Source organism: Sphingomonas sp. LaA6.9, assembly GCF_022601895.1.
GTDB lineage: Bacteria > Pseudomonadota > Alphaproteobacteria > Sphingomonadales > Sphingomonadaceae > Sphingobium_A.
Genome location: NZ_JAKVIO010000035.1, coordinates 1 through 46378, shown reverse-complemented (window position 1 = coordinate 46378; position 46378 = coordinate 1). Strand labels below are relative to the sequence as shown.

Annotated in this window: 39 protein-coding genes; 19 read left to right on the top strand and 20 right to left on the bottom strand. The window is 64.8% G+C overall.

The features are described 5' to 3' along the window. The 6 genes from MKI88_RS16145 to MKI88_RS16120 all read right to left on the bottom strand — a co-directional run. Window positions 1–2520 (bottom strand): TonB-dependent siderophore receptor (locus tag MKI88_RS16145; RefSeq protein WP_241632448.1); only part of this gene is annotated, 2520 nt, incomplete at its 3' end. A 473-nt stretch (window positions 2521–2993) separates the two neighbouring features. Then, the gene (locus MKI88_RS16140) at window positions 2994–3266 is read right to left on the bottom strand and encodes a hypothetical protein (protein ID WP_241632446.1); all 273 of its coding nucleotides are present in this window, start codon (window positions 3264–3266) and stop codon (window positions 2994–2996) included. An 86-nt stretch (window positions 3267–3352) separates the two neighbouring features. After that, window positions 3353–4864 carry a putative 2OG-Fe(II) oxygenase gene (locus MKI88_RS16135; protein WP_241632444.1) on the bottom strand — a complete coding sequence of 504 codons (1512 nt, stop codon included), beginning with the start codon at window positions 4862–4864 and terminating at the stop codon, window positions 3353–3355. Next, window positions 4861–6021, bottom strand: coding sequence for an aspartyl/asparaginyl beta-hydroxylase domain-containing protein (locus tag MKI88_RS16130; RefSeq protein WP_241632442.1), 1161 nt, complete (start codon window positions 6019–6021; stop codon window positions 4861–4863). The genes MKI88_RS16135 and MKI88_RS16130 overlap by 4 nt, the downstream gene beginning before the upstream one ends. Beyond that, window positions 6018–8033, bottom strand: coding sequence for a tetratricopeptide repeat-containing sulfotransferase family protein (locus MKI88_RS16125; protein ID WP_241632439.1), 2016 nt, complete (start codon window positions 8031–8033; stop codon window positions 6018–6020). Before MKI88_RS16125 ends, MKI88_RS16130 begins: the two co-directional genes overlap by 4 nt. Before the next feature lie 131 nt (window positions 8034–8164). Further along, on the bottom strand, window positions 8165–11302 hold the full coding sequence (locus MKI88_RS16120) for a TonB-dependent receptor domain-containing protein (protein ID WP_241632438.1): 3138 nt from the start codon (window positions 11300–11302) through the stop codon (window positions 8165–8167). Between the two features lie 288 nt (window positions 11303–11590). On the opposite strand from MKI88_RS16120, the gene MKI88_RS16115 reads away from it, so the two are divergent. Continuing rightward, entirely contained in the window at window positions 11591–12130 is a 540-nt protein-coding gene (locus tag MKI88_RS16115; RefSeq protein ID WP_241632437.1) for a hypothetical protein, read from the top strand. On the opposite strand, the gene MKI88_RS16110 is transcribed toward MKI88_RS16115, so the two are convergent. Genes MKI88_RS16110 through xseA form a run of 3 tightly spaced genes read right to left on the bottom strand, consistent with a single transcriptional unit; the run spans window position 12127 to window position 14617 of the window. Then, a complete protein-coding gene (locus MKI88_RS16110; protein WP_407073370.1) occupies window positions 12127–13011 on the bottom strand; it encodes a M23 family metallopeptidase in 885 nt (294 codons plus the stop codon). The two genes, MKI88_RS16115 and MKI88_RS16110, sit on opposite strands and share 4 nt — an antisense overlap. Further along, complete coding sequence (locus MKI88_RS16105; protein ID WP_241632436.1) at window positions 13008–13208, bottom strand: DUF2093 domain-containing protein; 201 nt, start codon at window positions 13206–13208, stop codon at window positions 13008–13010. The genes MKI88_RS16110 and MKI88_RS16105 overlap by 4 nt, the downstream gene beginning before the upstream one ends. A 32-nt stretch (window positions 13209–13240) precedes the next feature. Next, window positions 13241–14617 carry an exodeoxyribonuclease VII large subunit gene (gene xseA, locus MKI88_RS16100; protein WP_241632434.1) on the bottom strand — a complete coding sequence of 459 codons (1377 nt, stop codon included), beginning with the start codon at window positions 14615–14617 and terminating at the stop codon, window positions 13241–13243. Between xseA and purD the strand changes: the two genes are divergently transcribed. The 4 genes from purD to MKI88_RS16080 all read left to right on the top strand — a co-directional run bounded on the left by purD (window position 14616) and on the right by MKI88_RS16080 (window position 19246). Beyond that, window positions 14616–15893, top strand: coding sequence for a phosphoribosylamine--glycine ligase (gene purD, locus MKI88_RS16095; RefSeq protein ID WP_241632432.1), 1278 nt, complete (start codon window positions 14616–14618; stop codon window positions 15891–15893). The two genes, xseA and purD, sit on opposite strands and share 2 nt — an antisense overlap. A gap of 112 nt (window positions 15894–16005) precedes the next feature. Continuing rightward, window positions 16006–17772, top strand: a complete 1767-nt coding sequence (locus tag MKI88_RS16090) for a von Willebrand factor type A domain-containing protein (RefSeq protein WP_241632431.1) — start codon at window positions 16006–16008, stop codon at window positions 17770–17772. Between the two features lie 99 nt (window positions 17773–17871). Next, complete coding sequence (locus tag MKI88_RS16085) at window positions 17872–18687, top strand: hypothetical protein (RefSeq protein WP_241632430.1); 816 nt, start codon at window positions 17872–17874, stop codon at window positions 18685–18687. Window positions 18688–18763: 76 nt separating this feature from the next. Next, a complete protein-coding gene (locus MKI88_RS16080; protein WP_241632428.1) occupies window positions 18764–19246 on the top strand; it encodes a GNAT family N-acetyltransferase in 483 nt (160 codons plus the stop codon). A 13-nt stretch (window positions 19247–19259) separates the two neighbouring features. On the opposite strand, the gene MKI88_RS16075 is transcribed toward MKI88_RS16080, so the two are convergent. Beyond that, window positions 19260–20576: a hemolysin family protein gene (locus MKI88_RS16075; RefSeq protein WP_241632426.1), complete on the bottom strand. Its 1317-nt coding sequence runs from the start codon at window positions 20574–20576 to the stop codon at window positions 19260–19262. Between the two features lie 150 nt (window positions 20577–20726). Here MKI88_RS16075 and MKI88_RS16070 point away from each other — a divergent pair, with 150 nt between their 5' ends. Further along, entirely contained in the window at window positions 20727–21407 is a 681-nt protein-coding gene (locus MKI88_RS16070) for an OmpA family protein (protein WP_241632423.1), read from the top strand. 65 nt (window positions 21408–21472) lie between these two features. Here MKI88_RS16070 and MKI88_RS16065 read toward each other — a convergent pair whose 3' ends face one another. Then, a complete protein-coding gene (locus tag MKI88_RS16065) occupies window positions 21473–21925 on the bottom strand; it encodes a nucleoside deaminase (RefSeq protein ID WP_241632421.1) in 453 nt (150 codons plus the stop codon). A gap of 130 nt (window positions 21926–22055) precedes the next feature. Between MKI88_RS16065 and rpmB the strand changes: the two genes are divergently transcribed. Further along, window positions 22056–22346 (top strand): 50S ribosomal protein L28, encoded by a 291-nt coding sequence (gene rpmB / locus MKI88_RS16060; protein WP_241632419.1) that lies wholly within the window; start codon window positions 22056–22058, stop codon window positions 22344–22346. A 98-nt stretch (window positions 22347–22444) separates the two neighbouring features. Here rpmB and MKI88_RS16055 read toward each other — a convergent pair whose 3' ends face one another. From MKI88_RS16055 to MKI88_RS16040, 4 genes are read right to left on the bottom strand one after another with little or no spacing between them, the layout of a single operon-like run. Next, window positions 22445–23536, bottom strand: a complete 1092-nt coding sequence (locus tag MKI88_RS16055; RefSeq protein WP_241632417.1) for an esterase-like activity of phytase family protein — start codon at window positions 23534–23536, stop codon at window positions 22445–22447. A 10-nt stretch (window positions 23537–23546) separates the two neighbouring features. Beyond that, window positions 23547–24230 (bottom strand): murein L,D-transpeptidase catalytic domain family protein, encoded by a 684-nt coding sequence (locus MKI88_RS16050; protein ID WP_241632415.1) that lies wholly within the window; start codon window positions 24228–24230, stop codon window positions 23547–23549. A gap of 43 nt (window positions 24231–24273) precedes the next feature. Further along, the gene (locus MKI88_RS16045; protein ID WP_241632414.1) at window positions 24274–24594 is read right to left on the bottom strand and encodes a hypothetical protein; all 321 of its coding nucleotides are present in this window, start codon (window positions 24592–24594) and stop codon (window positions 24274–24276) included. Window positions 24595–24596: 2 nt separating this feature from the next. Continuing rightward, the gene (locus MKI88_RS16040) at window positions 24597–26039 is read right to left on the bottom strand and encodes a murein L,D-transpeptidase (RefSeq protein WP_241632412.1); all 1443 of its coding nucleotides are present in this window, start codon (window positions 26037–26039) and stop codon (window positions 24597–24599) included. Between the two features lie 216 nt (window positions 26040–26255). Here MKI88_RS16040 and MKI88_RS16035 point away from each other — a divergent pair, with 216 nt between their 5' ends. Beyond that, a complete protein-coding gene (locus MKI88_RS16035) occupies window positions 26256–26633 on the top strand; it encodes a glycine zipper 2TM domain-containing protein (protein WP_241632410.1) in 378 nt (125 codons plus the stop codon). A 99-nt stretch (window positions 26634–26732) separates the two neighbouring features. Here the strand turns inward: MKI88_RS16035 and cobT are convergent, their stop codons facing one another. The 3 genes from cobT to MKI88_RS16020 are packed head-to-tail and all read right to left on the bottom strand — an operon-like array spanning window position 26733 to window position 30196. After that, the gene (cobT, locus tag MKI88_RS16030) at window positions 26733–28559 is read right to left on the bottom strand and encodes a cobaltochelatase subunit CobT (RefSeq protein WP_241632408.1); all 1827 of its coding nucleotides are present in this window, start codon (window positions 28557–28559) and stop codon (window positions 26733–26735) included. Window positions 28560–28566: 7 nt separating this feature from the next. Continuing rightward, on the bottom strand, window positions 28567–29574 hold the full coding sequence (gene cobS / locus MKI88_RS16025; protein ID WP_241632406.1) for a cobaltochelatase subunit CobS: 1008 nt from the start codon (window positions 29572–29574) through the stop codon (window positions 28567–28569). A 13-nt stretch (window positions 29575–29587) separates the two neighbouring features. Beyond that, entirely contained in the window at window positions 29588–30196 is a 609-nt protein-coding gene (locus MKI88_RS16020) for a J domain-containing protein (protein ID WP_241632404.1), read from the bottom strand. 40 nt (window positions 30197–30236) lie between these two features. Here MKI88_RS16020 and MKI88_RS16015 point away from each other — a divergent pair, with 40 nt between their 5' ends. The 3 genes from MKI88_RS16015 to MKI88_RS16005 are packed head-to-tail and all read left to right on the top strand — an operon-like array spanning window position 30237 to window position 32360. Then, on the top strand, window positions 30237–30521 hold the full coding sequence (locus tag MKI88_RS16015; protein ID WP_241632402.1) for a BolA family transcriptional regulator: 285 nt from the start codon (window positions 30237–30239) through the stop codon (window positions 30519–30521). Window positions 30522–30523: 2 nt separating this feature from the next. After that, the gene (locus MKI88_RS16010; RefSeq protein WP_241632400.1) at window positions 30524–31423 is read left to right on the top strand and encodes a pirin family protein; all 900 of its coding nucleotides are present in this window, start codon (window positions 30524–30526) and stop codon (window positions 31421–31423) included. A 37-nt stretch (window positions 31424–31460) separates the two neighbouring features. Then, the gene (locus MKI88_RS16005; protein WP_241632398.1) at window positions 31461–32360 is read left to right on the top strand and encodes an alpha/beta fold hydrolase; all 900 of its coding nucleotides are present in this window, start codon (window positions 31461–31463) and stop codon (window positions 32358–32360) included. Here MKI88_RS16005 and MKI88_RS16000 read toward each other — a convergent pair. Continuing rightward, entirely contained in the window at window positions 32357–33400 is a 1044-nt protein-coding gene (locus tag MKI88_RS16000; RefSeq protein WP_241632397.1) for a DUF2332 domain-containing protein, read from the bottom strand. The two genes, MKI88_RS16005 and MKI88_RS16000, sit on opposite strands and share 4 nt — an antisense overlap. A 47-nt stretch (window positions 33401–33447) precedes the next feature. On the opposite strand from MKI88_RS16000, the gene hisG reads away from it, so the two are divergent. The 5 genes from hisG to MKI88_RS15975 all read left to right on the top strand — a co-directional run bounded on the left by hisG (window position 33448) and on the right by MKI88_RS15975 (window position 39026). Then, complete coding sequence (gene hisG, locus MKI88_RS15995; RefSeq protein WP_241632396.1) at window positions 33448–34113, top strand: ATP phosphoribosyltransferase; 666 nt, start codon at window positions 33448–33450, stop codon at window positions 34111–34113. Next, window positions 34103–35392 carry a histidinol dehydrogenase gene (gene hisD / locus MKI88_RS15990; protein ID WP_241632395.1) on the top strand — a complete coding sequence of 430 codons (1290 nt, stop codon included), beginning with the start codon at window positions 34103–34105 and terminating at the stop codon, window positions 35390–35392. Before hisG ends, hisD begins: the two co-directional genes overlap by 11 nt. Beyond that, window positions 35389–35832, top strand: a complete 444-nt coding sequence (gene nusB / locus MKI88_RS15985) for a transcription antitermination factor NusB (protein ID WP_241632394.1) — start codon at window positions 35389–35391, stop codon at window positions 35830–35832. Before hisD ends, nusB begins: the two co-directional genes overlap by 4 nt. A 27-nt stretch (window positions 35833–35859) precedes the next feature. Further along, window positions 35860–36777: a thiamine-phosphate kinase gene (thiL, locus tag MKI88_RS15980; protein WP_241632393.1), complete on the top strand. Its 918-nt coding sequence runs from the start codon at window positions 35860–35862 to the stop codon at window positions 36775–36777. A 137-nt stretch (window positions 36778–36914) separates the two neighbouring features. Beyond that, the gene (locus tag MKI88_RS15975; RefSeq protein ID WP_241632392.1) at window positions 36915–39026 is read left to right on the top strand and encodes a sodium-translocating pyrophosphatase; all 2112 of its coding nucleotides are present in this window, start codon (window positions 36915–36917) and stop codon (window positions 39024–39026) included. A 160-nt stretch (window positions 39027–39186) separates the two neighbouring features. Here the strand turns inward: MKI88_RS15975 and MKI88_RS15970 are convergent, their stop codons facing one another. Further along, window positions 39187–40521, bottom strand: a complete 1335-nt coding sequence (locus MKI88_RS15970; RefSeq protein ID WP_407073371.1) for a polysaccharide lyase family 1 protein — start codon at window positions 40519–40521, stop codon at window positions 39187–39189. A 295-nt stretch (window positions 40522–40816) separates the two neighbouring features. On the opposite strand from MKI88_RS15970, the gene MKI88_RS15965 reads away from it, so the two are divergent. The 3 genes from MKI88_RS15965 to MKI88_RS15955 all read left to right on the top strand — a co-directional run. Next, on the top strand, window positions 40817–43678 hold the full coding sequence (locus MKI88_RS15965; protein ID WP_241632390.1) for a TonB-dependent receptor: 2862 nt from the start codon (window positions 40817–40819) through the stop codon (window positions 43676–43678). Between the two features lie 183 nt (window positions 43679–43861). Continuing rightward, entirely contained in the window at window positions 43862–45499 is a 1638-nt protein-coding gene (locus MKI88_RS15960; RefSeq protein WP_407073369.1) for a family 43 glycosylhydrolase, read from the top strand. Then, the coding region (locus MKI88_RS15955; RefSeq protein WP_241632389.1) for an alpha/beta hydrolase at window positions 45496–46378 on the top strand (883 nt) is incomplete at its 3' end. The genes MKI88_RS15960 and MKI88_RS15955, both read left to right, overlap by 4 nt.

Sequence of the window (46378 nt, the reverse complement as noted above, 5' to 3'; positions counted from 1 at the left end):
GTGCTTCGCATAACCGACTTCGCCTGCGAACTCCTCGACCGGAGCCGAGGGGTTGGCCTGCTGCTTGAAGTCGATGAGGTAGGTGTAGTTGGCGGTCAGGTCGATGCGGTCATCGCCGAACCAGTTGAGGGCGCGGCCGTAGCGAAGGCCAACGTCGATGCCCTTGGTGCGGATCTTGCCGATGTTGATCAGCTGATCGTCGACGCGCGTGACGAAACCCGTCGCGGCATTGCGCGTCACGTTGTCGCAGAAGTCCGCGAGGCCCGTGAGCAGGCACTGCTCGATCGAAAGGTCACGGCCGACCTGCGCGATCGCGTCCTTCACCTTGATGTCGTAATAGTCGACGGTCAGGGCGACACCGGGCGCGAAGCTGGGCGTGAAGACGCCGCCAATCGTGATCGTGTTGGCGGTCTCTTCCTTCAGATCGGGGTTGCCACCGACGAAGCCGTTGATGCCCTGCAGATCCGCCGGGGTGTAGGCGAAGGTGCCATTGGCAGCGATAGCGGCCGCAATCGCGGGGATGGCGCGGCAGGCGTTGTCCTGGGCGCGGTTGCTGGTCGCGGTTACGTTGTTGCAGGGATCGGTCACGCCCTCGAAGGTCTCCGCGGGTGCCGAGGCGAATTCGGAGATGTTGGGCGCACGGTTTGCCTGTGCATAGGCGCCGCGGAAACGGACGCCATCCACCGGTGACCATTCTGCGCCAGCGTTCCACGAGAACACGCCACCCACATTGCCCTGGCTATAATCGGAATAGCGGGCCGCGCCCGTCACGCCGAGATAGTTGAAGAAGGCTGTGTCGGCGAGCAGCGGCACCTTGACCTCGCCATAGGCTTCCCAGACGTCGAACTGGCCGACGGTGTCGGGGATCATGTTGCCCGAATTGCCGCCGGTGTTGGTCAGGATGTCGAGATCGTCGACGCTCTTCTCCTTGCGGTACTCGGTACCGAACGAGACGCCGACATCACCCGCGGGAAGCGAGAAGAGCTGGCTGTTCGTGATGTTGGCAGCCAGCACATGCTGCTCGTTGGTGATCTTCTCGGACTTGGGGACGACCGCCTGGACATATGCGGATGCTGCCGGGCTGGCGGTGTTGAAACCGAAGATGTTGATCGGAACGCAACCCTCCGCCCGTGCGGTCGCGCTGCGGCAGACGATCGAGCCATCGGCGAGCTGGACCGCGTCGAGCGCGTTGCGATAACGCGCATTGTCGATGTCCTGGCTGGTCGTGTTGTCCTTCAGACGGCCATAGACATAGCTCGCGTCGAAGTTCCAGTTCTCGGCGAACGAACCGCGAAAGCCCGTGGCGACGCGCCACGTGTCACGCGTGTTGTTGTTCGAACGGTCGAAGACCTCGTTCTGACGGCGACGGAAGCCGAGGTAGGAAACGTCGTTGCTGGCGTCGCCGTCGCTGTTGCGCGCGGCGATCGCAGCCCGCACATCTGCCGGGATGAAGGGGTTGTCGATACCGATGCCGAAACCCGGAGCGTAGATGTCGGTGTCGGCGAGCGCGAGCGCCTCGATATCCGAATTCGACTTCACCTTCGAATAGGTGATCTCGGCAAATGCCTGGATGTCGTCGGTCAGGTCATATTTGAAGATACCGCTGGCGAGGTAACGCTCGACCGGGGTCGAGATCCGACGCACCGAGTTGCGGTTGAAGCCTGCGCCACCCCCGGCGATGACGTTGTTGTTGTCGTCGAACGAGAACAGGCTGCCGCCGAGATAGGCATTCTGTGGGGCGCCCGCCGCGTTGAACAGCTGGAAGCGGCCCTGCGGCGAATAGGAGCTGTACCCGCCGGGTCCGCAGATGTCGAAATAGCAGTCCTCGGCCGAGATGCGGCGCTTGCGCGACAACAGGCCGGTATCCTTGTCGTACGAGAAATTGCCCATGAATGAGCCGCGATCATCCGCGCCGAACCTGGTGCCGGCGGTGATGCTTGCGAAATAGCGCGGGTTATCGCCCTTCTCGGTGATGTTGTACTGCGCGCGCGCGGAGATGCCTTCGAACTCGTCCTTGAGGATGAAGTTGACGACGCCCGCGATCGCCTCGGAGCCATAGACGGCCGAGGCGCCGCCGGTGATCACTTCGTAACGCTCGATGAAATCGGTCGGAATGTTGTTGATGTCGACGGTCGAGCTGCCCGCGAGACCCGAGACGAAACGACGGCCATTGACGAGTACGAGCGTGCGTTTGTCCTCGAGATTGCGCAGGTTGAGCGTGGCGACGCCGTTGCCCGAGGTCAGGAAGTTGGTGTTGGTGCGGCTGTTGCCGACGCCCATCTGGGGCAGTTCCTGAAGCGAGTCCTGGATGTTGACGACACCCTCGCGTTGCAGGTCGATGGCAGAGACCGCGACGACAGGGATGTTCGATTCGACGCCGGGCTGCGCAATGCGCGAGCCGGTGACGACAATGGCATCGTCCTCGTTGGTGGCTTCGGGAGCTTCCTGTGCATGGGCCGGCAGAGACACGACGGCCAGGCCGAGTGCCAAATGCGCGGCACCCGTCCGGAGACGCAACAAACACATGTTCATTTGGGTCGATATCCTTTTGTACAACACTAATTTGGAACGAAGATCGTTCCGGACCTCTGGTCGCCGGCCTCAGGAAATTCTGGCTTTCCCACGCCGCGGCGATCACATGGCTCAGTTGCACATGGTTGTAAATTTGAGCTTTGCGTGCAGAATCATACGAATCTCCGACCGTCACATATTTGCAACAGTCAGATCGAGACGCGTTCCGGTCCGGATGAACCGCAGATTAATATGTTTGCTATAAAACTATTTAATCCCTGCGCCAGCAGGACGATGGCCCGATGCATCGGTGGCGAGACGCAGCGATGATTGATCAGAACAGGGGCAAGACCATCGGCTTTGGCGTCACGCGCGTTTCGGGACAGAACGGCTCCTTAGCCGCACAAGCGCAAACAGCGCCGGCCCCCCTGTGACCGGACGCGCTGCGCCTCCTTCAGATTACAATGGCGAGGTCCGCGACCTCAGCAGCCCGCCTGTCGCATGCAGGAGTTGAGCTGGGATTTGTCGACAGCGTCGCGGTCGGCCCGCCGTTGCTCCGCCCATTGGGCGCGCGTCTTGCAGACCTTCTTAACCGCCAGTCGACTTCCCAGCACTTCCTGCTTCTCGCAGACGACTTCGTCCGGATCGGCCTGCTTTTTGGCCTTTGACGACGCTTCTTCAGCGGCCGCCGGGACCGTCAGCGCACAGGCGATCAGGGCCCCCAATGCGGTCAAACGTGCAATCGGGCGCATCATTACTCCTCTCGGTACAAACCCTGTCCGCGAGACTGCAGCATTCGAACGCCGGTTCCAAGGTTTTTCGACCGGCGACAGCAGCTTGCCTATCTTGGCGGGGCTACATCGAAGGCTATGGTCAGCCGTTCGCCCGCGGCAAAGGGCCGGGTGCCGTGCCACATCCATGACGGGAACAGCACCAGCCGTCCAGGGCGGGGCTCGACCATGCGCACCGGCGCCAGATCAAGGCCGAGTTCGGCCTGCGGTACGCCGAGCGCGAGCCAGCCCGCATGCGCGTCCTCGTGCGACTGCCTCCCGGGCAACGCCACATACAGCGCCGAGCTGATCCACCCCTGGGGATGGACGTGATTGGCATGATGCCCCGCGCCGCGCAGGCGGACGGACCAGCTCCCCGCAAAGCGGATGCGCCGGTCGCGACGTTGGCGCAGCAGCGGATGCGCGTCATCCGGTGGAGGAAGCTCGCCCGCATAGCGCTCGATCGCGCCGACGATCGCGGCGCGCGCCGTCCGAATTTCAGGTTCTATGCGGCTCAACAACGGGCCATCGGTCTGGGTGCCGCCACGAACCGACTGGTCGAGATACTCGCCCTTGGCAACATGCAGTGCACGCAGCCGCGCGGCCAGCGCATCGAGCCCCGGCAACGCATCGCCGAGGTCCATCACTTTTACGTAATGCGCGTCCTGCTCGAGCCACTGACTGCGCGCGTCCCCGGTCTGGCGCCATGCCGCGGCGGCATAGGGCCAGACCATCGCCGAACGCTCGGAGCGAAGCTCGCGGTCGATGAGCATCACTGCACTGTCGGCGCGTCCGCTGCGCAGAAGATGCCGGATCCTCCACAGCGCAAGCGCCGGCTGCCGGTCAGAGGGCGCGGCATCGAACAATGCGTCGGCGCGCCCGGTTTCCCCCAATTCGGCCGCCGCGATCGCTTCGAACTCGGCGTGGTGAATGTGAGCCAGTCCCGCGACGCGGGCGCGCTCCACGTCGTCGCGCAATCGCGCAAAGTCCTCGCGTCGAAGATCGAGATCGAACAGGCCCTGCCATAGCGCCGCTTCCCCGGGCGCTGCCGCCATTGCGCGTTCGAGCGAGGCGCTCGCAAGATCGGGACGTCCCATTGTTGCGCGGAGCTGCGCCAGCTGCTGATGCCCCTGAAGCCAGAGCGGCGCCTGCGCCAGGATCGCATCGAGCTCGGCCGCTGCCTCCTCGCCCCTTCCCGCGGCCATGCGCGCCGCGGCGAGACCGACGAGTATGTCGCCCTTTGGAGGTCCAAGACGGTTCGCATGCTCGAATAGCGCCACCGCATCAAGGCCCGCTTCCAGCGCAACCTGGGCGTGCCCGTGCGCGATGCCCGCATCCGAAGGCGCAAGCCGCGCCGCGTGCATGAAGGATTCGAGTGCCGCCTCATGCTCGTCGAGCGCGCGCTCAAGCAACCCGCTCCATTGCCACAGCCGCGCACTCGAGTGCCGCTGCGCCGCTGCGCGCACCAGCGGCAACGCGCGCTCTTCTTCCCCTTCGGCAAGCGCCAGCCGCGCAAGCTCATCAAGGCCGTCGACATCGGCGCGCCCGGCGCGCGCGGCGGTCAGCGCGGCTTCGATGCTCACAGCCCGGCGGCCGGGGCGCCCCCGGCTGCCGTGATCAGCGTCGCCACCGCCTCGCGCTCGACGGCGCTGAGATCGGGGTGCCACAGATCGAATATGAAGACGATCCGCAACTGATCGCTCGGGTTCATCGCTTCATGTTCGATCGTGTCGTCGAATACGAAGGCCTCCCCGCGCTGCCAGTATCGCGTTTCCGCACCGACGCGGAACCAGCATCCCTGCGGCACGACAAGCGGCAGATGACAGACGAGCCGCGCGTTGCTGACGCCTACATGCGGGGGGATCGTCGTGTTGGGCGCAAGCAGCGAGAACATCGCATTGGGCGATGCCCCCGGGATCGCAGGCTGATCGAAGCGATCGAGCAGCGCCAGCGTGCGCGGACAATGGCGCGCATTGGCCTCGACCTGCCGCCCGTTTTTCCAAAGATGGATCGCGGTCCAGTCAGGATTGTGATTGAGCGGCTTCCATTGGCGGAGCGGCTGATGCGCTTCGTACTGGATATAGGGGACGAGTTCGGCGCGCTCGGCAGCCATGACGGCTTCGAGCTCAGCGCCGATCACGTCGGTCGCGGCCTCGATCTCCTCCAGCCAGGGAAAGAGCCGGCGCGGGTGGAATTCGCGTTCGCTCAATCCCGGGAAATGGAAATGCGTTGGTTCGCTGTGAAAATGGCGCGTCCGCCGCACCACATTGCTGCAAAAGCGATCGATACGGCCACGTTCCTCATCCCCGGCGCGCGCCTCGATCTCGACCATCGCCGACTTGAGCTGGCCTTCGCGCGCATCACGCCACGCGTCGTAACGCTGCTGCCCTTGCGCAAGCACAGCGGCAATCTGGGGCGGCAGATCGCCGTCGGGTTTCTGCGCGAGCGCGTGCCCCCATGCCTCGCCCGCCATCGGATCTCCGACCCGATCCAGCAGGCTTGCCTTCATGAGCAAGGCGGTGAAATCGAGCGGCGCAATCGCGAGCGCGCGATGAATAGCCTCGAGCGCGACACGCGGCTGGCCCGCAGCGCGGCTGACGCCCGCCAGCTTCAGGAAGATCGACGCATCATCGGGACGCGCATCGGCCGCCTCTCGCAGCAAGGCCTGTGCGCGCGCGAAGTCCTGCGCCATCGAGGCGCGATCGGCCTCGGCGAGCAGCGCGGGCAGCTCAGCGTTCAAAGCGAATAGCCGAACTTTTCGACCCAGGGTTCAAGAGTCGGCAGGATCGGTTCCAGATGCGTGCGATAGCGTTCCCAGCGGCCGGCCGCGCGCTTGTAGATCGGTTCGGTGACCTGCGAATAGCTGGCCGTCGTGATCAGCCCGCGCGACTTGGCGGTACGCTGATGATCGAGCGCGCCCTCGTGCCACTCGAGGCCGAGGAATTCGAGCAACGGACGGACCTGCCCCTCAACGTTCTCGATCAGCTTTTCATAGACGATCGTGTGCACGTTGACCGGGAAGAATTGGCCCGAGCGTTCCCAGTAGCGGAAGGTCAGATCATAGAATTCGGCAGCATCCTCAAGCCGGAGGAAGTTGGCCATCGCCGCGTTGAGGCGGAAATTGCTCATGTAGCAGCTCAGCAACACATCGCAGGGATGCCGCAGCGCGAGGATGAAGCGCGCGTTCGGAAAGAGCCGCTGGATCAGCGGCACCTTGTGCAGAAACAGCGGAGATTTGTCGACGAGGAGCGTCGAACCGTCATAAGGCTCGATCTTGCGCACCTCCTCGAAATAGTGCGCCCGCGCCTTTGCGATTCCCGCATCATCGAGTGCGGCGAGCTTTTCAAATCCGCCGATCGCGGTGTCGACGAGGTTAAGCGGAGGTTGCTCCTCCAGAACCGTGGTTCCGGGATGCCCCATCAGGATCGTGTCGAGCAATGTCGTGCCCGACCGCGGAAAGCCGACGAGAAACACCGGATCCGCAAAGCCGTCAGCTGCTGCCTGCGCCGGGCGCCAGCCGGCGATCCAATCGGGCGTGAGAAGTTCTGCTTCCTTGCGGATCTCGTCACGCATCTCGGCACCGCGTCTGAGGGGCTGGGTGGGATGTGCCTGATGCAGCCGTGCGGTCTCCTCGAATGCCGCAAAGGCTTCGTCGGTCCGGCCCAGACGGTCGAGCACGGTTGCGCGAATATGCGCCGTGCGCTCGGGCTCGGTGGCTGGCGGCACATGCGACAGATTTTCCAGGGCACTTTCGAACTCGCCCTGTCGGCGATTCTCCATGGCACGGAGAAAGCCGAGCGTACCGGGGTCAACGCCATTGGCTTCGGCGAGTGCGATCAGCGGAGCAAATTCGTTTTCGCGATTTGTGTGCTCATACTGGATGACAAGCCCGAGATACGCGTCCGAAATGACCGGGTTGAGCGCAATCGCCTCACGAAACGCGCGTTCCGCCTCGGCAATGCGATTGACCAGCCCATATTCGATGCCGAGCTTGACCTGAAGGTCCGGATCCTTCGGATCGCGACGGACGGCCTCCTCCAGCGCCGGCAGAGCCTCCTCCTGTCGCGCCTGGCGTTTGAAAAGCACGTAAAGTTCGTTGAGCGCGCGGGCGTCATCAGGGAAATCCGCCGCGGCAGCGCGCAAAGTCTGTTCAGCTTCTTCATCACGATCGGCCGCGCGAAGCGCATTGGCGAGGTTCAATCGTGTCGGTGACGCGAGAGGATCAAGCGCTACCGCGCGCTCCAGAGCATCGACGCTGCCAGTGAAATCGCCGAGCGCGGAACGTGCATTTCCGAGGTTGTTCCAGCTCTCGAAATCACCAGGAGCACGCGCGACGACATAGTCATAGGCCTCTGCCGCATCCGCGAACCGGTCGAGCGATTGCGCGACAAAGCCGCGATAGCGGGCAACGCGCAGCGACGCGTCGGAGAATGCGAGCTTGCTGGTGGCGACCTCGAGCGCGCCGGCCAGATCGCCCGATTCGATCAGGGCAGCGATCAGATTGCATGCGATCGTGACGTCGCCAGGCCGGCCACCATGGGCCGCCTTGAGATGGCGGATTGCGCCTGCTGCATCTCCCGCACGCGCACGCAGCATTCCAAGAAAGGCATTGAGTGCAACGACATCGCCGCCACGTAGCAGCGCATTCTCCGCCAGTTGTCGGGCGCGCTGAAGGTCACCGGTCTGGGCGGCGCCCACAGCCTCTCTCAACACATCGGCAGTAATCGGATCGAGCATTGGTGCAGTTGCCATCGTGATTGTTTGCCCCGTTCCGCCGCGCCAATGCAATCCAAATGCATGTCAAGATTGTCGGCAGACCATAAAAGGAGGGGCGGCCGATCCCAGGATCGACCGCCCCCCGACAGTGTTAACCGGACTGAACCTTAGAACTCGAGCGTCACGCCTGCATAGACGTAGCGACCCAGAGCATCATAGGTGGCCGGATAGGTGTTGCCGTTGCACGGACCAGTCGGGCACAGGTTCGAACCCGCACGGCCGGCGTTGCCCGACGTAACCAGCGGAGGCTGCTTGTCGAACACGTTGTTCACGCCCAGACGGAACTGGTAGTTCTCGGCAAAGGCAAAGGTGGTCGCAATGTCGATATAGTTCTGCGCCTTGAGCTTCAGACCCGGATCGAATTGCGAGCTGACAGGAGCGCCGATCGACTCATTGTCTTCCAGCGTTTCGGCCGTGACCTCGCCGACATAGCGCCACTGCACCGAGAAGCCGAGACCCATTTCGGTGTTCAGCGTCACGCGCGCCTTGTGCCGCCATTCGGGCAGCGGCGCACCGGCGTTGGTGGTGCCGCCGATGGTGCAGGTCGGACCATAGAGACCCGCGCAGTCGAAGGGCTCGGTCAGACCGTTGTCGATCTTGTACTTGTCGAGATAGGTCCCGATGAAGCTGGCCGAGATCGTGCCGAAGTCGAGGCTGTGCGAGTACGAACCGTTGACCTCGATACCCTTGGTCCGAAGCTTGCCGACGTTGTTCGGAAGGTCGGTAACGAAACCGCCCGGGGTCAGCCACAGCGAGCCGGCCGCGTCACGATTGACGAGGTCGCAAGATGCGGCCGCCGCCGTTGCGGTCGAGTTGGCGACGCAGTCACCCAGCACTGCATCCTGACCGAAAGCACGGATCGCGTTGTCGACCTTGATATCGAAATAATCGATGGTCAGCGCGAAGCGCGGCAGGAAGCCGGGCTGAAGGACCACACCGAAGGTCTTTGTCGTCGCCTTTTCGGGCTGCAGATCGGGGTTGCCGCCGATCAAGCCGTTATACTGGCCCGCCGGGTTCGCGGCAGTCCGCTGGCCGACCAGAAGACCCTGAGCAAGACAGCCATAATCCGTTGCGGTGATCGTGATGCCGGCGCAGGGATCCACGCTGCCGTTCAAAGCGACGGTGTTGGTGGCGAACAGTTCCTGGATGTTCGGAGCACGGACGGCCCGGTTATATGCACCGCGCAGGCGAATATCCGGGATCGGCGCGAGTTCGACGCCGACCTTGTAGGTGTCGGTGTCATACTTGCGATCGGCGCTCGTCTCGTACCACGACTTGCGATAACCCGCGTTGATCGAAAAATCGTGGATGAAGCTGTCCTGCACGATCGGGATCTGGACTTCGCCGAACAGGTCATAGACGCGGAAGTTGCCCGAAAGCGGCAGCGTCGCGCCGCCCTGACCGGTGAGATCACCCGTCTGGAAGGCGTTGTCGGTGTTCAGTTCCAGCGACTCCTTGCGCCATTCCACACCGACGTTGATGCCAACGCCGTCTTCGGCCCAGGGGGTCTGGAAGCCATATTCACCAAGAAGACCGGTGAACGAGGCGCTCGCGACCTGCTCCGAGGTCTGGCCCTTCTGGAAGCCGGTCGCCGACAGATAGGCAACCGCTGCGGGGCTCACGGAGCCCGCGCCGCCGAAGACGTTATAGGGCACGCAGTTCGGATCGGTGCCGTCGACGACCGAGCGGCACACCGGGGTGCCGTTGGGACCAGTCACGACATCGAGCGCGCGGGTAAGACGCGCTACCGAGAACTCGTTCGAATAGACCTGCGTGTAGTTCGACCGGCCATACTGGTAATAAGCGTCGTACGACCAGACATTATCCAGATCGCCCTTCGAACCAATGACCGTACGGAAATTGGTGTGGTGCAGGTCGGACCGGCGAGGACCACCTTCGACGTTGCGGCGGAGCAACTGGAAGAACGCCCTGTTATAGGTCGCTCCGGTCGTCGGATCGGTGAAGTCGATCGGCGCCGCCCCCGGATTGGGGTTGTAGGGAGCGCCCTGCGCCAGCGGGAAGACGCCCAGGAAGCCGTTGATCAGGTTCTCGTTGTCGCAGACTACGGCGCGCTGAGCCGCCGACATGAGCGGATTGTCGCAGTTGATCGTCAGCGTATTGCCGAAGTCACCCGAAGGCGCGATCTGGGCAACCGTGCGGTCGTCCATGAACATGAACTCGAGATACGGCTTGATCGAGTCGTTGATCTCGTAGTTCGCGAACAGGCCCGCAGTGTAGCGTTCGTCCGGCCGCTGGAAATAGTTGGTCGGTGCGAAGTTGTAGAGCGTGGTCGAGTTGTTGAAACCGCCACCGGGCGCGAAGGTGTAGATCGTCGACGTCGCACGAGCACCGCCGAAATCGTCGAACACGATCACGTTTCCGTTGTCCGAGGTCGCCGAACCGCCGCAGCGTGGTACGCCAGCGCCAGTGTTCTGCAGGGTGCAGGCGCTGAAATCGCGGCGCGACTGCAGGACCGGCTTGGCCTTGCGGTAGCCGGCATAGACGACTGCATGGCCGCGGCCATCGTCAAACTTGGTGCCGATCGAGACCGTGGCGTCGATGGTCCCGCCGTCGACGACGCTGCCCTTGGGATAGCCATAGCCGGCAAGACCCTGAGCCGCGCGCGCATCGAGCAGCGGCGGCATGAACTCGTTGCGGTTGTTGTGCTGGGAGAAGCTGTACTGGCCGTCGAACTTGATACCCTCGAAATCGGTATCCATGATGAAGTTCACGACGCCCGCGACCGCGTCCGCACCATAGGTCGACGACGCACCGCCCGTCAGGACCTCGACGCGCTTCACGATCGAAGCGGGTATGATGTTGATGTCGGCAGCCGAACCGCTGGTCGGGCTCGGATCGCCCGGCAGCAGGCGACGGCCGTTGACGAGGGTCAGCGTGCGGCTCGTGCCGAGGCCACGAAGGTCGACCGATGCCGTACCGTCAGCGCCGTTGGAGAGCGTCGAGGCCTGGCTTGCAGACACGCCGGGCAGCGAGTTGAGCAGGTCCTCCATCTTGGTGGTGCCCTGCAGCTTGATGTCCTCGGCGCCAACGACGGTAACCGGCGCAGCCGATTCGAGGTTGGGCTGCGGAATGCGCGAGCCGGTGACGATGATGGCTTCGCCTTCGGCCGCTTCGGCGGCCTGGGGCTCGTCCTGCGCAAAGGCAGGCGCCGAGATCATGGCCAAGCCAAGTGCAAAGGACGCAACGCCCCCGCGCAGGCTCGTATATTTGAGAGATTTGCTCACTTTCCAGTCCCTTTTCTGGAGCGATCGAGGCGAATTGTTCGACCCGATATGTTGGCTGTCTGGGCAAAGCACGCGCTCCCTGCACGGCGCTCTCCCAACAGACTGTGGTGCGAAATGCCCCAATGATCGGCGGGTTGTAAACGCCGGATACGGGCTGAAGACTAAGTTCTCGGCGGTGTGTATCCATTATGCCACACAGTACGGGGCGCGGTTTCGCCCGAGCCGCGGCGCATTCTTGCATCGTGCCGCAGACCGCTTCACAACGCCGGCGACACAGGGAGATATCGAATGAAGCGCGCCGCCCTTCTGATTGCTATTTCTACACTCGTCGCCGCCGCACCCGGATTGGCCAGGGAGGCAAACGAGGAGAAGCCCCGCTCCGCAGCTTTCCAGAATCTGCTCGACTGCAAGGCGGTCAGCGACGCCGCCCAGCGCCTCGCATGCTACGATGCACAGGTCAGCGCGCTCGAAAGCGCCGAGAAGCAGCGCGACGTCGTGATCGTCGACAAGGAGCAGGTGCGCGAAGCCCGCCGCGGCCTTTTCGGCTTCACCCTCCCCTCGCTCAAGATCTTCGGGGACAGCGAAGACGCCGAAGAAAAGGAGGAGATCAAGGAAATCGAGGCCGTGGTCCGCGGAACGGGGCGCACCGCCGACGGCGGATGGCGGTTCACGCTGGAAGACGGCGCAAGCTGGTCGCAGATCGACCAGAAGCCCGTGGCCGTGGGCCCCAAGCCCGGGACAAAGGTCAGAATCCGACGCGCCTCGCTGGGTTCGTATTTTGCCTCATTCAACGGACAGCCGTCGGTCAGGGTCAGGCGCGAAAACTAGTTGCCGCCCGGCATCGCGCCCGCGACGAGCAGCGGGTCGAGCCGTTCGTCGCGCCATTTCATGCCCCAGTGAAGATGCGGCCCCGTCGCGCGGCCGCTTGCGCCGATGGTGCCGAGCATCTGCCCCTGCGTCACGACGTCACCCGCCTTCACGTCGATACGCGACAGGTGAAGAAAGGCGCTGTTGAGCCCCATGCCGTGATCGATCATGAGCAGGTAGCCCTCCAGCGTGAACGGACGGTCGGTGGCCAGAATGACGACGCCGTCCGCGGGCGCGAAAAAGGGCGTGCCGGTCGGACGCGCGACATCGACCCCCGAGTGATAGGCGCCGGGTTCGCCACGATAGATGCGCTGCGACCCGAACAATCCCGATATGCGGCCGATCACGGGCCATGCGAAGCGCTGCCGCCAGCCCTGGCTTCCGGACGCGACGGTGCGGGCCGACGCAATCTCTTCGAGCTCGAGCGGACGCAGCCGCTCGAATTCCGCGCTGGATCTCGGCACCCGCGGAAGGGACGCGAGATTCTCGATTCGCCAGGATCGCGGCGCAATGGTCAGGATTCGCGTCTCCGTCGAACCGTCGGCGCGGCGGACAACCAACTCCGCGGACGCGGCCGCATCACGCCCGAAGCCGATCAGGAAACGGCCATCGGAGGCGACGTCGACCGGCTTGCCATCCAAGGTCAGCGCCACTGCATCCGAGGGAGCGCGTCCGAGCGCGATGCCACCCTGGTTGAAGGGACCGGCAATCTCGACGTCCGGACGAACCGGTGGGCGGGGTGCGGTCGGGACGGGCGCGCTGATGACCGAAGGCGCCGGCCCCGGCGCAGATGTGCAGGCGGCGAGCGAGAGGGCGATCGCAACGCCTGTCGCGCGCCTCACCGATCAAGCTCGGCGCGCACCGATATTTCGGCGCTGGCATAGGGTTCCTGCCGCGCCACGCTCCAGTAGCGCAGATGATCGAGCGGTATCTTCTCGCCCGTCATCGCGCACACCACATGGTCGCCCGATGCAAGCACACGGAAGCCGTTCGCCATGTAATGGAGTTTCGCCGGCCGTCCGGAATGCGACATCAACATCGGGTCTTTACGCTCCTGTTCATTGGCCTGTGCTAGAAGAGCTCAGGCTGTTCTGGCTTGGCAGGATCATACGCCTTGCCGCCGGGTCGCTCAACCCGGGCGTCGACCGCGCCGTCACCGAAATGCAGCGTGAGCGCGCCCGCCGCGCGCGCACCGGCCGCGCTGGTGACCACGCCGCCACCGCGTTTCTCGATCCAGGCATAGCCGCGGTCGAGCACGCGATTGGGGCTCAATGACTCCATCAGGCGCCAGAGCCGCTCGAAACGGTCGCGATCGCGCGCGATGCGCTGGGTGAGCAGCGCTGGACGCAGCGCGCCGCTCGCACGCGCCAGCTCGCCGCGCGCGTCCGACAAGCGGTGCGCAAGCCCCCGCCTGAGCCTTTCGCCGAGATCGTCGGTGCGCTGGCGCTGGGGATCGAGCAGCTGTTGCGGCTTGGGGAGGAGCCGCGCCAGCGCCTGAAGCCGTTCGGCGCCGCGTTCGTGATAGCGATTGGCCGCGCGCGCCATGCGCAGCCGCTGCTGCCCCAGATGCGCGATGAGATCCGCGCGCACGGGCACCGCGATCTCGGCAGCCGCGGTGGGGGTCGGCGCGCGGACGTCCGCGGCATAGTCGCACAAGGTCGTATCGGTCTCGTGCCCCACCGCCGAGATGATCGGGATCGTGCAATTGGCGACCGCGCGCACGACGACCTCCTCGTTGAAGGCCCAGAGGTCCTCGATCGAGCCGCCGCCGCGCGCGACGATGACGAGATCGGGACGCGGCACGGGACCATCGGCGGGCATCGAATCGAAGCCGTTGACCGCGGCCGCCACCTGCGCCGCCGCCCCCTCTCCCTGCACAAGCACGGGCCAGACGATGACGCGCGTCGGGCAGCGGTCGGCGAGGCGGTGCAGGATGTCGCGGATCACCGCGCCGGTGGGCGATGTCACCACGCCGATCACACGCGGCAGGAAGGGCAGCGGCACCTTGCGCGCGGGATCGAACAGCCCTTCGGCGCCGAGCTTGGCCTTGAGGCGCTCGAGCAGCATCATCAGCGCGCCCTCGCCCGCCAGCTCGAGGCGCTCGATGACGATCTGATATTTGGAGCGCCCGGGATAGGTGGTGAGCCGCCCCGTCGCGATCACCTCGATCCCGTCCTCGGGGCGAAAGGCGATCTGGCTAGCCGCGCCCTTCCAGATCACCGCATCTATGACCGCATTCTCGTCCTTGAGCGCCAGATAGACATGGCCCGACGCCGCACGCTTCAGTCCCGAAATCTCGCCGCGCAGCCGGACATGGCTGAAATTGCCCTCGACCATCCGCTTCAGTGCTGCTGACAATTCGCTCACCGACTGTGCAGGCGCGTTGTCCCCGCCGCGCTCCTCGGCTAACAGCCGCCCGGAATTCTCGTTGTCGAAGGGATCGCTCATGAATGTCCTGCTTTTGGGCTCGGGGGGCCGCGAACATGCGCTCGCCTGGAAGCTGGCGCAATCGCCGAGGCTGACCAGGCTGTTCGCAGCCCCCGGAAATCCGGGCATAGCCGCGCATGCCGAGCTGGTCGAGATCGATCCCGTCGATCACCGCGCGGTGATCGATTTCTGTATCCGCAATTCGATCGCACTCGTCGTTGTCGGACCCGAGGCGCCGCTGGTCGACGGCCTTGCCGACAATCTCAGGACGATGGGCATCGCGGTTTTCGGGCCGAACAAGGCCGCCGCGCAGCTCGAGGGTTCCAAGGGTTTCACCAAGGACCTGTGCGCGCGCGCCAATATCCCCACCGCCGCCTATGTCCGCGCGACAAGCAAGGACGGCGCGCTCGCAGCACTCGACGATTTCGGCTTCCCCGTCGTGGTGAAGGCGGACGGACTCGCGGCGGGCAAGGGCGTGATCATCGCCGAGACGCGCGAGGCCGCCGAGGCCGCGGTCGAGGAGATGTTCTCAGGCAGCTTCGGCGTGGCGGGCGCAGAGGTCGTGATCGAGGAGTTCATGACGGGCGAGGAAGCGAGCTTTTTCGCGCTGTGCGACGGCACCACCGTGCTGCCCTTCGGCTCGGCGCAGGATCACAAGCGCGTCGGCGAGGGCGATACCGGCCCCAATACCGGCGGCATGGGCGCCTATAGCCCCGCGCGCGTGCTCACCCCCGAGCTTGAGCGGCGCGTCATGGATGAGATCGTCGCTCCGACCGCACGCGCGATGGCCGAGGCGGGGATGCCTTATTCGGGCGTATTCTTCGCCGGACTGATGCTGACCGACGAGGGACCGAAGCTGATCGAATATAATGTCCGCTTCGGCGACCCCGAATGCCAGGTGCTGATGATGCGACTCGCCGACGATCTGCTCGACCTGCTGCTCGCAACCGCCGAGGGGCGGCTTGCCGGGATGGAGCCGCCCGCGATGAAGCCCGAGGTCGCGCTCACCGTCGTCATGGCGGCGCGGGGTTACCCCGGCACCCCCGAAAAGGGCGGAGCGATTACAGGCATCGAGGCGGCGGAGGCGACGGGCGCAAAGGTCTTCCACGCGGGTACAGTGCTCAAGGACAGCGCGCTCGTCGCCAATGGCGGGCGCGTGCTCAACGTTACCGCGAGCGGACCGAACGTCACCCGCGCGCAAGCCTCCGCCTATGCCGCGGTCGACGCGATCGGCTTTCCCACCGGCTTCTGCCGCCGCGACATCGGCTGGCGCGAGGTCGAACGCGAAGCGATATAATGTCACATTCGTTAATCCGCCGGTCATGTTGACAGCGCAATGATCGCCTTCGAGGTCGCTTGATCCGGGCGCGATGAAGATATCGGCCCGGCACACCCGCTGGGAGGGATATATGCGCTCACGACCATTGACCGGCATGGCACTCGCCGCCGTCATCCTGACATCCGCCACCCCGCTGCCCCTGCCCGCATCGGCACTGAGTGTCGCGCCGCCAGTACCCTCGCCAGTGCGATGCAATCCACGCGCGATCGACGACGCTGCGCGGCCGATGCCGCGCACTGGCAAGGTCTTCGCGCCCAGACAGCCGATGATCGCGCCGCCTCCGCCACCACCCGCACCCCCTCCACCGCCCAGGGCGTCGCAAGGCACGCAGGAAATGGTCGTAACGGGGACAAGGGTCCAGAGCCCGCCCCTCAACGCCGCAGCGCCGATCGTCACAACGGCAGCGCACCATGCGCCCCCGCCCGACACCGCGCGTTACGAAGGTCACGCAGTTGCCGCGATCCAGTCGGTGGCCGAGACGCCCGTCTCGACCTTCTCGGTCGATGTCGACACGGGCAGCTATTCCAACGTCCGCCGCTTCCTCAATCAGGGCCAGGTGCCACCGACCGCCGCGGTGCGCACCGAGGAGATGATCAACTATTTCCGCTACGACTATCCTGCTCCCAAATCGCGCGAGACTCCCTTCACGATCACGACCGACGTTGCGCGCACGCCTTGGAATGCGGAGACGCGACTGATGCGCATCGGCCTGCGCGGCTATGACACGACCAGCGCCGAGCGGCCGCCGGCCAATCTCGTCTTCCTCGTCGACGTCTCGGGATCGATGTCGCCGCCCGATCGGCTGCCGCTGGTGAAATCGGCGCTGATGATGCTCGCCGACAAGCTGACCCCGCGCGACCGCGTTTCGATCGTCGTCTATGCGGGCGCGGCAGGAATCGTGCTCGAGCCGACGCATGACAAGAACTATGTGAAGCAGGCGCTCGACTGCCTCCAGGCGGGCGGCTCGACGGCGGGGGGCGCTGGCCTGTCGCTCGCGTACGCCACCGCGCGCGCCAGCTATATCAAGGGCGGCATCAACCGTATCCTGATCGCCACCGATGGCGACTTCAACGTCGGCGTCACCAATAATGAGACACTTGAGGACATGGTCAAGCGCGAGCGCGAACACGGCATCACGCTCACCACGCTGGGCTTTGGCGACAACAACTATAATGAAGCGCTGATGGAGAGCATCGCCGATGTCGGCAACGGCAACTATGCCTATATCGACAGCGCGACCGAGGCGCAGAAGGTGCTCGACGAGGAGTTGAGCTCGACGCTCTTCACGATCGCCAGGGACGTCAAGATCCAGGTCGAGTTCAATCCCGCCTGGGTCAGCGAATACCGGCTGATCGGCTATGAGAACCGCCTGCTCGCCGAGGACGATTTCGACAATGACCGCGTCGATGCGGGCGATATCGGCGCCGGGCATCAGGTGACCGCGATCTACGAGGTCGTGCCCGCGGGCGCCAAGGGCTGGTTGCCCGAACGGCGCTACGAGATGAACCAGCGCCTGCCCGGCGCGGGTCCGGCCTCCGAGCTCGCCTATGTAAAGCTGCGCTACAAGCTGCCCGATGGCGCCACCTCCCGGCTGATAGAGCGTACCGTCCCCGCGCGCGCGATCGCTGCCGCGCAACGTCCGCATGGCGACATGGCCTTTGCGGTCGCGGTAGCGGGCTTTGGCCAGAAGCTGCGGGGTGACAAATATCTCAACGGCTTCGGCTATGTCGATGTTCAGCGGCTTGCGGGGGTCCAGCAGAATTTCTGGCGGCAGGAGTTCGTGAAGCTCGCAAGCCTCGCCGGATCTCGCGACACCGGGGGCGGCGGAGGGCGGTAACCTCCGCGTAACCCATTGGGGGGTGGACAGCGCATCGCGATTCGCTAGGCTTTTCTGTCTGAGGGGGGCGAGAAGCCCGTCGGAATAGGGGACGCGGACATGACCGACGTAAACTGGGTATTTGTGCTGATCGTACTGGCGTTCGGCGCGGGCATCATCTGGTGGGTCTGGGGGCGCGGCGCCGCACCCGGGGACAAGCCTTCGATCCCGGCAAAGCCAGCAACGCCCCCCGGCGCCGCAGCCGAACCTGCAAAGATCGCGGAACCCATCGCCAAGCCTTCCGAACCGCTTGCCTTTGCTGGCGAGATCCCCGCGCAAGAGCACATAGACACGCCCGTTCCGATTGCGGTGACGCCCGCGCCCAAGGCGCCGATCGCCAAGAAGGCAGCGCCCAAGCCAGTCGTCGCCAAGGCCCCGGCAAAGACGCCTGCGGCCAAGCCCAAGGCAGAGGCCAAACCCGCCCCGGCCAAGGCACCCGCTGCCAAGAAGGCGGCAGCGCCGGCCGCCAAGACAGCAAAGGCACCTGTCGAGAAAAAGCCAGCAGCGAAGCCCGCCGCCAAAACACCGGCTGCCAAGGCGCCGGTTGCCAAGCCGGCTGCGAAACCTGCAGCTGCCAAGGCGGCTCCGAAGCCCAAGGCCGCAGCGAAGCCCGCTGCGCCCGCGAAACCCGACAACCTGCTCCAGCTCAAGGGCGTCGGTCCCAAGCTCGTGACGCTGCTCAATGGTCTCGGCGTCAACAGCTTCGCGCAGATCGCTGCATGGGGGCCGGCCGATATCGAACGCGTCGACGGTCAGCTCGGCACCTTCAAGGGCCGCATCACCCGCGACCTCTGGATCGAGCAGGCCGGTTATCTCGCCAAAGGCGACATCAAGAGCTTCGAAGCGAAGTTCGGCAAGCTCGACAGCGAGAATTGACGGGGAGGCCGACAACGCCCCCCCGCCCGCGCCGCTGACGGCTTGCCAACGGCGCGGGCGCCTTTAGGGGGATGGCATGCTTATCCGCCGCGCCCACGCCGACGATGCCGCAGCCATCTGGTCGATAATCTCCCCAACGATCCGCGCGGGAGAAACCTACACCCTCGATCGCCACATGAGCGAAACGGACGCATTGGGCTATTGGCTGGCCTCCGACAAGGAAACCTTCGTCGCCGAAGAGGATGGCGCGATCCTCGGCACCTATTATCTGCGCGCAAACCAGGCCGGCGGCGGCTGCCATGTCTGCAATGCCGGCTACATGACGAGCGCCGCCGCAACCGGGCGCGGTGTTGCCCGAAGCATGTGCGAGCATTCGATGGAGCATGCGCGGTCTCGCGGCTATCGCGCGATGCAGTTCAATTTCGTGGTCAGCACCAATGAGCGCGCAGTGCGGCTCTGGCAATCGCTCGGCTTCGAAATCGTCGGGCGACTGCCGCTCGCATTCGAGCATCCCCGGCTCGGCTTCGTCGATGCATTGGTGATGTTCCGCCCGCTTTAGCGGCACCGCAACGTCAGCTGCGCTTGCCGCGTGCTTCGCTCACAAGCAGCTTGTCGATCTTGCGTCCATCCATGTCGACAATCTCGAAACGCCAGCCCTGCTCGGTGAAATATTCGCCCACCACGGGCAGGTGGCGCAGAACGGCAAGCGCAAGACCCGCCACTGTGGCGTAATCGCGGTCTTCGGGCAGGTCTATCCCGAGGCGCTCTGCAAGCTGATCGGCGGCCATCGCCCCGGAGACGAGGAGTGAGCCGTCTTCACGCTCGACAAGTGCGGGATCGGCGCCGATGTCGGCGTCCGATGCGAATTCACCCGCGATCGCGATCAGCAGGTCGGCGGGGGTCACAAGTCCGTCGAAATGGCCATATTCGTCATGGACCAGCGCCATAGGCACTTCGGCCTGGCGCAGCGCGTTCAGCGCATCCATCGCATCGAGCTGATCGGGGAGGACCTGGGCCGTGCGCATCAGCGTGCGAAGAGCGAGCGCCTCGCCGCGGATCATTGCAGCCACGATGTCGCGCGACTGGACGACGCCGATGATCTTGTCGACCGATCCTTCGGCTACCGGAAGTCGCGTGTGCGGTGTCTCGAGAAGACGCATGCGGATCGCGGCAGCGTCGCTGTCGGCGTCGATCCAGTCGACCTCGGTGCGCGGCGTCATGACCTCGCGCACCGGTCGATCGGCGAGCCGCACCACGCCCGAGATGATCGCGCGTTCGCTCTCCTCGATCACGCCCGATTTGCTCGCCTCGGCCACGATGAGGTGCAGCTCCTCTGCGGTCACGTGGCTGTCGGATTCGCGCTTCATACCGAGCAGGCGGAAGATCATCGCGCTCGACCTGTCGAGCACCCAGACGACCGGCGCGGTGATGCGCGAGAGCCAGAGCATCGGTCGGGCGACGACCACCGCGATCGGTTCGGGGGCACGCAGCGCGAATTGCTTGGGTACAAGCTCGCCCACTATCAGCGAGGCATAGGTCGTGACGGCAATGACGAGCGCAAAGCCAAGCTCGTCGGCAGTGCTTTCGGGAATGCCGAGCAGCGCGAGGCGTGCGCCCACAGGCTGACCGAGGCTGGCGCCCGAATAAGCACCCGCAAGGATACCGATCAGCGTGATTCCGATCTGGACAGTAGACAGGAAACGGCCCGGATCGGCGGCAAGCGCGAGCGCGGTGCGCGCGCCGCGGCGTCCCGTCTTCGCCATGGCCTGAAGCCGTGGCCGGCGCGCCGAAACGATCGCCAGCTCCGACATGGCGAAGACGCCGTTCAGCGCGATCAACGCAAGGATGATCGCGACATCGATCCAGGGAAAGGGGGGAAGCGACGGCATGGCTCGCCACCTCTATTGTCAGCATTTCGAGGCGATAACAACATCCTCGTCATCCCCGGTTCAGATCGGATGCGGAACAAGGAGGCAGTGCACGGGTTTATCTTGTGTTTGCGGGCTGTTGCCCGGAAAATTGAAAGCAAGGGAACTGTAATGCGTGTGATGATGAAAACGACGAGCATGATGGCGATCGGCGCGATGCTGCTGACAGCGGCGTGCACCACCGATCCGGAGACAGGCCAGAAGCGCATGTCCAATGCAGGCATCGGCGCAATTGCCGGGACCCTCGGCGGATATCTGATGGGCGACCTGATCGGCGGCCGCAACGATCGCACCGCCAAGATCGTCGGTGCCGGGCTTGGGGGCCTCGCCGGCGCCGGTATCGGCCATTACATGGATGAGCAGGAAAAGAAGCTGCGCGAGCAGACCGCGGGCACGGGTGTCGATGTCGTGCGGCAGGGTGACGAACTTCTACTCAACATGCCCTCGGGCGTCACCTTCGACACGAGCAGCGCGACGGTGAAGCCCGAATTTCAGGGCACGCTCGATCAGGTCGCCTCGACGCTGAGCCAGTACGACCAGACCTTCATCGACGTTTACGGCCACACTGATTCGACGGGCAATGACGCGATCAACGTGCCGCTGTCGCAGAATCGCGCGCAATCGGTGGCCAACTATCTGACCCTGCGCGGGGTGCAATCGGCGCGGATTGGCACCCAGGGCTTTGCCGCGACCCGCCCTGTCGCCAGCAACGATACCCCCGAGGGGCGCCAGGCCAATCGCCGAGTCGAGATCAAGATCGTCCCGATCACCCAGCAAGACGCAAAGGGATAAACGGCTTCGTAAAGAGTGGCGTACGCGTATCAGGGCGCGGGGGCGCAGCTCCGCGCCCTTTGCGTTTATCGCCGGGCGACGAAAAATCCACGCAACATGGCGGCCGCCTCGGCTTCGCCCAGCCCCGAATATATTTCCGGGCGGTGATGGCAGGTCGGCTGGTCGAAAACGCGCGCGCCATGTTCGACGCCACCACCTTTGGGATCGGGCGCCGCGTAATAGAGCCGTGCGATTCGGGCATGCGCGATAGCGCCTGCACACATCGCGCATGGCTCCAGCGTCACCCACAGATCGCAGCCCTCCAGCCGCTCCTGCCCGAGCGTCTCGGCGGCGCGGCGGATGACGAGCATCTCGGCATGCGCTGTGGGATCGCGACCGGTGCGCGTCTCGTTCGCGGCAGCCGCAACCACCTTGCCATCGCGCATCAGCACCGCGCCGATCGGCACTTCGCCCGCGTCCGCCGCCGCGCGCGCGACCGCAAGCGCCTGTTTCATGGGATTGGGCAGTGGAAAAGCCATGCACAAGCGTGTAACGGTCGTCCCGGCACTTGCAACATCAGCATGAAATGCCACGCCGAGGTTGACGCGAATCGTCGCGGCCGCTATCGGCACCGACTTTCCGGGCAACCGATATTCAGGATTAAGAACGATGTCGCGCATTTGCGAACTGACCGGCAAGGGTCGTCAGGTGGGTCACAATGTTTCCCACGCCAACAACAAGACCAAGCGTACTTTTCTGCCCAACCTGCAGAACGTCACGCTGATGTCGGATTCGCTGGGCACCAGCGTCAAGCTGCGCGTCTCGACGCACGGCCTGCGTTCGGTCGAGCACAATGGCGGCCTCGACAACTGGCTGCTCAAGACCTCGGACGAGAAGCTGAGCCTGAAGGCACGTCGCCTGAAGCGCGAAGTCGCCAAGAAGGTCGCGGCGGCCGCCTGAGCCTCTGCGAGGGCACGCACCGCGCGCCCTCCACTTCTACAAGGCGTTCTCGAAAGCGGCGCTCGCGCAAGCGAGACGCCGCTTTTGGCATGTACGCGCTACGAGGCGGGAATCGGCATAAGCGCGAATTTGAGCAATAGGTTGCGCTGGAACGGCGATCGGAAATTGTCATCCGATGCGATCCACAGAATCTGCCCGCCACGGCCATCCTCCTCCAGCGCCATCGCCTCCATATTGTCGACCGCCAGCGGCGGGTCGAAACGGGCGATTTCATGCACCAGCAGCACCGCTCCCGCACGAATTTCCGAAGGATCGAGGAGTGTCAGCCTGGCTGACAGATATGGCCTGAAAGCGATTTTTCGGTGGAGCAACAGAAGGCGGCCATCCGCCATCTCAACCGCATCGGTCACGCGATAGCCCCTGGGCGGGCGATAAGCGAAGCGTGTCACCTGGGCAGCGGGGTCGGTGGGATCACGGTCGAAAGCAAGCGCCTGAAAACCCGGTGCCGTGTTGCTGGCACCTGCCCTCTCGGAAAAAACCAGAAAGCGCCCCGAGCGCAGGCGCACTATCGCCTCCGCGCCGCCATTTTCGGGCCAGTCGCGCATCGCCAACGGTTGTGCGCTGGCCTCAACCCGCTTCAGGTCGCGCGAATAGCGCCAGATCGCATTGACGCGCTCGAAGCCGATCCAGACCCGGCCGGTTTCGGGATCGCGGGCCATCGATTCGGTGTCGCGATCCTCCTTGAGCCAACCCCGTCCGGGCCCGCCGGGCAGATCTGCGAAACGAATATTCTCGACCCGTCCGGCGCCGTCGATCTTCAGGTTGACCAGGCCTCCCGCGTCGGTCAGAAATTGCAGGCGTCCATTCGTTGTCGCCATGGCCGAGAAGCCGCCAAAGGCATCGTCGCGCCCTTTCAGTTCCCATCCGCCCAGAAACACCAGCGGACCAATCTGTCTGCGCTCCGGATCGCGGGCATCTAGAACGATCGGTTGCGCCTCGACGCGCACATCGCCTCCCAATACCGGCCGGCGCGGCGGCCCTGAATAGTGGCCGACGAACAGCAAGGGCAGCACGGGAAAAATCAGCAGACGGAGCATCACCGCCGAGATGGCGCCCGGGATCGCGAAACGCCCCAGTGAACCGCGTTCGTGCGGGAGCGGCACATGCGCGGCATTGGCCGATCGCTCCATGGGATGGGCGTCAGACCTTGTCGGCGTAGAGCAGCCGCCCCGACCCGAGCTGGCCAAGGACATGAGGTAGAATGTGCGGCGCGACCGCAAAGCAGCCTTCGCTGCGACCGAGCTTGCCCCAGGTGGCGATTTGATTCTCGCTCACATAATCGGCGCCATGGATCACGATGGCGCGCGCCTCGGCATTGCTGTTGCGCACCTCCAGGCCCGCGAGACGCATCGCGGCGCCATGCATCCCGTAATAGATTTCGCCCGTCCGATAGGCCCCGTCCGAGGTCGCAAGCGACCCCGGCTCGTTGGAGAAGCTGTGGAGCCAACCCGAATGCGCGGGATCCGACCCACGGCCATGGGCTACCAGATAGGAGTTCGCCCGCCCGGCCACCAGATCGACAATGTGGAAGCGCAGTTCGCGCGAAGCCGCACTGAAATCGGCCAGTGCGACACGATCGCGCAGCGCAATGGCGCCACCATGGTTGTCCAGCGCTGCGCGGGCACGGTCGAGCAGCCGCGCATAGGGGGTTGCGGCATATGCCGGCGGCGGCGACAGCGCGGCTGCCGCAGGCACCACCGGTGCGGGCGCAGGCGCAGGCAGGGGTGATGCCGGCTTTGCTGCAGCCCCGAACGCCACCGAGCGCGGCAGCATGGCAAGGCCGATCCCCGACAGCGCAAGTCTTGAAAACGTACGACGATCCATGTGCATACTATATCATCAGGCCGTTAATCATCCAACAACAGGCCTATTCGGCAGGTCGCGCCTCGTTCTCGGTTGGGCTGGGTGATTCCGTCTCGTTCTGCGGCAGTCGCGCGGTCAGCCCCGTCGCGTCGGCGTCATCGAGCATCTGCTCGTCCTCGGTGAATTCGGGCGGTGGCGCCGCCGGTGGGACAGCGTTCGTCACATTTTCCGGGGGCGTCGCCAGATTTTCCGCTGGCATCTCGATATCGGGGGCGGGAGCTTCGATCGCTGCGTTGTCGAAGTTGCCCTCGTCGGGTTCGGGTTCACTCCGTCCGCATCCCGCGAGTGCCAGTGCTCCGGCAAGAGAGAGAAGTGCGATACGCATGGTCACTGTTCCTTCGATGCTGTTGCTAGCGCGGCGGCGCGACGGCTCGACGCCTCGATCTTCTCGGCCAGCAGCTTGTCCCAGCCATAGGGATCGGCCCGGAAGTTCATCGTTCCGTTGGCGCTGGCGAAAGCGGTCCAGTAGAGCAGATAGACCGCAACCTCCTGCGGCAATTTGACGCGCTGCGTCTTGCCCGCGTCGATCACCGTCTGGACCTGCCCCGAAAATATCGGATCGTTCTTCAACATCAATTCGGCAAGCGGCAGCGGCTTTTCGAGGCGGATGCAGCCATGGCTGGCGAGGCGATCATAGCTCGCGAACTTTGCGCGGGCCGGCGTGTCGTGAAGATAGATCGCGAACGGGTTGTCGAAGTCGAACTTCAGCCTTCCCAGCGCGTTGCCCGGGCCCGAGGGCTGGACGATGCGCTGCCCCTTTTCGGGCGTACCGACGATCTTGTAGCCTTCGCGCAGCAGTGCTGCTCGCCCCTTGGGCCACAACTCCTTGGTCGCGATCGAGGTCGGCACGTTCCATTGCGGATTGACGACGATCGAATGGATGCTCGATGCGATCATCGGCGTCTCGTTGCCCGGGCGCCCCGTCACCGCGCGCATCGAGGCGACCGGAGAATCGCCCTCGAACACGGTCAGAACCGCCGCCGCAATATTCACCTGCACGCGATTGACCGGAAGCTCGCGTGGCAACCAGCGCCACCGCTCCATATTCGCCATGATCGCCGCGATGCGGTCTTCCACCGGCACGTTCAGCGCGGCGAGCGTCCGCGCATCGAGCTGGCCGGTGGGATTGAGGCCGTAGCGACGCTGGGCGCGCTGGATGACGTCGACAAGGCTTTCGTTGGACGTGATGCTCTTGTCTTCGATCGCAAGCCGGGCGCGGATCGCGTCAGGCCCGGCCTTGGCGTCGAGTTTCGGCCAGCCACCCGCGTCGCGAATCGCCTCATAGGCAGCAAGGCCCTTTTTCAGCCCGTCATAGCCCGCATAGGGCGGGGTCAGGCTCGCAGTCCACTGCGGCAGCCGATCTTCCGCAACCGCCTTTGCAAAGGCGGGCAGGGGATCATAGGGCGCCGGACGTATCGCCCAGATGCTGAGAAAATCCGACGTACCGACACGGCCGCCGTGCAAGGCGCGCGCGCGATCAAGCACCGATCTCACCAGCGCATCGCCGCCCGATGGCGATATCTGCACGGGGTCCGTTGTCAGCCCCTGATCCGCACCATTCTGCAGCCACGTCGCGAGGAAAGCCGCCTGCGCCGGTGAAAGCGTCGGCAGCGGCTGCACCACAAAGGGCACGAGCGGAGGTGTCACCGGATTTGCCGCCGGGGGCGAGGCGGGCGTGGGAGCAACTGCCTGACCGAAAGCCGGTCCGCCAAATGCGAGCGCCGCGGGGATTGCGACCTTGATCGAAGTGGATAGGAGTGAACGAAGCATATCTGGCGCAAATACCCGATATCGCGCGCCGATCAAATCATCCTTCGCACCAACGATGCCACCCACGCGACCAATATCGAGGCTGAACATCAGATAACGAGCGCGTTCAGGACGCGCTCAACCGAATCGCGCCATAAGGGCATCAGTCGATGAGCCGCTCTGCCCCCGGGTCGATGCCGGCCGAAAAACGGCTTGGTCGCGTAAGGAGTTTTGGTCATGCTTAAGAAACTGAGCCTTGTTGGTGCCGCGCTTGCCATGGGCGCAGGCTCGATGGTGGTTCCCACCGCCCCCGCCATGGCGCGCGACGGCTATTACCGCGATTATGATGGCGGCCGCTATTATCGGAATGGCCGCTACTACGGGAACAACGGCTATAATCGCGGCTATCGCGGACAGCGCTACTATCGCAGCAATGCCTATCCCTGCCATCGTGATGGCACGACGGGCACGATCATCGGTGCGGTTGCCGGCGGCCTGCTGGGCCATGAGGTGGTCGGCCGCTACGGCGACAAGACAGCTGGCGCGATCATCGGCGCTGGCGTCGGTGCCTTGGCAGGCCGTGCGATCGATAAATCGGACAGCCGCTGCCGTTAAGCCGGAAGGATCAATTCCCCGGGTTGCGTAGCGGGGCCGAAAGGGTCGGAGCCACAGGTTCCGGCCCTTTCGAGTGTCAGGCGGCGGCGTGTCGCCCCATCAGCCTGTGTCGAAAAGCCCCGCCAATTGCTCGACCATCGTCCCGCCGAGCTGCTCGGCGTCCATGATCGTCACCGCCTTCTGGTAATAGCGCGTGACATCGTGACCGATCCCGATCGCGATCAGCTCGACCGAGGAGCGATTCTCGATCCAGTGGATGACCTGGCGGAGGTGCTTTTCGAGATAGCTGCCGCTGTTCACCGACAGCGTCGAATCGTCGACGGGCGCTCCATCGGAGATCACCATCAGGATACGGCGTTCCTCGGGGCGATTGACGATGCGGTTATGCGCCCAGAGGAGCGCCTCGCCGTCGATATTTTCCTTGAGCAACCCTTCGCGCATCATCAGCCCGAGCGACTTCTTCGCGCGCCGCCAGGGTTCATCGGCCTTTTTGTAGATGATATGGCGCAGGTCGTTGAGCCGGCCGGGCATCGGCGTCCGACCGGCACCCAGCCAATCCTCGCGCGACTGCCCGCCCTTCCATGCGCGCGTCGTGAAGCCGAGAATTTCGGTCTTCACGCCGCAACGCTCGAGCGTGCGCGCCATGATGTCTGCGCAGATCGCGGCAATCGAGATCGGCCGCCCGCGCATCGAACCTGAATTGTCGATCAGCAATGAGACGACGGTGTCACGAAAATCCGTGTCGCGCTCGATTTTGTAGGACAGCGAGTGCGTAGGGTTGATGACGACGCGCGCCAGCCGCGCGGCATCGAGCAGCCCTTCTTCCTGATCGAAGTCCCAGCTGCGGTTCTGCTGTGCCATCAACCGGCGCTGCAAACGATTGGCGAGCTTGGTGACCGCGCCCTGGAGATGGATCAGCTGCTGGTCGAGATAGGCGCGCAACCGGCCGAGTTCATCCTCGTCGCACAGTTCGGTGGCCTCGACCACCTCGTCGAAGCGCGTCGTCCATGCCTTGTAGTCGAACTGCGGCGAGAAGTCGGAGAGCGGGCGATTGGGGCGCACGGGCATCATGCCCTCCTCGCCCTCGCCATCGGCCTCGGCGTCCATGTCGGAGAGCATGTCCTCGTCGGCCATGCTCTGCTCGCCCTCACCCGTCTCGCCGCTGTCAGGCTCGCCGCGCGCGTCCTGCTGTCCCTCGGCGCCGCTCGACTCGTCGTCGCCCTCCTCGCCTTCGCTTTCCTCCTGGTCCTCGCCTTCATCCTCGTCGCCGCCGTCGTCGGCGTCGTCGGGGGTCATTTCGCCCTCGGTGAGTTCGAGATCCTCGAGCAACTGCGTGGCGAGCTTCTGGAAGGCCGCCTGATCGTCGGCGAGCAGCGCGAGCGCGTCGAGATCGGCGCCGCCCTTCTCCTCGATCCAGTCGCGCACCATCGCGAGCCCCGGAACCGCGACCTCGGGTACCGCCTGCCCGGTCAACCGCTCGCGCACCATCAGCCCGACCGCGGTCGACAGCGGCACCTCCTCGCGGGAACGCGCACGCGTGATCGGATCCGAACGCATCCGCATCTCGAGCGCATGGGTGAGGTTGGCCTTCACGCCGTCCATCGCGCGCGCGCCCAGCGCCTCGACGCGCGCTTGCTCGGCGGCGTCATAGACTGCGCGTGCAACGGCCTCGGCGGGTGCTGCCTTCACATGAAGCGCGGCATTGTGGTGCCTGAGCTTGAGCGCAAAGCCGTCGGCAAATCCGCGCGCCTCGGCCACCTGCTCAGGCGGCAGGCTGCGCGCCGGCATCGGCACCTTCAGATTCTTGCCCGCCGCCACCGGCGCATCGGCGGTGAACGCCAGCTCGACCTCGGGTTCGTGCGCGATCGCGCGCGATGCGCCCGTCAGGACGTTGCGGAACCGGTCAAGGGGCGTCTGCTCGGCCATCGACGCGTCAGGGCGCCTTGCCCACCACGCTTTCGGGCAGGTCCTTGCCGAAGACGCGCTGATAATATTCGGCCACCAGCGGACGCTCCGCCTCGTCGCACTTGTTGAGGAACGAAAGCCGGAAGGCGAAGCCGATATCTTTGAAGATCAGTGCGTTCTGCGCCCAGGTGATCACGGTGCGCGGGCTCATTACCGTCGAGATATCGCCCGCAATAAAGCCCTGACGCGTGAGGTCGGCGACCTTGACCATATTGTCGACCGCCTGCTTGCCCTCGGGCTTGTCATACTCGCCCGACTTGGCGAGCACGATCTGCGCCTCGGTCGCGGCGGGCAGATAGTTCAATGTCACCACGATGTTCCAGCGGTCCATCTGGCCCTGGTTGATCTGCTGCGTGCCGTGATAGAGGCCCGAGGTGTCGCCGAGCCCGATCGTGTTGGCGGTCGCGAACAGGCGGAAATACGGATTTGGCCGGATCACGCGGTTCTGATCGAGCAAGGTCAGCTTGCCCTCGGTCTCGAGCACGCGCTGGATCACGAACATGACGTCGGGACGGCCCGCATCATATTCGTCGAAGACCAGTGCCGTCGGGGTCTGCAACGCCCAGGGGAGCAGCCCTTCACGGAACTCGGTGATCTGCTGGCCGTCGCGCAGCACGATCGCGTCGCGGCCGATCAGGTCGATCCGGCTGATATGCGCGTCGAGATTGATGCGGATACACGGCCAGTTGAGGCGCGCGGCCACCTGCTCGATATGCGTCGACTTGCCCGTGCCGTGATAGCCCTGCACCATCACGCGACGGTTGAAGGCAAAGCCCGCAAGGATCGCGAGGGTCGTGTCGGGATCGAAGACATAGGCGGGATCGAGATCCGGAACGCGCTCATCCGCCTCGCTGAACGCGGGCACTTCCATGTCTGTATCGAGCCCAAACAGATCGCGTACATTCACCATCTTGTCGGGCGCGTCGAGCACGGTGTCGGCGCGACTGTCGGGCTGGGCGTTGGGGATATCGGTCATGATACGCGTCCTGTCAGGCGAAGGCGGGGGCGGATTTGAGCCTCGTATAAGCCGAAATCACATCCTGCAAAGCCCGTTCGTGAGACCTGTCGCCGCCATTGCGATCAGGATGATAGCGGTGAACGAGCTCGGTATAGCGACGTCGCAATTCGCGACGATCCGCATCAAGGCCAAGCCCTAGCGTCTTCATCGCCCTGCGGTCTTCGGCGGACAACGGCTTGCCATCCTTGCGAGCCGCCTCGGCCTGCATGCGCTCGCGAAAGCGCGCGCCGATCGCGTCGAGCGGATCGTCGAAATCGGCCCAGCGCGGCGGCCGGTCGGCGCCATTGGACGAAAAGGCGCGCGTCTCGCGCTCCCATCCCGCATAGGGGCGCTGCGCGTCGGCGATCTCGTCGGCGCTCATGCCCGTGAAGAAATTATAGCCCTGATTGAACTGGCGGACGTGCTCGAGGCAGAGCCATTGCCAGTCGCCCGGGCCGTCAAATCCGGGGCCGCGCATGCCGGGCGCGCGAAATTCGCCGGGCTCGGGGCATCCGGGGCGCGCACAAGCCCGCCCGCTCCCTTCCACGCGGCCGTGGAAGCGGCTCTGTTTCCTGCGTCCCTCTTCCTGCTGCTCGCCCAAAACGGCTCCCGATCCTTGTCGACTTGCCTATATAGGGGCGATGACCGCCCCAACCCAAGGCCCCGTGGCCGCAGAAATCGAGCAGCGCCTGACCGCCGCCCTTTCCCCCGCACGCCTCGCCGTGATCAACGACAGCGCGAAGCATCACGGCCATATGGGCGACGATGGCAGCGGCGAATCGCACTTCACCGTCGAGATCGAAAGCGCCGCCTTTGCCGGGCAGAGCCGGCTTGCGCGCCAGCGCATGGTGAACCATGCTCTGGGCGACCTGCTGCGCGAGCGTGTCCATGCGCTTGCGATCAGGGCTACCGCACCGGGAGAGTGACCGTGACCGAAGACCTGTTCACCCAGACGATCACGCCGGTGACGCACGATCTGGGGGGCTTCAAGGTCCACCGCACGCTTCCATCGAAGCCGCGGACGATGGTCGGCCCCTTCATCTTCTTCGACCAGATGGGGCCGGCGGTGCTCGACAAGGGCAGTGGCATCGACGTCCGACCGCATCCGCATATCAACCTTGCGACGGTAACCTATCTTTTCGCGGGCGCGATCGACCACCGCGATTCGCTCGGGACCTTCCAGACGATCGAGCCGGGCGCGGTCAATCTGATGACTGCGGGTCACGGCATCGTCCATTCCGAACGCTCGCCCCAGGCCGAACGCGCCGCCGGCCCCGAACTTTCGGGCATCCAGACCTGGCTGGCGCTGCCCGAGCGAAATGAGGAAATGGACCCCGCCTTCGAGCATGTCGCGCGCGCCGCGCTCCCCGTGGTCGAGGACGAATGCGTGCAGGCGCGCGTGATCATGGGCACGCTCTGGGGCAAGACCGCGCCGACCACGACCTATGCGGGCACCATCTATGCCGACATCGTGCTCGGCGCGGGCGGCATGGTCCCGATCGACGCCGATGCCGATGAGCGCGCGGTCTATGTCGCGCTCGGCGAGGCGCGGCTTGACGGGCAGAAGCTCGAGCCGATGACGCTCTATGTGCTGAGGCCCGGCCATGCCGCGACGCTGACCTCCGAGGCGGGCGGCCGCGTGATGCTGTGCGGCGGCGAGGCCTTCAAAGCGCAGCGCCATGTGTGGTGGAATTTCGTGTCCTCCGATCGCGAGCGGATCAACCAGGCCAAGCATGACTGGAAGGAAGGCAATTTCCCCAAGGTTCCGGGCGACGAGAAGGAGTTCATTCCGATCCCCGAAATCCCCAAGACGGTGAGCTATCCCTGATCCCTGTGACAAAGGGAAAGATCGAGCGGAGAGAAGAATGGCCGAACTGAGAACCGAGCGCTTCGCACTGCCCACGGGTGTCGAGCTTGATGTCACGCTGGGCGGCGATCCCGCCAATCCCGCGATCTTCTTTCTCCACGGTTTTCCCGAATCGCACCGGACATGGCGGCACCAGATGCCCGCGCTTGCCGGAGACTATTTCGTGGTCGCCCCCGACCAGCGCGGCTTTGCGCGCTCGTCAAAGCCTGCCGACATGTCCGATTACGCGCCCGACAACACCGTCGCCGACCTGATCGCGCTCGCCGATGCGCTCGGCGTGGGGCAGTTCACGCTTGTCGGGCACGACTGGGGCGGCGCGATCGCATGGATGGCCGCGCTTAAGCATCCCGAGCGCGTCGCGCGGCTCGTCATCGTCAATGCGCCGCACCCGCTGATCTTCCAGCGCACACTGTTCGACGACATGGCGCAGCGCGAGGCGAGCCAATATATCCGCACCTTCCGCAATCCCGCGCTCGAGGCGCACATCGCCAGCATCGGGCTGGAGAAGTTCTTCGACGGCAGCTTCATGAAGCATACCGACTTCGAGAAGATCGCCGACGAGAAGGCGGTCTATCTCGACCAGTGGGGACAGCCCGGCGCGATGACCGCGATGCTCAACTGGTATCGCGCCTCGGCGATCGTGGTGCCCACCATGGACGAGACGCCCGAGCGCCCCGCATGGCTCGACAGCCCCTTCCCCGTCCTGCAGATGCCCGTGCTCGTCATCTGGGGAATCGGCGACAAGGCGCTGCTGCCGAGCCAGCTCGAGGGGCTCGATGCGCTGTGCGCCGACCTGAAAGTTGAGAAGGTCGATTCGGGGCATTTCGTGCCATGGGAGAATCCTGACGCAGTGACAGCAGCGCTGAGGGATTTCCTGGAAGCACGGATTCCCGCCTAATCCCGCCATTCGATCCATGCACAATGCGGGTGCGCGTCGGCGAGATGCCGTTCCTCGCCGCCCGGCCATTGGGTCAGCCTGAGCTCGTAAGCGCTGCGGTCGTCATTGACCTCGAGCCGGAGCCAGCTGAGCGGTGTGGTGTCGGTGGCCGCAGCGCCTTCGCGATCGAGCGCGGCGCGGATGCGTCCGCGCGCGTTTTCGGGGAAATATTGCCAGGCGATCGTATGATAGACGACACGCATCGTGCCCGGCACCGCCGGCTCAGCAAGCCGTGCCTCGGTCCAGTCGGCGGCATCGCCGCGGTCGACCTGCGGGGGATGGCGCCCGGCAATCGCGAGCGCTGCCTCGATCCGCGCAATCCGTTCGGGCTGGTCGATCCACATATAGGCGATCAGCCGCTCACGCGCCTCGGGCGTGTCGGTCGCGATCGGGGCGATGTCTACGCCGCGCGCGGACAGGATCGAGACGGGCGCCACAGGCGGCGGGGCGCCGCGCCATTCGGGCCTGAAGACCAGCGGCGATTCGGGATCTCCCGCCATCACGCCCCCCAGATCGAAACGGTAACGGCCAAGATTGAGGTTGAGCCCCGCGCTCGCGCCGAGTTCGAACAGGCGAAAGGGCAGCCCGAAACGACGCGCGGCGACAAGGATCCCCGCCATCACTGCGGCGCTGCGCGCGGTTTCGTTGGTCTGGGGAGGCAGGTTGAGCCAGTCGGCAAGCCAGGCGTCGCGTGCCTCCAGCGCGGCTCTGACCGCCTTGTGCGCGTCATCGGCCTTGCGCGTGTAGAAGGCGCTGAGTTCCGCCACATCACCGCGGCGCGCCAGCGCGTGGAGCCCGCCCGCGAGCCGCAACCCCGTCGCCTCGCCATAGCCCGAATGATCGACGACCTGCAGGATGCGCCGGCCGGTCAGCGTTGTCTCGTCCGCCAGATCGGCGGCGGCGTCGATGATCCGCGCGGTGAGCGGCGCGTCCATCTGACGGCAGGCCTCGGCCTGGGCGCGGAAAGTGGCGAGGACGGTGGGCGCTGCCTTGGGAACCATGGCTCCAGTTGCCCTATCGCGCCCGCACAAGTAAAGCCGCGAGCGTCATGGCCCAACCCGTCATCATCGCCGTTCCCAAGGGACGGATTCTCGAGGAAGCCCTTCCGCTGCTGGCGGAGGTGGGAATCGTGCCCGAAGCGGCGTTCTCGGACGAGAGCAGCCGCGCGCTGAGCTTTGCGACCAACCATCCCGGCATCTCGCTGATCCGCGTGCGCGCCTTCGACGTCGCGACCTTCGTGGCACACGGCGCTGCGCAACTTGGCATCGTCGGTTCGGACGTACTGATGGAGTTCGACTATTCCGAGCTCTATGCGCCCGTTGATCTGGGAATCGGGCATTGCCGCCTCTCGATCGCCGAGCCCGCCGACCTTGCGAGCCGCGACGATCCGCGCAGCTGGAGCCATGTCCGCGTCGCGACCAAATATCCCAATCTGACCCGCCGGCATTTCGAGGCGCGCGGCGTGCAGGCCGAATGCGTCAAATTGAACGGCGCGATGGAACTTGCGCCCAAGCTCGGCCTGTCGAGCCGCATTGTCGACCTCGTCTCTTCGGGCAAGACATTGAAGGAAAACGGGCTGGTCGAGGTCGAGGTGATCACGCAGGTCTCCGCGCGGCTGATCGTCAATCGCGCCGCCTTCAAGATGCGTGCCGCCGAAATCGCGCCGCTGGTGGAGGCGTTCCGCAAGGCCGCGGGAGGCAAGGATGCCGCTTAGGCTCGACGCGCGCGATCCGGGCTTTGCCGACGCGTTCGCGGCGCTGGTCGATGCGCGGCGCGAAAGCGATGCCGATGTCTCGCGCGATGTCGCCGCGATCCTTGGGCGCGTGCGCGCCGAGGGTGATGCCGCGCTCCATGCGCTGACCTTGCAATTCGACCGGCACGATCTCGACGCGACAGGCTGGCGCGTATCGGCCGAAGCATGCCGTGCCGCGCTCGACGAACTCGACCACGAGCTGCGTATCGCGCTCGAACTCGCCGCCGCACGGATCGGCGATTTCCACGAAAAGCAACGTCCGCAGGACAGCGAAAGCGTCGACAGCGCGGGCGTGCGCCTCGGCTCGCGCTGGCGCGGCGTCGATGCCGCGGGCGTCTATGTGCCGGGCGGCAGGGCTGCCTATCCCTCCTCGGTGCTGATGAATGCGATTCCCGCCAAGGTCGCGGGGGTCGAACGGCTGGTGATGGTGACACCCACCCCGAACGGCGCGGTCAATCCGCTGGTGCTCGCCGCCGCTTCGCTTGCGGGGGTCGATGAGGTGTGGCGCATCGGCGGTGCGCAGGCGATCGCCGCGCTTGCCTATGGCACCGAACGCATCAGGCCCGTCGATGTCGTGACGGGGCCGGGCAATGCCTGGGTGGCCGAGGCCAAGCGCCAGCTTTACGGCGTGGTCGGCATCGACATGGTCGCGGGGCCTTCCGAGATCGTCGTCGTCGCCGATGGCGCCAACGACCCCGACTGGATCGCCGCCGACCTGCTGAGCCAGGCCGAGCATGACCCGACCAGCCAGTCGATCCTCTTCACCGACGATGCGGGCTTTGCCGATCGCGTCGCCGACGCGGTCGAGCGTGCGCTCAGCCAGCTCTCCACCGAAGCGACCGCGCGAACGAGCTGGTCGAACAATGGCGCGATCGTCGTCGTGCCGACACTTGCCGACGCGATCCCGCTTTGCGACAGGCTCGCACCCGAGCATCTCGAGCTTGCGGTCGACGATGCCCAGTCGCTGTTCGACAAGGTTCGCCATGCCGGATCGGTCTTTCTCGGCCGTCACACCCCTGAGGCCGTGGGCGATTACGTCGCCGGCCCCAATCACGTGCTGCCCACGGGCCGCCGTGCGCGCTTCTCCTCGGGCCTCTCGGTGCTCGATTTCATGAAGCGCACCAGCTTCCTCGCGTGCGACCAGAACTCGCTCGCCAAGATCGGCCCCGCCGCGGTTGCCCTCGCGGGCGCCGAGGGGCTTCCCGCCCATGCCCTTTCCGTTGGAATCCGACTAAGATGACCCGATCCAAAGCCCGTTCCGCCGCCCGCCTCGCCGCGGTGCAGGCGCTCTATCAGCTCGAGATGGAGAAGACCCCGCTCGCGGCGCTTCTCCACGAGTTCCACCTGCACCGGCTCGGCGCGACGATCGAGGACGTCGAATATGCCGATGCCGAGGTCGATTTCTTCGACGATGTCGTGAAGGGCGTCGACGCGCGCCGCGAGGAGATTGACGCGCTGGTCGGCGGCAAACTGGCCGAGGGCTGGTCGCTCGCGCGGCTCGACAAACCGATGCGACAGATCCTTCGCGCGGGCGCCTATGAGCTACTGGCGCGCGCCGACGTGCCCACCGCGAGCGTCATCAACGAATATCTCGACGTCGCGCACGCCTTCTACGACAAGCGCGAGACGGGCTTCGTCAACGGCCTGCTCGACGCGATCGCGAAGGACGTGCGGGGGTGAGCGCCGCTCGAGCCCGAAAGGAGGGCAATGAGCGAAGCCACATTCATTGAAGCGCTGAGAAGCATCGCGACGCACCCCGCGGCGCGCGGGCTGATGGACGATGCGGCCGTGCTCGACATTGGCGGTACGGCGATTGTCTGCACGCACGACATGATCGTCGAGGGCGTGCATTTCCTGCCCGACGATCCACCCGAGGATGTCGCGTGGAAGCTCGCAGCCGTCAATCTTTCCGACCTCGCGGGCAAGGGCGCCCGACCGATCGGCGTGCTGATGGGCTATGGCCTGACGGGCGACAGCGCTTGGGATGCGCGCTTTATCGACGGGCTGCGTGTCGTGCTCGAAACGTTTGAGACCCCGCTGCTGGGTGGTGACACCGTTTCGCTGCCAAGAGGCGCGCCACGGGCGTTCGGGCTGACCGCAATCGGGCAGGCGAGCGACGGCGCCCCGCCACGCGATGGTGCGCAGGCAGGCGACGCGCTCTGGGTCACAGGGACGATCGGCGAGGCAGGATATGGACTGGCGCTGCTGCAGGCGGGCGAGCCCGCCCCTGCCGCTCCGATTACCGCCTATCGCCGGCCCCGACCGTTGTTGGCCGAGGGGCAGGCGCTCGCCGTGCATGTCCACGCAATGATGGACATATCCGACGGCTTGCTGATCGACGCGCAGCGCATGGCCGAAGCCAGCGGGCTGGCGGTCGAGATCGACCTCGAGGCCATGCCGCTTTCTTCCGAGGTTGCCGGCCAAAAGATTGAAGCGCGCGCACTCAGGCTGAGCGCGGCCACCGCGGGCGACGATTATCAGTTGCTGTTTGCGGCACCATGTGACGCCGTCCTCCCCGTCGCCGCGACGCGCGTTGGCCGTTTTTCCGCGGGCGCCGGTCTGGCGCTCGTTGACCGGACGGGCGCCGTCCCGCTTCCTGGCAAGCTCGGTTATATGCACGACTAACTTACATCCTTGTACGCGCTTGCCTAATCGCGAATCGCACCTCATACCTTTGCCCCGAGCCCGAAAATAAAAATCAGCGGGCCAATATTCTTGAAGTCTCAACGCAGTTTCCAAGAATAAAAGGGGAAGGATACCGGATGACCGTAGTCACCATATCCATAGCGTGCGGCCTGTTGGCCGTGCTCTATGGCTTCATAACCAGTCGCCAGGTGTTGGCTGCCCCCGCGGGCAGCGAAAAAATGCAGGAAATCGCAGGCGCGATCCAGGAAGGCGCAAAGGCCTATCTAGGACGCCAGTATCGCACCATCGCCATGGTCGGCGTGGTGGTCGCAATCCTTGTCACCTATTTCCTCGGGCTCACCTCGGGCGTCGGCTTTCTGATCGGCGCCATACTCTCGGGCGCGGCGGGGTTCATCGGGATGAACATCTCGGTGCGCTCCAATGTCCGCACTGCAGAGGCCGCACGCACCAGCCTGCAAAGCGGCCTGACCGTGGCCTTCCGCGCGGGCGCGATCACGGGGATGCTTGTTGCCGGCCTCGCACTGCTCGCGATCTCGGTGTTCTTCTGGTATCTGACCTCGGTCGCGGGGCATCTTCCCGATGACCGCCTCGTCATCGACTCGCTCGTGGCGCTGGCATTTGGCGCTTCGCTCATCTCGATCTTCGCGCGTCTCGGCGGCGGCATCTTCACCAAGGCTGCGGACGTCGGCGCCGACCTCGTCGGCAAGGTCGAGGCAGGCATTCCCGAGGACGATCCGCGCAACCCCGCGGTGATTGCGGACAATGTCGGCGACAATGTCGGCGACTGCGCGGGCATGGCCGCCGATCTGTTCGAGACCTATGTCGTCACCGTCGGCGCCACGATGGTGCTGACCGCACTGCTCGTCCAGACGGGTGGCGAGGAGCTGATGCAGCTCATGAGCCTGCCGCTTGCAATCGGTGGCGTGTGCATCATCACCTCGATCATCGGCACCTATATGGTGCGGCTGGGTTCGAGCCAGTCGATCATGGGCGCGCTCTACAAGGGCTTTTGGACCACTGCGATCCTTTCGGTTCCCGCGATCTACTACGTCACCTGGCAGACGCTGGGCGACATGAACCGCGCGATCGGCGGCGGGCTCACGGGTGAGGGTGCGTTCACCGGCATGGACCTGTTCTGGTCCATGATCGTGGGCCTCGGCGTCACCGGGCTCATCGTGTGGATCACCGAATATTACACGGGCACCAACTACCGCCCCGTCCGTAGCATCGCCAAGGCCTCCGAGACGGGCCACGGCACCAATGTGATCCAGGGTCTTGCGGTCTCACTCGAATCGACCGCGCTGCCGACGCTCGTGATCATCGCGGGCATCATCATCAGCCATTCGCTGGCAGGCCTGATCGGCATCGCCTTCGCGGCGACTGCGATGCTCGCGCTGGCGGGCATGGTCGTCGCACTGGATGCTTACGGTCCTGTCACCGACAATGCCGGGGGCATCGCCGAAATGGCGGGGCTCGATGACAGTGTGCGCGAGAAGACCGACGCGCTCGACGCGGTGGGCAACACCACCAAGGCGGTGACCAAGGGCTATGCGATCGGTTCGGCGGGGCTGGCAGCGCTCGTGCTGTTCAGCGCCTACACCACCGACCTTCGCGAGTTCTTCCCCGACCTGCAGGTGAGCTTCAGCCTCGAGAACCCCTATGTGATCGTCGGGCTGCTGCTCGGCGCGCTGCTGCCCTATCTGTTCGGGGCGATGGGGATGACCGCGGTGGGGCGCGCGGCGGGCGACGTCGTCAAGGACGTGCGCGAGCAGTTCGCGAGCAACAAGGGCATCATGGACGGCACCAGCCGGCCCGATTACGCCCGGACGGTGGACCTCGTCACCAAGGCGGCGATCAAGGAGATGATCATCCCCTCGTTGCTGCCGGTGCTCGCGCCGATCGTCGTCTATTTCACGATCACAGCGATCGCGGGGCAGGCCAATGGTTTTGCGGCACTTGGCGCATTGCTGCTCGGCGTCATCGTCTCTGGTCTGTTCGTCGCGATCTCGATGACCTCGGGCGGCGGCGCCTGGGACAATGCCAAGAAGTTCATCGAGGACGGCCATCACGGCGGCAAGGGCAGCGAAGCCCACAAGGCCGCGGTGACGGGCGATACCGTGGGCGATCCTTACAAGGACACCGCGGGCCCCGCGGTGAACCCGATGATCAAGATCACCAACATCGTGGCGCTGCTGCTGCTCGCCGCGCTGGCGCACGCGGCCGCCTGACCCGCAGGCCCGAGCGTTTCATGCCCCGCCGGAGCGATCCGGCGGGGTCTTTTTATTGCGCCATTGTCCGAAATCGGACGAAGTTCAGGAAGGTCAGCCGCACGTGAAAAAGCTCATCACTTAATCGCGACCTGGCCGAAGTGGGCAACTCGCTGCAACCTCAGTTGCGCATCGCGCGGTCGCGCGCCGACTGGTTTTCCTGGATCGGCCCCTTCTGCCCCGGATAGCGCCCCGATCTGGGTTCCATCGTGTCGAGGTTCCAGTCGGCCTCGACAAAGGGCGCGCGCGTTTCCGCGAACACGGGGAAGCCGCCGACCTGCTTCTCGTCGTCGATGATCTCGCCGCGGCCTTCGGCGACGAAGAAGAGCACACGGATATCGTGTTCGTCGCGGTCCCAGGGACGCGCACCGGCATTGGCGAGGACATGCGTCTCGACATCGCGCGCGGGCAGCACGTCGAGACCCTGCGGCCAGATGACCGGCTTTTCCACCTCGATCAGTTTCGCACGCGTCTCGCCATAGCGCCCGAACATCGGTAACGGCTTGCCATGCTTGTCGACCGCGATGTTGTCGCGGCCGTGATAGCGCAGATCGCCATCGCCACCGAGCATCAGGAAGGGCAGCCCCTCATCGGTCGAGGGTCCGCCGCGCATCACATTACCCACCGCCGACAATTCGCCGGTCTGATAGGGCTGTCCCGCCCATTCGAGCGCCATCAGATTATAGTGCACAGCGCGCTTGCCGGGATCGTAGATCAGGTTGTTGACGACCGCGGCCTGCACCCCGCCCTTCAGGAGCGGGCTGCGCTCAACATTATGCGCATAGACATTGCGGTAGATCAGAATGCCCGTAGCATTGTCGTGAATGAGCGAGCCCTTGCTGTGCTCGCCCTTGGGATGGCTCGCATCCGCCAGCCCCTCGGCAAGCAGATTGTACGAGAAGGTAATGTTGTGCGACGTCCCCTTGCGCCAGTCCGCTGGCGTGCTCCCGGTGAAGCGCGGGCCCGAGGCGGAGAGATTCTCGTCGAGCCCCCATGTCATCGTGCAGTGATCGACGACGACATTATAGGCGCCGATGGTGGAGAAGGCGTCGACCTCCCAGCCGCTGCGTTTGGCCTGCCCGTCGACGCCGGGGCGCACGCGGATATGCCGGACGATGACGTCGTGCGTCTTGAGGTCGATCCCGCCGCGAATGATCGTGATTCCGGGTGACGGGGCAGTCTGCCCTGCGATCGTCAGATAGGGTTCGGTGATCGTCAGCGTCGAGCGCCCGAGGTCGATGACGCCAGCAACCTCGAACACCACTGTCCTTGGCCCCTTCGTCTCGACCGCAGCCCTGAAACTGCCCGGCCCATCGGCATTGAGCGTGGTCACGCGGATAATGCGGCCCCTGCGCCCGCCCCTGGTCTCTGCCGCCCAGCCAGCCGCGCCAGGAAATGCCGGCTTTTGCGCGGCTGCAGGGGCGACACCCGCCAGTGTGAGGCACAGAAACAACATCAACCGCATAACGTCATCCTCTCTCTCATTGCCTTCTTGACATAGAAGGGGGTTCGTCTCAATGTCCTTATGACACCGGTTACTTAGACGCAAATGACCGGAAAAAGACCGCATCAAATGCGGCGCACAGGGAGAGGATGGGGCCGCCGCACCGCGAAACAGCCCGAACTCCCCCAATTTATGTCGCGGGAGCGCATCGAAATGCGTTGTCACGACTCGGATAGATACCGGTGTCATAACCGGTGAGGAATGACTGGACCGTCGGACAAAGCGACGGCACAAGGGGAGAAGAGGAATGCGGGTGATCAATCGCCATCAGGGTTCGAGCGCCGCGCTGCGGCTATTGTGCGCAGCGTCCGTCACCGTGCTCGCCGCCACCGGCGCGAGCGCACAGGACGCCCCCGCAGACCAGGAATCAGGGGCTGACGCCGAAGAGATCATCGTCACGGGCTTTCGCGCGTCGCTCGACGCGGCGCTCGACGTGAAGCGCGATTCGGTCAGCGCGGTCGACGCGATCGTCGCCGAGGACATCGCGAAGTTCCCTGACCAGAACCTTGCCGAATCGCTACAGCGCATTCCCGGCATCTCGATCCAGCGCGACGGCGGCGAAGGCCGCGCGATTTCGGTGCGCGGCCTTGGCGCGCAGTTTACGCGCGTCCGCGTCAACGGGCTGGAAACGGTCGCCACCTCAACCGACGGCGCGAGCGCGAACCGCGACCGCGCCTTCGACTTCAACGTCTTCGCGTCCGAGCTGTTCAACTCGATCGTCGTGCACAAGACCGCCGAGGCTTCGCTCGACGAAGGCTCGCTGGGCGCGGTGGTCGACCTCAACACGGGCAATCCGCTGGGGGGCAAGGACGGGCTGACGCTCGTCGCGTCGGCGCAGGCGCAATATAACACGCTGAGCGAGGATCTGGGGCCGCGGCTCGCAGGACTCATCGGCTGGAAATCGCCCGACGGCACCTTCGGCGCCTCGATATCGGCGGCCTATCAGCAGGGCGAGACGCTCGAGATGGGCAACAACACCGTCCGCTGGGCGCAGGCGCGCTTCGATTCGGTGAATGGAACGCCATGCTGGTTCGCCAGCGCCACCAGCACCACGCCGCGCCCCAATAGCGGCGGTGTCTACACGCCTGGACGCAATGCGGCCTGCGACGCGGTCTCGCTTGCGTTCCATCCGCGCATCCCGCGCTATGGCGAGATTCGTCACGATCGCGACCGGCTGGGCCTGACCGCGAGCATCCAGTGGGAGCCGAGCAACCGCACCAAGCTCTCGATCGACGGCCTCTATTCGAGCTTCAAGGAGACGCGCGAGGAGAAATGGGGCGAAGTGCTGTTCCGCAGCAACGAGCGCTCGATCGACGTGACCGATTATACGATCGACGCCGACAACAATCTCATCAGCGGCACCTTCAACGACGCCTGGGTGCGCACCGAGCATTATCTGCGCAAGTCGAAGACCGAATTTTACCAAGCAGGCGCGACCTGGGATCAGGAGCTGTCGGACAGCTTCCGCTTCACGCTGCTCGGCGGCTTCTCCAAGTCCGACGCAAGCATCCCCGTCGAGACGACGCTGGTCTTCGACGACCGTGATGCGCAGGGCTATCACTATGACTATACCAATTCGCGCCATCCGGTCCTGACCTTCGGCACCAGTGTCACAGATCCGGCCAATTTCCAGCTCGCCGAAATCCGCGACCGCCCCTCGGATACGGTCAACAAGTTCCGGACGGTCCAGCTGCGGACCGAATGGGACGTGACCGACGGCTTCCAGGTCAAGGCGGGCGGCGTCTATCGCCGGTTCAGCTTCGACACCGAGGGCTTCCTGCGCGACACCGTGGTTTGCCCCAATGCCGGCGGGCGCGACCTCGTGCTGGGCACGATCACCTGCACGCCCAACACCAATGTCGGGCCGACCGCCGTCTACGGCTTCCAGGCAACGCCCGAGCTTTCCCAGCTGTTCACGCTGCGCAGGGCCGGAGCACCGGCGGGCACGACAACGCAGTGGCTGATCCCCAATCTGGACACGGGCACGGCCTTTACGAAGCTGTATGAACGTCCTCTCACGGTCGATGCGGGCAATACGCGCAGCGTCGTCGAAAAGGTGACTGGCGGCTATCTCGAGTTCAATGGCAAGGGCGATATCTTCGGGCTCGAATATGCCGCCAATGCAGGTATGCGCTATGTGAAGACCGACCAGTCCTCCACGGGCCTGAGCAGCGGCACCGCGGTCACCGTCGAACGCAGCTATGAGGACTGGCTGCCTTCGGCGAACCTCGCGCTGTTCCCGCATGAGGACATTATCATTCGGGCGGCGATCGCCGATGTCGTGACGCGCCCGACACTGGGCAACCTCACGCCCGGCGGCACCGTCGACGGCTTCAACTATCGCGTGAACTTCGGCAACCCGTTCCTCGATCCGTTCCGCGCCACCGCCTATGATCTGGCGTTCGAATGGTATTTCGCACCGCAATCGATCTTCTCGGTCGCGCTGTTCAAAAAGGACGTCGCGAGCTTCCCGGTCGCTGAAACGCGCAGCGGCACCTTCGCCTCGACGGGTCTGCCGACTTCGATCATTCCGCCCAGCTCGCCTGCCGGACAGAATCCCGAGGGACAGCTCTGGACAATCAACTCGATCACCAACGGCGCGGGCGCGAGCCTTAAGGGCGTCGAAATCGCGCTGCAGGCGCCCTTCACCTTCCTGCCGGGCTTCTGGTCGCATTTCGGCGGCATCGTGAACGCGACCTTCGTCGACTCCAACGCGGACTATGTGGTTGCGGGGCCTGCGGTGGTGCCGGGCGGCGCACTGATCAACGAGACGCGCACCTCGACGCTCTTCGGTGTGTCCAAGCAGGCGTATAACGGCACGCTCTATTACGAGGACGACAAGTTCAGTGCGCGTGCATCGGTCAGCTATCGCAGCGGTTATGTCGATCAGAACAGCGGCACCGGCAACATCTTCGAGGGCTACAACTCGACGATCAATGTCGACGCATCGGTTCGCTACAAGATCACCGAGCAGATCGAGCTTTCGCTGGAAGGCGTCAACCTGACCGACGAGTATCGCGACCGCTGGACCGATGAGGACGCCAACCGCAACTACGAGTTCAACCATTTCGGCCGCACCATCCTGTTCGGCGCGCGGTACAAGATGTGATCTTCGTGCGCTTCCCCGCATGAAATGATGACTGGCCAGCCTTCGCACCATGGAGCGGTCGATCCAACTGCGTCGGATCGACCGCTCCATGATCTTGATTCACGGCGATTTCCGAGTCGCCAGATGAATCCATCTGACTAGAAATCGCTGTGGCAGGGCTGGCCTTTGCTTTGGGAGAGTGAAGTGTTCGATCGTAGAGACAGCCTCAGGGCGCTGGCGGCCACCGGGCTGCTGCCGCTCATTCCCGGAGCGCGTGCACAGGGCTCGGCCGCGTCGAGCGCGCTCGATCCGCATGCGGACATGCGCTGGGCACAGGGCTTCGAGGGACAGCGCAAGGCCGATCTCGGCAATGGCAGCTTCCTCAATCCGGTCTTTGCGGGCGATCGCCCCGATCCGACGATCCTCAGGGACGGCGAGGATTATTACCTCACCTTTTCGAGCTTCGACGCCTATCCCGGCATCGTCATCTGGCATTCGCGCGATCTGGTGAACTGGCGCCCGATCACCGCCGCGCTGAAAACGCCGATAGGTTCGGTCTGGGCGCCCGAGCTGGTGAAGCATGGCGGGCGCTTCTATTGCTATATCCCCGCGCGTTTTCCGGACCGCAAGTCGACCTATGTCATCCATGCCGAGCGCATCGAGGGCCCTTGGTCGGAGCCGATCGACCTCAACCTGCCCGACCATATCGACCCCGGCCATGCAGTAGGCAGCGACGGCACCCGCTGGCTGTTCCTGTCGGGCGGCGACCGCGTGAAGCTGGCGCCCGACGGGCTGTCGACGGTGGGCGCGGTCGAGCATGTCTACGACCCCTGGCGCTACCCAGAAGACTGGGTAGTGGAGACTTTCGCACCCGAGGGCCCCAAGATCCTGAGGCGTGGCGACTGGTATTACATGATCCTCGCGGTCGGCGGCACTGCGGGGCCGCCCACGGGGCACATGGTCATCATGGCGCGTTCGCGCTCGGTCGATGGTCCCTGGGAGAACGCGCCCAACAACCCGGTCATCAAGACGAAGTCGGCCGCCGAGAAATGGTGGTCGCGCGGGCATGCGACGATCTTCGAGGGCCCCGGCGGCAAATGGTGGATGATCTATCACGGCTATGAGAACGGCTACTGGACGCTCGGTCGCCAGACGCTGCTCGAGCCGATCGAATGGACGGCCGATGGCTGGGTGAAGCCGCTGGGCGGCGACCTTTCGAATCCCATCGCCAAGCCCGTCGATCTGGGACCCCAGCCGCACGGCATGCCGCTCAGCGACGACTTCTCGAAGGACAAGTTCGGCATCCAGTGGAGCTTCTACGATCCGAAACCCGAAGAGATGAAACGCGTGCGGCGCGCGGGCGACGTGCTGCATGTCAAAGGCAAGGGGACCAGCCCGAGCGACTGCTCGCCCATTACCTGTCTCGCGGGCGATCAGGCCTACCGTTTCGAGGCGGATATCGAGGTCGATCCGGGCGCCGAGGCGGGGATGCTGCTCTTCTACAACCGCCGCCTCTATGCGGGGCTCGGGCTCGGCGACAAGGGGCTGGTGATGCACCGCTATGGGCTGCAGCGCCCGCGCGGCGCGGTGCCGGGGCAGCGCGACACCGCGACGGGCGCGGTTCGCGCATTACGGCTGAGGCTCACCAACGACCACAATATCCTGACGATCCACACCAGCACCGACAAGGGTGCGAGCTGGCAGAAATTCGACGTCCAGATGGAAGTCTCGGGCTATCACCATAATGTGGCCTATGACTTTCTGAGCCTGCGTCCCGCGCTCTATGCGGCTGGCGCGGGTGAGGCGCGCTTCGCCAATTTCAGCTATCGGGCGCTGCCATGACACTCGACAGGCGCACCGCGCTTCTCGGCAGTCTTGCAGCCGCTGGACTTGCTGCACGGGCTCGAGCGCAGCAGCCGTCACTCCCGGCCAGCGCGCAGGTGCCGAACGAGACGATCGAGCTCTGGCCGAACGGTGCGCCCGGGATGCCGGCGAAACCGCCCGTCGAAACGATCAACGAACGCAGCACCGATCCGGGCTTGCACGATCGTGCCATGCTCGGAATTTCGCGCCCGCGAATGGAGGTGTTCCGGCCGGAACGCCCCAATGGCGCGGCGGTGCTGATCTCGCCGGGCGGTGGCTATAGCTGGGTGGTGATCGACAAGGAGGGCTATGAGCTCGGCCGGTGGCTCGCCGAGCGTGGCATCACCGCATTCGTCCTCTTCTATCGCCTGCCGCATCAAGGCTGGGCGGCGGGCCCCGACACGCCGCTTTCGGATGCGCAGCGCGCAATGCGACTGATCCGGCACCGCGCCGCGCATTATGGCATAGACCCGGAGCGTGTCGCCGCTCTCGGCTTTTCGGCGGGCGGCCATCTGTGCGCCGACCTTGCCGCGCGCTTCGCCACCCCGACCTATGCCGCCGTCGACGCCGCGGACCGGCTTTCGCCGCGCCCGGCGCTTGCGGCGCCGATCTACCCCGTTATCTCGATGACCCTGCCGACGGCGCATGAGGGATCGCGCCGCAACCTGATCGGCACCGATGCCACGCCCGCGATCGAGGCCGCGCATGCGCCGCACCTCAATATCGCTGTGGACACCCCGCCCTGCTTCCTTGTTCATGCCGAGGATGACCTGTCGGTGGTGATCGAAAATTCGCTTCTTCTGCGCGACGCGCTGAAGGCGAAGAAGATTCCGGTTGAAACCCATTTCTTCGCCGAGG

Excerpts from the sequence above, each read along its gene's own strand:
- MKI88_RS16050 (WP_241632415.1), bottom strand. The coding sequence starts at position 24,230 with ATGGATCGTCGTACGTTTTCAAGACTTGCGCTGTCGGGGATCGGCCTT.
- MKI88_RS16005 (WP_241632398.1), top strand. The coding sequence starts at position 31,461 with ATGGCCGAACTGAGAACCGAGCGCTTCGCACTGCCCACGGGTGTCGAG.
- MKI88_RS16140 (WP_241632446.1), bottom strand. The coding sequence starts at position 3,266 with ATGATGCGCCCGATTGCACGTTTGACCGCATTGGGGGCCCTGATCGCC.
- purD (WP_241632432.1), top strand. The coding sequence starts at position 14,616 with ATGAATGTCCTGCTTTTGGGCTCGGGGGGCCGCGAACATGCGCTCGCC.
- hisD (WP_241632395.1), top strand. The coding sequence starts at position 34,103 with ATGCCGCTTAGGCTCGACGCGCGCGATCCGGGCTTTGCCGACGCGTTC.
- MKI88_RS15965 (WP_241632390.1), top strand. The coding sequence starts at position 40,817 with ATGCGGGTGATCAATCGCCATCAGGGTTCGAGCGCCGCGCTGCGGCTA.
- MKI88_RS16015 (WP_241632402.1), top strand. The coding sequence starts at position 30,237 with ATGACCGCCCCAACCCAAGGCCCCGTGGCCGCAGAAATCGAGCAGCGC.
- MKI88_RS16065 (WP_241632421.1), bottom strand. The coding sequence starts at position 21,925 with ATGGCTTTTCCACTGCCCAATCCCATGAAACAGGCGCTTGCGGTCGCG.
- MKI88_RS15975 (WP_241632392.1), top strand. The coding sequence starts at position 36,915 with ATGACCGTAGTCACCATATCCATAGCGTGCGGCCTGTTGGCCGTGCTC.
- MKI88_RS16085 (WP_241632430.1), top strand. The coding sequence starts at position 17,872 with ATGACCGACGTAAACTGGGTATTTGTGCTGATCGTACTGGCGTTCGGC.
- MKI88_RS16045 (WP_241632414.1), bottom strand. The coding sequence starts at position 24,594 with ATGCGTATCGCACTTCTCTCTCTTGCCGGAGCACTGGCACTCGCGGGA.
- MKI88_RS16080 (WP_241632428.1), top strand. The coding sequence starts at position 18,764 with ATGCTTATCCGCCGCGCCCACGCCGACGATGCCGCAGCCATCTGGTCG.
- MKI88_RS16125 (WP_241632439.1), bottom strand. The coding sequence starts at position 8,033 with ATGGCAACTGCACCAATGCTCGATCCGATTACTGCCGATGTGTTGAGA.
- MKI88_RS16115 (WP_241632437.1), top strand. The coding sequence starts at position 11,591 with ATGAAGCGCGCCGCCCTTCTGATTGCTATTTCTACACTCGTCGCCGCC.
- MKI88_RS16075 (WP_241632426.1), bottom strand. The coding sequence starts at position 20,576 with ATGCCGTCGCTTCCCCCCTTTCCCTGGATCGATGTCGCGATCATCCTT.
- MKI88_RS16070 (WP_241632423.1), top strand. The coding sequence starts at position 20,727 with ATGCGTGTGATGATGAAAACGACGAGCATGATGGCGATCGGCGCGATG.
- nusB (WP_241632394.1), top strand. The coding sequence starts at position 35,389 with ATGACCCGATCCAAAGCCCGTTCCGCCGCCCGCCTCGCCGCGGTGCAG.
- cobS (WP_241632406.1), bottom strand. The coding sequence starts at position 29,574 with ATGACCGATATCCCCAACGCCCAGCCCGACAGTCGCGCCGACACCGTG.
- thiL (WP_241632393.1), top strand. The coding sequence starts at position 35,860 with ATGAGCGAAGCCACATTCATTGAAGCGCTGAGAAGCATCGCGACGCAC.
- hisG (WP_241632396.1), top strand. The coding sequence starts at position 33,448 with ATGGCCCAACCCGTCATCATCGCCGTTCCCAAGGGACGGATTCTCGAG.
- cobT (WP_241632408.1), bottom strand. The coding sequence starts at position 28,559 with ATGGCCGAGCAGACGCCCCTTGACCGGTTCCGCAACGTCCTGACGGGC.
- MKI88_RS16090 (WP_241632431.1), top strand. The coding sequence starts at position 16,006 with ATGCGCTCACGACCATTGACCGGCATGGCACTCGCCGCCGTCATCCTG.
- MKI88_RS15970 (WP_407073371.1), bottom strand. The coding sequence starts at position 40,521 with ATGTTGTTTCTGTGCCTCACACTGGCGGGTGTCGCCCCTGCAGCCGCG.
- rpmB (WP_241632419.1), top strand. The coding sequence starts at position 22,056 with ATGTCGCGCATTTGCGAACTGACCGGCAAGGGTCGTCAGGTGGGTCAC.
- xseA (WP_241632434.1), bottom strand. The coding sequence starts at position 14,617 with ATGAGCGATCCCTTCGACAACGAGAATTCCGGGCGGCTGTTAGCCGAG.
- MKI88_RS16040 (WP_241632412.1), bottom strand. The coding sequence starts at position 26,039 with ATGCTTCGTTCACTCCTATCCACTTCGATCAAGGTCGCAATCCCCGCG.
- MKI88_RS16105 (WP_241632436.1), bottom strand. The coding sequence starts at position 13,208 with ATGTTGATGTCGCATTCCGGACGGCCGGCGAAACTCCATTACATGGCG.
- MKI88_RS16000 (WP_241632397.1), bottom strand. The coding sequence starts at position 33,400 with ATGGTTCCCAAGGCAGCGCCCACCGTCCTCGCCACTTTCCGCGCCCAG.
- MKI88_RS16035 (WP_241632410.1), top strand. The coding sequence starts at position 26,256 with ATGCTTAAGAAACTGAGCCTTGTTGGTGCCGCGCTTGCCATGGGCGCA.
- MKI88_RS16055 (WP_241632417.1), bottom strand. The coding sequence starts at position 23,536 with ATGGAGCGATCGGCCAATGCCGCGCATGTGCCGCTCCCGCACGAACGC.